The sequence below is a fragment of the Bacillus sp. DHT2 genome, from assembly GCF_026241455.1.
Classification (GTDB): Bacteria; Bacillota; Bacilli; order Bacillales; family Bacillaceae_G; genus Bacillus_A; species Bacillus_A pseudomycoides.
On record NZ_JAPHWH010000013.1, the window covers coordinates 115,344 to 173,014 of the forward strand.

The 57,671-nt window shown below is 35.9% G+C and carries 51 protein-coding genes and 2 pseudogenes (2 of these 53 cut by a window edge); 35 read left to right on the forward strand and 18 right to left on the reverse strand.

Going from position 1 to position 57,671, the window contains the following annotated elements:
* A protein-coding gene (locus tag ORL93_RS24535) for a sensor histidine kinase (protein WP_097795454.1) crosses the window boundary here: on the reverse strand, positions 1 to 719 show its 5' portion. It extends 655 nt beyond the left edge of the window; the window shows 719 of its 1,374 coding nt (coding positions 1–719); it begins with the start codon at positions 717 to 719; its stop codon lies off the left edge, out of view.
* Complete coding sequence (locus ORL93_RS24540) at positions 716 to 1,408, reverse strand: response regulator transcription factor (protein WP_018781947.1); 693 nt, start codon at positions 1,406 to 1,408, stop codon at positions 716 to 718. The genes ORL93_RS24535 and ORL93_RS24540 overlap by 4 nt, the downstream gene beginning before the upstream one ends.
* 177 nt (positions 1,409 to 1,585) lie before the next feature.
* On the opposite strand from ORL93_RS24540, the gene ORL93_RS24545 reads away from it, so the two are divergent.
* The 4 genes and pseudogenes from ORL93_RS24545 to ORL93_RS24560 all read left to right on the forward strand — a co-directional run bounded on the left by ORL93_RS24545 (position 1,586) and on the right by ORL93_RS24560 (position 4,119).
* Positions 1,586 to 2,836, forward strand: a complete 1,251-nt coding sequence (locus tag ORL93_RS24545; protein WP_098909762.1) for an ArsR family transcriptional regulator — start codon at positions 1,586 to 1,588, stop codon at positions 2,834 to 2,836.
* Between the two features lie 151 nt (positions 2,837 to 2,987).
* Positions 2,988 to 3,356, forward strand: a pseudogene (locus tag ORL93_RS24550) (STAS domain-containing protein); the annotation flags it as partial.
* 81 nt (positions 3,357 to 3,437) lie between these two features.
* Positions 3,438 to 3,860 carry a universal stress protein gene (locus ORL93_RS24555; protein WP_006093536.1) on the forward strand — a complete coding sequence of 141 codons (423 nt, stop codon included), beginning with the start codon at positions 3,438 to 3,440 and terminating at the stop codon, positions 3,858 to 3,860.
* Positions 3,861 to 3,999: 139 nt separating this feature from the next.
* A complete protein-coding gene (locus tag ORL93_RS24560) occupies positions 4,000 to 4,119 on the forward strand; it encodes a DUF4027 family protein (protein ID WP_003195205.1) in 120 nt (39 codons plus the stop codon).
* A gap of 192 nt (positions 4,120 to 4,311) precedes the next feature.
* Here ORL93_RS24560 and glpT read toward each other — a convergent pair.
* A pseudogene (gene glpT / locus ORL93_RS24565) lies at positions 4,312 to 5,661 on the reverse strand (glycerol-3-phosphate transporter).
* 217 nt (positions 5,662 to 5,878) lie between these two features.
* On the opposite strand from glpT, the gene ORL93_RS24570 reads away from it, so the two are divergent.
* The 11 genes from ORL93_RS24570 to ORL93_RS24620 all read left to right on the forward strand — a co-directional run bounded on the left by ORL93_RS24570 (position 5,879) and on the right by ORL93_RS24620 (position 18,697).
* Complete coding sequence (locus ORL93_RS24570) at positions 5,879 to 6,337, forward strand: MarR family winged helix-turn-helix transcriptional regulator (protein WP_097795457.1); 459 nt, start codon at positions 5,879 to 5,881, stop codon at positions 6,335 to 6,337.
* Between the two features lie 19 nt (positions 6,338 to 6,356).
* Positions 6,357 to 7,976, forward strand: coding sequence for an MDR family MFS transporter (locus ORL93_RS24575; protein WP_006093539.1), 1,620 nt, complete (start codon positions 6,357 to 6,359; stop codon positions 7,974 to 7,976).
* Between the two features lie 141 nt (positions 7,977 to 8,117).
* Positions 8,118 to 9,089 carry a LacI family DNA-binding transcriptional regulator gene (locus ORL93_RS24580; protein ID WP_033795879.1) on the forward strand — a complete coding sequence of 324 codons (972 nt, stop codon included), beginning with the start codon at positions 8,118 to 8,120 and terminating at the stop codon, positions 9,087 to 9,089.
* A gap of 13 nt (positions 9,090 to 9,102) precedes the next feature.
* A complete protein-coding gene (gene rbsK / locus ORL93_RS24585; protein WP_098136228.1) occupies positions 9,103 to 9,999 on the forward strand; it encodes a ribokinase in 897 nt (298 codons plus the stop codon).
* Positions 9,996 to 10,391 carry a D-ribose pyranase gene (gene rbsD / locus ORL93_RS24590; RefSeq protein ID WP_097795459.1) on the forward strand — a complete coding sequence of 132 codons (396 nt, stop codon included), beginning with the start codon at positions 9,996 to 9,998 and terminating at the stop codon, positions 10,389 to 10,391. The genes rbsK and rbsD overlap by 4 nt, the downstream gene beginning before the upstream one ends.
* An 18-nt stretch (positions 10,392 to 10,409) precedes the next feature.
* Entirely contained in the window at positions 10,410 to 11,894 is a 1,485-nt protein-coding gene (locus tag ORL93_RS24595) for a sugar ABC transporter ATP-binding protein (protein WP_097795460.1), read from the forward strand.
* A 3-nt stretch (positions 11,895 to 11,897) separates the two neighbouring features.
* Positions 11,898 to 12,833, forward strand: a complete 936-nt coding sequence (locus ORL93_RS24600) for an ABC transporter permease subunit (protein ID WP_003195190.1) — start codon at positions 11,898 to 11,900, stop codon at positions 12,831 to 12,833.
* Between the two features lie 14 nt (positions 12,834 to 12,847).
* The gene (gene rbsB, locus ORL93_RS24605) at positions 12,848 to 13,771 is read left to right on the forward strand and encodes a ribose ABC transporter substrate-binding protein RbsB (protein ID WP_018765552.1); all 924 of its coding nucleotides are present in this window, start codon (positions 12,848 to 12,850) and stop codon (positions 13,769 to 13,771) included.
* Between the two features lie 35 nt (positions 13,772 to 13,806).
* Positions 13,807 to 14,454: a fructose-6-phosphate aldolase gene (gene fsa / locus ORL93_RS24610; protein WP_003195186.1), complete on the forward strand. Its 648-nt coding sequence runs from the start codon at positions 13,807 to 13,809 to the stop codon at positions 14,452 to 14,454.
* Positions 14,455 to 14,880: 426 nt separating this feature from the next.
* Positions 14,881 to 17,280, forward strand: a complete 2,400-nt coding sequence (locus ORL93_RS24615) for an immune inhibitor A (protein ID WP_097795462.1) — start codon at positions 14,881 to 14,883, stop codon at positions 17,278 to 17,280.
* A 577-nt stretch (positions 17,281 to 17,857) separates the two neighbouring features.
* Positions 17,858 to 18,697, forward strand: a complete 840-nt coding sequence (locus ORL93_RS24620; protein ID WP_097795463.1) for an N-acetylmuramoyl-L-alanine amidase — start codon at positions 17,858 to 17,860, stop codon at positions 18,695 to 18,697.
* Between the two features lie 32 nt (positions 18,698 to 18,729).
* Here ORL93_RS24620 and ORL93_RS24625 read toward each other — a convergent pair whose 3' ends face one another.
* A complete protein-coding gene (locus ORL93_RS24625) occupies positions 18,730 to 19,884 on the reverse strand; it encodes an MFS transporter (RefSeq protein WP_006093547.1) in 1,155 nt (384 codons plus the stop codon).
* Positions 19,885 to 20,112: 228 nt separating this feature from the next.
* On the opposite strand from ORL93_RS24625, the gene bdhA reads away from it, so the two are divergent.
* From bdhA to ORL93_RS24650, 5 genes are all read left to right on the forward strand, one after another.
* A complete protein-coding gene (gene bdhA, locus ORL93_RS24630; RefSeq protein ID WP_018765549.1) occupies positions 20,113 to 21,165 on the forward strand; it encodes a (R,R)-butanediol dehydrogenase in 1,053 nt (350 codons plus the stop codon).
* A gap of 119 nt (positions 21,166 to 21,284) precedes the next feature.
* Positions 21,285 to 21,629, forward strand: coding sequence for a potassium channel family protein (locus ORL93_RS24635; protein WP_098160917.1), 345 nt, complete (start codon positions 21,285 to 21,287; stop codon positions 21,627 to 21,629).
* A gap of 252 nt (positions 21,630 to 21,881) precedes the next feature.
* Positions 21,882 to 22,733, forward strand: coding sequence for a phospholipase CerA (cerA, locus tag ORL93_RS24640; RefSeq protein ID WP_097795465.1), 852 nt, complete (start codon positions 21,882 to 21,884; stop codon positions 22,731 to 22,733).
* Between the two features lie 190 nt (positions 22,734 to 22,923).
* Positions 22,924 to 24,096, forward strand: a complete 1,173-nt coding sequence (locus ORL93_RS24645) for an amino acid deaminase/aldolase (RefSeq protein WP_097795466.1) — start codon at positions 22,924 to 22,926, stop codon at positions 24,094 to 24,096.
* The gene (locus ORL93_RS24650; protein ID WP_097795467.1) at positions 24,084 to 25,397 is read left to right on the forward strand and encodes a D-arabinono-1,4-lactone oxidase; all 1,314 of its coding nucleotides are present in this window, start codon (positions 24,084 to 24,086) and stop codon (positions 25,395 to 25,397) included. The genes ORL93_RS24645 and ORL93_RS24650 overlap by 13 nt, the downstream gene beginning before the upstream one ends.
* A gap of 4 nt (positions 25,398 to 25,401) precedes the next feature.
* On the opposite strand, the gene ORL93_RS24655 is transcribed toward ORL93_RS24650, so the two are convergent.
* The gene (locus ORL93_RS24655; RefSeq protein ID WP_097795468.1) at positions 25,402 to 26,553 is read right to left on the reverse strand and encodes a VanZ family protein; all 1,152 of its coding nucleotides are present in this window, start codon (positions 26,551 to 26,553) and stop codon (positions 25,402 to 25,404) included.
* A gap of 143 nt (positions 26,554 to 26,696) precedes the next feature.
* Positions 26,697 to 26,999 carry an antibiotic biosynthesis monooxygenase family protein gene (locus ORL93_RS24660; protein WP_003195160.1) on the reverse strand — a complete coding sequence of 101 codons (303 nt, stop codon included), beginning with the start codon at positions 26,997 to 26,999 and terminating at the stop codon, positions 26,697 to 26,699.
* 838 nt (positions 27,000 to 27,837) lie between these two features.
* Between ORL93_RS24660 and ORL93_RS24670 the strand changes: the two genes are divergently transcribed.
* From ORL93_RS24670 to ORL93_RS24690, 5 genes are all read left to right on the forward strand, one after another.
* A complete protein-coding gene (locus ORL93_RS24670) occupies positions 27,838 to 29,082 on the forward strand; it encodes a 3D domain-containing protein (RefSeq protein WP_003195154.1) in 1,245 nt (414 codons plus the stop codon).
* 103 nt (positions 29,083 to 29,185) lie between these two features.
* A complete protein-coding gene (locus ORL93_RS24675; RefSeq protein WP_097795469.1) occupies positions 29,186 to 29,413 on the forward strand; it encodes a helix-turn-helix transcriptional regulator in 228 nt (75 codons plus the stop codon).
* Positions 29,406 to 29,879, forward strand: coding sequence for a DUF2178 domain-containing protein (locus ORL93_RS24680; RefSeq protein WP_097795470.1), 474 nt, complete (start codon positions 29,406 to 29,408; stop codon positions 29,877 to 29,879). Before ORL93_RS24675 ends, ORL93_RS24680 begins: the two co-directional genes overlap by 8 nt.
* 134 nt (positions 29,880 to 30,013) lie before the next feature.
* The gene (locus tag ORL93_RS24685; protein ID WP_097795471.1) at positions 30,014 to 31,450 is read left to right on the forward strand and encodes a hypothetical protein; all 1,437 of its coding nucleotides are present in this window, start codon (positions 30,014 to 30,016) and stop codon (positions 31,448 to 31,450) included.
* Between the two features lie 95 nt (positions 31,451 to 31,545).
* A complete protein-coding gene (locus tag ORL93_RS24690; protein WP_040119133.1) occupies positions 31,546 to 32,178 on the forward strand; it encodes a class A sortase in 633 nt (210 codons plus the stop codon).
* Positions 32,179 to 32,199: 21 nt separating this feature from the next.
* Here the strand turns inward: ORL93_RS24690 and ORL93_RS24695 are convergent, their stop codons facing one another.
* The gene (locus ORL93_RS24695) at positions 32,200 to 33,585 is read right to left on the reverse strand and encodes a peptide MFS transporter (protein WP_097795472.1); all 1,386 of its coding nucleotides are present in this window, start codon (positions 33,583 to 33,585) and stop codon (positions 32,200 to 32,202) included.
* Between the two features lie 577 nt (positions 33,586 to 34,162).
* Here ORL93_RS24695 and brnQ1 point away from each other — a divergent pair.
* Positions 34,163 to 35,464, forward strand: coding sequence for a branched-chain amino acid transport system II carrier protein BrnQ1 (brnQ1, locus tag ORL93_RS24700; RefSeq protein ID WP_412676874.1), 1,302 nt, complete (start codon positions 34,163 to 34,165; stop codon positions 35,462 to 35,464).
* A 41-nt stretch (positions 35,465 to 35,505) separates the two neighbouring features.
* Here the strand turns inward: brnQ1 and ORL93_RS24705 are convergent, their stop codons facing one another.
* Positions 35,506 to 36,054 carry a DUF3916 domain-containing protein gene (locus ORL93_RS24705; RefSeq protein ID WP_097795474.1) on the reverse strand — a complete coding sequence of 183 codons (549 nt, stop codon included), beginning with the start codon at positions 36,052 to 36,054 and terminating at the stop codon, positions 35,506 to 35,508.
* 214 nt (positions 36,055 to 36,268) lie between these two features.
* Between ORL93_RS24705 and ORL93_RS24710 the strand changes: the two genes are divergently transcribed.
* Positions 36,269 to 37,990 (forward strand): ABC transporter C-terminal domain-containing protein, encoded by a 1,722-nt coding sequence (locus tag ORL93_RS24710; protein ID WP_097795475.1) that lies wholly within the window; start codon positions 36,269 to 36,271, stop codon positions 37,988 to 37,990.
* A gap of 34 nt (positions 37,991 to 38,024) precedes the next feature.
* Here the strand turns inward: ORL93_RS24710 and ORL93_RS24715 are convergent, their stop codons facing one another.
* A complete protein-coding gene (locus ORL93_RS24715) occupies positions 38,025 to 39,578 on the reverse strand; it encodes a hypothetical protein (RefSeq protein WP_006093561.1) in 1,554 nt (517 codons plus the stop codon).
* Positions 39,579 to 39,760: 182 nt separating this feature from the next.
* On the reverse strand, positions 39,761 to 41,152 hold the full coding sequence (locus ORL93_RS24720) for an amino acid permease (RefSeq protein WP_018781970.1): 1,392 nt from the start codon (positions 41,150 to 41,152) through the stop codon (positions 39,761 to 39,763).
* A gap of 273 nt (positions 41,153 to 41,425) precedes the next feature.
* Here ORL93_RS24720 and ORL93_RS24725 point away from each other — a divergent pair, with 273 nt between their 5' ends.
* The 3 genes from ORL93_RS24725 to ORL93_RS24735 all read left to right on the forward strand — a co-directional run bounded on the left by ORL93_RS24725 (position 41,426) and on the right by ORL93_RS24735 (position 43,538).
* Positions 41,426 to 42,718 (forward strand): NCS2 family permease, encoded by a 1,293-nt coding sequence (locus ORL93_RS24725; RefSeq protein ID WP_018781971.1) that lies wholly within the window; start codon positions 41,426 to 41,428, stop codon positions 42,716 to 42,718.
* A gap of 175 nt (positions 42,719 to 42,893) precedes the next feature.
* Positions 42,894 to 43,094: a helix-turn-helix transcriptional regulator gene (locus ORL93_RS24730; protein ID WP_016113146.1), complete on the forward strand. Its 201-nt coding sequence runs from the start codon at positions 42,894 to 42,896 to the stop codon at positions 43,092 to 43,094.
* A gap of 9 nt (positions 43,095 to 43,103) precedes the next feature.
* Entirely contained in the window at positions 43,104 to 43,538 is a 435-nt protein-coding gene (locus ORL93_RS24735) for a hypothetical protein (protein WP_097795476.1), read from the forward strand.
* 116 nt (positions 43,539 to 43,654) lie between these two features.
* Here the strand turns inward: ORL93_RS24735 and ORL93_RS24740 are convergent, their stop codons facing one another.
* From ORL93_RS24740 to ORL93_RS24775, 8 genes are all read right to left on the reverse strand, one after another.
* Positions 43,655 to 44,092, reverse strand: a complete 438-nt coding sequence (locus ORL93_RS24740) for a GNAT family N-acetyltransferase (protein ID WP_097795477.1) — start codon at positions 44,090 to 44,092, stop codon at positions 43,655 to 43,657.
* 16 nt (positions 44,093 to 44,108) lie between these two features.
* Positions 44,109 to 44,342, reverse strand: a complete 234-nt coding sequence (locus tag ORL93_RS24745) for a DUF4022 family protein (protein ID WP_080740155.1) — start codon at positions 44,340 to 44,342, stop codon at positions 44,109 to 44,111.
* A 163-nt stretch (positions 44,343 to 44,505) separates the two neighbouring features.
* Positions 44,506 to 46,335, reverse strand: coding sequence for a monovalent cation:proton antiporter family protein (locus ORL93_RS24750; RefSeq protein ID WP_097795478.1), 1,830 nt, complete (start codon positions 46,333 to 46,335; stop codon positions 44,506 to 44,508).
* Between the two features lie 239 nt (positions 46,336 to 46,574).
* Complete coding sequence (gene qoxD, locus ORL93_RS24755; RefSeq protein ID WP_003195276.1) at positions 46,575 to 46,880, reverse strand: cytochrome aa3 quinol oxidase subunit IV; 306 nt, start codon at positions 46,878 to 46,880, stop codon at positions 46,575 to 46,577.
* Between the two features lie 2 nt (positions 46,881 to 46,882).
* Positions 46,883 to 47,485, reverse strand: a complete 603-nt coding sequence (gene qoxC, locus ORL93_RS24760) for a cytochrome aa3 quinol oxidase subunit III (protein WP_003195274.1) — start codon at positions 47,483 to 47,485, stop codon at positions 46,883 to 46,885.
* Between the two features lie 13 nt (positions 47,486 to 47,498).
* The gene (gene qoxB, locus ORL93_RS24765) at positions 47,499 to 49,433 is read right to left on the reverse strand and encodes a cytochrome aa3 quinol oxidase subunit I (protein WP_006093567.1); all 1,935 of its coding nucleotides are present in this window, start codon (positions 49,431 to 49,433) and stop codon (positions 47,499 to 47,501) included.
* A 33-nt stretch (positions 49,434 to 49,466) separates the two neighbouring features.
* On the reverse strand, positions 49,467 to 50,342 hold the full coding sequence (gene qoxA / locus ORL93_RS24770; protein ID WP_003205897.1) for a cytochrome aa3 quinol oxidase subunit II: 876 nt from the start codon (positions 50,340 to 50,342) through the stop codon (positions 49,467 to 49,469).
* A gap of 283 nt (positions 50,343 to 50,625) precedes the next feature.
* Entirely contained in the window at positions 50,626 to 52,044 is a 1,419-nt protein-coding gene (locus tag ORL93_RS24775; protein WP_097795479.1) for an amino acid permease, read from the reverse strand.
* Positions 52,045 to 52,480: 436 nt separating this feature from the next.
* Between ORL93_RS24775 and ORL93_RS24780 the strand changes: the two genes are divergently transcribed.
* From ORL93_RS24780 to ORL93_RS24800, 5 genes are all read left to right on the forward strand, one after another.
* A complete protein-coding gene (locus ORL93_RS24780; RefSeq protein WP_097795480.1) occupies positions 52,481 to 53,194 on the forward strand; it encodes a C39 family peptidase in 714 nt (237 codons plus the stop codon).
* Positions 53,195 to 53,316: 122 nt separating this feature from the next.
* Positions 53,317 to 54,498: a M20 family metallopeptidase gene (locus ORL93_RS24785; protein WP_098018182.1), complete on the forward strand. Its 1,182-nt coding sequence runs from the start codon at positions 53,317 to 53,319 to the stop codon at positions 54,496 to 54,498.
* A 196-nt stretch (positions 54,499 to 54,694) separates the two neighbouring features.
* Complete coding sequence (locus ORL93_RS24790) at positions 54,695 to 56,173, forward strand: spore germination protein (RefSeq protein WP_006093571.1); 1,479 nt, start codon at positions 54,695 to 54,697, stop codon at positions 56,171 to 56,173.
* Position 56,174: 1 nt separating this feature from the next.
* A complete protein-coding gene (locus tag ORL93_RS24795; protein WP_006093572.1) occupies positions 56,175 to 57,296 on the forward strand; it encodes an endospore germination permease in 1,122 nt (373 codons plus the stop codon).
* Positions 57,280 to 57,671: the 5' portion of a Ger(x)C family spore germination protein gene (locus ORL93_RS24800; RefSeq protein ID WP_098160910.1), read on the forward strand. Its footprint extends 775 nt past the window's final position; the window shows 392 of its 1,167 coding nt (coding positions 1–392); the start codon lies at positions 57,280 to 57,282; its stop codon lies beyond the right edge, outside the window. The genes ORL93_RS24795 and ORL93_RS24800 overlap by 17 nt, the downstream gene beginning before the upstream one ends.

Below are 57,671 nucleotides of genomic sequence, written 5' to 3' on the forward strand. Positions count from 1 at the left end.
GCTAGAAATTCACTGCGTTCTTTTTTCATATAATGTAAATCATTCGCGAGCGTTTGGATAGACCCTGCAAGTTCACCAATTTCATCATTTCGAGTACTAGTTAGAGATACGGATAAATCACCATGACTCATTTTTTCAGTAGCATGCTTCATACGGAGAAGTGGTTTTGTTAACAGACGCGATAGAAGAAATATCGTAATGACTGTTAAAATAAATGTAACAACACCAGCAACAAGAAATTGTTTTGTAAGACCTGTAATCATTTCTTTAATAGAACTTGTGCCAAGAAACATATAAACATAACCTTGCGTTTTTCCTTCTATTATTATTGGACTAACTGTGCATATATAATTAGAAGTTTTCCAGTGGTTCTCCACGATCGTTCCGTTATGGTTCGTATTTGCTATCATTCCAATAATGTGCCTCTTTATAGTGGAATCTATATCATTAGATTTTGCTAATATTTTTTTCTGAGCGTTTGTAATAATAACTTTTGTTTCAGCCTCTGACTCCATTAAAGCGACATGAGAGATTGTTTGGAAATCAAAATATTTCTCAAGTACATCTCGGTGGCTATTTCCACGTTTTAATAATGCTGTCATTTCCTCATTTACCCTCGTATTGACAAGGCTATAATAGAGTAAAACAAATAGGACGGTTTCGATTAAAAGCGTAACAATTAAAAAGTAAAATCCGAGTTGAACAGAAATTCGTTTCATCGCGTAACTCCTTGATTTTCAGCGTCAATCCACCGGTAGCCAACTCCATACACAGTTTTTAAATGTTCGTCAATTGGAAAATTGTTCTTTCGCAATTTATCACGTAAGTTACGAATATGAGAATCCACTGTGCGATCCTCTGTATTTGTATCTAGTCCCCAAATCCGCTCAATAAGCTGATCGCGACTTAATACGTAGTTCACGTGACGTAGAAATAAACCAAGTAAAGAAAATTCAATTGGTGTAAGAAGGAGTTCTTGTTCATAAACGGAGATAAAGTGTTTCGCTTCATCCCACAAAATTCCTTTATATCGTAGTTGCTCATGTTGATTACTGCGCCGTAATACTGCTTCAATACGTGCTAATAGTTCACCTTCATGAAAAGGTTTTGTTATATAATCATCAGACCCGATTTTTAATCCTTGAATAACATCAATCGGCTGATCGCGTGCGGTTACCATAATAATAGGAACGTTACTAAACGAACGAATTCTGTTACATGTTTCCCAACCATCCATTTTCGGCATCATAATATCGAGAAGAACAAACTTAAAACTTTGGTTTTCTATATAAGAAATAGCTTCTTGTCCAGAAGTCGCACAAACGCAGTTATATCCTCTAGGAGTAAGATAAAGCGTTAATAATTCGAGCATACGTGGTTCATCATCTACAAGTAGTATATCCATCATATAATATCCTCCGTATTTGTATTCACTACTAAAAGTGTAATGCAAAATCCTGAAGAAATGGTGCAGATTATCATGCATCTGCATAATTTCTTCAGAATTGCTTGTTATTGTATGGTTGAAATTTACATTTTAGGTAAAGATTATAGGATCAAACATGATGGGGATGGAGGCGATATAGTGAAAAAAGCAACTCGAGTTTTGAGTATGACAATAGTTGCTGTACTTGGACTTGCAGCGTGTGGACAAGCAAATACAGAGCATGAAAATCATGAATCTACAAAAGAGAAGAAAAGTGAGCAGCAAAAAGATATGAAGGTGCATCATGCAGCGATGCCACCGAAAGAAATGAATGCTGGAGCATCTAGAGATTTATTAACAACAAGTTTAAAAAATGTAACACGATTAAACACAAATGATCCTGTTCAAATGGCAGTATTAACATCACAAACAATATGGCCAGCGACTCACAAAGAGAACCAACCAGGAGCGGTGATTTTAGTACCAGCTAATCAGTGGCAACTTGGAATTGCTAGTGCGGATCTCATTCATCATCCAAACAATGGACCTATTTTATTTATGAATAAAGAAAGTATTCCAGAGGCGACGTTAAAAGAAATCAGGCGGTTAAACCCACTTGGAACAAAAGATGGAACGCAAATTATGGTGATGGGAGATGTAGAATCTTCCATATTAAATCAACTGAAAGAATATAAAATAAAGCAAATAAAAGAAACGGATTCAGCAAATTTTGCGAAAGATGTTGATAAAGAATATGCAGACATAACAGGGAAGTACCCAGAAAGTGTCATTATCGGTTCGTCTGAAGAAGAAGGACGCTTATATACAACACCTGCTGTGAATTGGATTGCTCATATGCCTGAACCTCTTTTATATGTAGCAAAAGATAAAGTACCTGAGGCTACAATAGAAGCGTTGAAAGCAAGAAAAGGGAAAGCAAATATATATCTTTTAGGACCTGAAAAAATTATTTCAAAAGAGGTAGAAAAACAGTTAAGTAAGCAAGGAAAAGTAACGCGCATTAGCGGAGAAAATCCAACAGAAAACTCAATCGCTTTTGCAAAGTTTAAAGATAAGAAAACACAATTTGGATGGGGATTCACAAAACCAGGGCACGGCGTATCATTTGTTTCAACAGAAACTCCCGATTTAGCAATTGCTGGAGCGCCGTTTTCACATATGGGGAAACATGCACCTGTTCTATTATTAGATAAAGGGAAGGTTTCACAGCCAGTATATGATTTATTAGCTACGATTCAACCAAAATTTAAAGATGATCCAACGCTCGGGCCATATAACCACGGTTTTCTATTAGGAAATACAGAGAATATTTCGTTTGAAACGCAAGGAATACTTGACGAAAAGTTAGAGATTGTTCAAGAAAATGGTGGGAGACACGGTGGACATTAAGAGAAAAGACGTTGCATGATGCAGCGTCTTTTCATTTGGGAAAGTTTTTTATAGCAAAAAATCTGACATTCGTTATATAATAGCACTCGTGCAATCGGCCCGATTTTCTTACGGAGAAAATCAAAAAGTAAGAAAAGTAGAGGAGTGTTATCTTGTTACACATAATCTAGCTCTTGGTGTTATGATTGGTACAGTAATAAGTGCAGTTTTATTCGCAGCAAATATGGAAAAGATTCACGTGAAACATTCTTATGTTGGTGAGAAAAAGGTATACGCTGTTCACGGACAACTCTTCTTTGCATCGACTACAGAATTTATAAATGTATTTTAGTTTAAAGAAGATGTGACAGAAGTAGAAATTGATTTTACACACGCCCATGTATGGGATGATTCAGCTGTGGCTGCGGTTGATAAAGTTGTAGTGAAGTATGAGAAAAATGGTGTGAAAGTAAACATAACGGGATTAAATGAGCGTAGTTCAGAGCTTGTTACAGAATTGGCGAAACAAGCTGTTCGTTAAATAGGAAGAACCTTTTCGGAGGACCGAAAAGGTTCTTTTTGTATTATAATACGAGTATGATGATGAAAGGGGTTTCAGAAGATGTACAAGCAAATTATATTAGCATGTGATGGTTCAGAACACGCAATACGCGCAGCAAAACATGCCGTACATATTTCTACATTGAGTAAGGAAGTAACCGTTGAAGTTGTATACGTAGTAGATAGTAGAGCAGCAAAATCAGATATTATACAGGGACAAACAAATATAGAAACAATTTCAGCTAGTCGAAAAGATAGATTAAAAGAAATTGAGATTTTATTACAGCAAGAAGGAGTTTCTTATAAAATTACGATTTTACATGGTGATCCAGGAAATACACTTGTGCAATATGTAAATACAGGAGACATTGATCTTGTAATAGTGGGGAGCAGGGGATTGAATACATTGCAAGAAATGGTACTTGGTAGTGTAAGTCATAAAATAGCAAAACGAGTGAAATGTCCGGTGATGATCGTGAAGTAACAGGCAGCAGAAATGTTGTCTGTTTTTTTGAGATAAATCTTACAAAATTGTAAGACTGTTGTTAGGGAAATCGATGTTTTGAAATTTCCTCCATTGATATGATGTAATCATCAAAGGGAGAGAATGGGGGATGTAAGAAATGAAAGCATTTCAAAGTTTAACATATAGTCAAGGAGTGAGTCTTATTTGTTTAGGGGGATTTACTACTTCGGTGACATTGGCTATTGCTATGAAAATGTTTCAGCAGATGTTTTTATAAAAGTAATGTTGTAAATAGAAGGGAAATGATTGTTATAGGCTGCAAGACAATATCACTAGACATAAATAAAAAATAGCTCTTAGCATATATCTGAATGCTAAGAGCTATTTTATTTCTTTACTTCAGCTTTTGTTCCCCACTGATTAAAGCTTTTCACTTTATCTTATAGAAGTTTTTAAGAAAAACCTCCGTTTAAGCTTGTTGTGATTTTGAAGATCCTGTGTTTAAAGTTAGAGCAAGGAATACAATCGCAAGTACACAAGATGTAAGTAATAGAATGAAACCGCCGCTCCATCCGAAAGTATCTACAATAAAGCCCATTGCAGCACTAGCAAATGCAGCACCGCCCAGGTAACCGAAGAAACCTGTTAAACCAGCAGCTGTTCCAGCAGCTTTCTTTGGTGCTAAGTCAAGGGCATGTAATCCAATGAGCATAACTGGTCCATAAATTAAGAAGCCAATTGCCACTAGTGCGATGCTATCGATGATTGGATGACCAGCCGGATTTAACCAATAAACAAGAACAGCAATGAATACACCAACCATGAATAAAATACCAGCAGGGGCACGGCGCCCTTTAAATAATTTATCGCTCATCCATCCGCAAAGGAGTGTGCCCGGAATACCAGCAAATTCGTATAATGTGTATGCTGTACGAGAACTATTATGAGTAAAGTTTTTTTCTTCTACTAAATAAGTAGGTGCCCAGTCTACAACACCGTAGCGTACGAAGTATACGAATACGTTAGCTATAGCGATGTACCATAAAAATTTGTTGTTTAGTACATAAGTAAATAAAATTTCCTTTACCGAAAGTTCGCGTTCACGATCTTTTACTCTTTCATCTGAAGGATATTCACCCGTATATTCTTCAATAGGTGGTAATCCACAAGATTGCGGTGTATCGCGCATTACAATTAATACATAGATCCCAACTAAAATTGCAAAAATACCTGGGAAGTAGAAAATGCTTTACCAGCTACCAGCAAATAAGAATAGTCCTAATGTTACGAGTGGTCCCATAAGTCCGCCACCAACATTGTGGGCAACGTTCCAAATGGACATTTTTGTACCGCGTTCACTAATAGAGAACCAATGAACCATTGTGCGGCCACATGGAGGCCAGCCCATACCTTGTACCCAACCATTTAAAAATTGAAGAACAAACATAAGCAAAATACTTGTTGTAATAAAAGAGAATGAACCAAAGATAATATTAATGATACCGGATAAAAATAGTCCTGCCGCTAAGAAGTAGCGGGGGTTACAACGGTCGGAGACAATCCCCATAATAAATTTACTTAAGCCATATGCAATGGATACAGCAGAAAGGATAACTCCAAGTTCACCTTTGCTAAATCCTTGTTCAACAAGATAAGGCATAGCCAGTGAAAAGTTTTTGCGAACAAGGTAGTAACCTGCATAGCCAATGAAAATGCCTAAAAATACTTGTAAGCGCAGTTTGCGGTATTCGCTATCAATGCGATCAGCAGGTAAGCGCTCTGTATGCGGCGCAGGTTTAAACAACTGAGTTAAAAACATAACCTAAAAATCCTCCTCTATTATTGAAAACGTTTTATGACATAGTCTTTATACTCTCATTCCCCATGACTGTCAATATTAACTTGGTCAAAAGTTATACAACTTTGCGACAAAAATGTAAACGTTTTTACAAAATAAAATTATTGACGAAATTAATTATAGGGTTTAATATTTAAATACGTTAAATATTTTATTGTTTAAATAAGAGGTGGATAACATGCCAAATGATATGACTCATATTGATAGAATTCAGGCTTTAGCATTCTCTATAGGAAAGAAAATGCAAACGGAGTTACTAGAACAAATGCAAGCATCAGGACTTACACCACCGCAATTTTATATTTTAAAAATTTTAGACCATTACGGTGCATCAAGAGCAACGAAATTGGCGAAGAAAATGTATGTGAAACCAAGCGCAATTACAGTGATGATCGATCGGTTAATCGATCAAGAATTGGTACTGCGCTACCATGACAAAGAAGATCGCCGTGTTGTTGTAATTGAGCTGACGAAGAAGGGGAAAGATGTAGTAGAAGAGGCAATGACTGCTCGTAATAAGCATATTGCAAAATACTTCTCACAGTTGGAGTTACAAGAGAGAGAAGATTTACTACGCTTATTTGAAAAGTTAGAGGTAATTATTTGCGGGGAATCTGAGAAGAAAGAGATAAACTAAAAGGAATTGAGGAGATTACATGGAGCAACAAGAAAATCAGAATAGAAAGCTGTTGTTAATCGGTCTAGTTATTGCCATGTTATTTGCTGCATTAGATGGAACAATCGTTGGTACAGCAATGCCGCGAATTGTTGGCGATCTAGGCGGATTAAGTTTAATGACATGGTTAACAACGGCATATATGTTAACTTCAACAACAGTTGTACCAATTGCAGGTAAGTTAGCGGATTTATTAGGACGTCGTAACGTATATATTACAGGATTAATCATTTTTATGGTTGGCTCAGCACTTTGCGGTATGGCGAATGGTATGACTGAGTTAATTATTTTCCGTGGTATTCAAGGGCTTGGTGGCGGTATTATGATGCCAATGGCGATGATTATTATCGGGGATATGTTTACAGGGAAAGAACGTGCGAAATGGCAAGGAATCTTTGGAGCGTTATATGGTCTTGCTTCCGTAATTGGACCGCAAGTGGGCGGTTGGATTGTTGATGCTGTCAACTGGAGATGGGTATTCTATATCAACTTGCCAGTCGGTATTTTGGCGACAATCTTTATTGCAATGGGATTAAAAGGACATAAACAAACAGGTCCAATTAAAATTGATATCGCTGGTATTTTCACGATGATTCTTGGTGTTGTGACTTTATTACTTGCACTAACGTTTGGCGGGAAAGACTATGCTTGGGATTCTTGGCAAATCATTGGATTATTTGCACTTGCTATCATTGGTATAGTAAGCTTCATCATTGTTGAAACGAAGGCGGAAGAACCAATTTTACCAATGCATTTCTTTAAAAACCGTACATTTACACTATTAAATGCAATTGGTTTCTTTATGAGTATTGGAATGTTTGGTGCAATTATGTTCGTTCCATTCTTTATGCAAGGAATTGTTGGCGTAAGTGCGGCTGAATCTGGAACGATAATGACACCAATGATGATTACGATGATTGTGATGAGTATTATTGGTGGTCAGCTTGTATTAAAGGTAGGCGTAAAACCACAAATTATTACAGGTATGCTCATTATGGCTGGCGGTTTTTGGTTATTAACAACAATGGATATGCATACAACTAAACTTATTGCAACATCATATATGATGATTATCGGTTTAGGAATGGGTCTTGTAATGCCGACATTAACATTAGCATTACAAGAAAGTTTCCCGAAAAAGGATCTTGGAGTTGTAACATCTTCAAGTCAGTTCTTCCGTCAAATCGGTGGGACGTTCGGAATTACGATTTTAGGTTCTATTATGAATAATACGTCAGGTACAACATTGACAAATAAATTAGTTCCTGTACTAGATACATTCCCAGCAGAAGCGGGACAAATGGTAACGAAGTTTAAAGATATGATTCATACAGATCCACAAAGTTTATATTCTATGCTATTTAGCCCAGAAGCATTAAAACAAATGCCAGAAGCATTCTCAAATAGCATTGTACCAATTTTGAAAACATCTTTAGTGGATTCACTTCATAGTGTATTCCTAACAGGATTAGTCTTTATCGTAGTTGGTGCCGTATTTACAATCTTCTTACAAAAAATTAAGCTTTCTAATCGTAAAAAAGGTGCAGAAGAACCTGCTACTGAAGTAGAAGAGAAAGATACAAACGTATCTTACTCATAATAAGAAAAAAGCATCGCCTTATGGTGGTGCTTTTTTAGTGTATAACATATAATCTTTTTTAGTTATAAATGATTGACGTATTTTTGTAAATGAGTTATATTATTTTCTGTAAACGGTTACATGAAATGGAGAGGGAAGAGAATGAGTACGATTAAAGATGTTGCGAAATTAGCGGGAGTTTCTGTTGCGACCGTTTCAAGGGTGTTAAATAAGAACGGATATGTTCACGAAGATACATTAAAAAAAGTGGAACGAGCAATTGAACTGTTGGATTATAAGCCTAGTACAGTAGCACGTTCTTTATATAATAAAAAATCTCGCTTAATTGGTTTGGTTGTTCCAAATATCGTGAATCCATTCTTTCCAGAAGTTGCACGTGCCGTAGAGGATGTAGCACATAAGCAAGGATACACAGTTGTACTTTGTAATTCTGATGAAAGTTTAGAGAAAGAGAAACAATATATTGATGTGCTCAGACAAAATAATGTTGATGGGTTTATTGTGGCAACGAACCCACAAAATAGTATGAATTACATGAACTTGTCTGTGCCAGTTGTGGCAATTGACCGCATGTTTAATGAGCGTATTCCGACGGTATATGCAGATAACTATGCGGGAAGTCAAGAAGCAACAAAGTTACTGTTAGAAAAAGGGTGTCAACATATTGCGCATATTCGTGGACCGCGCGATGTGAGTACAGCAAATGAGCGTTTTGAAGGTTTTGTAGATGTTATTACACAATATGGGCTTTCTTATATGATTGCAGAAAGTACGTTTGATCCGGCAGATAGCGAACGTGTGGCAATGGAATTGTTAGAAGAGTATCCGCATATCGATGGCATTGTAGCTGGAAATGATTTGATTGCCATTGGGGTAGTGAAAGCGGCATTACAAAAAGGAATTTCCATTCCAGATGATTTACAAATTATTGGATTTGATGGTATTTCTTTAACAGAAATGATGTATCCATCTCTTACAACAGTTGCACAACCTATTTATGAAATGGGACGAATTGCAACAGAATTATTGCTAGAGCAAATGGAAGGAAATCAATTAGAAACCGAACATTATCGTTTACCGATTGAAATTATAGAACGAAATACAACGAAGTAAGGAGATGAGATATATGCCAAACATTGCAGTAGTCGGCAGTATTTCAATGGATTTAGTCGCTGTTTCAAAAAAGCGACCAAAAGCAGGAGAAACAGTGATTGGAGAAGCGTTTCATACAGTGCCTGGAGGAAAAGGAGCAAACCAAGCTGTTGCCGCAGCTAGATTAGGTGCAAATGTGGCAATGGTAGGTGCTGTAGGAAATGATGCTTATGGTAAGCTAGTTAGAAAAAATTTAGAGAATGAACGTATTTTTATCGACTATGTGGTACCGGTTACAGATGAAACCACAGGAATTGCGCATATTGTTTTGGCCGAGGAAGATAACAGTATTGTTGTTGTGCAAGGAGCAAACCGTCTCGTGAATCAGCAAATTGCCGATCGCGCAAAAGATCTTCTTGTAAAAGCTGATATGGTTGTCCTTCAGCTGGAAATTCCGCTAGAAACAGTGGAATACGTTCTTGATATTTGTGAAGAACACAAAATTCCGGTTATGTTAAATCCAGCTCCGGCACAAGTATTGCCAGTAGATATTTTAGAAAAGGCGACGTATATTACACCGAATGAGCATGAATGCCGCATTGTATTAGATGATTTTACGTCACCAATTGAAGAGTTACTTGCGAAATATCCAAATAAGTTACTGATGACAGAAGGTGGGAAAGGTGTTCGTTTCCATAATGGTACAGAGATTGTTCATGTACCAAGTATTGATGTTGAAGTAGTGGATACAACAGGAGCAGGTGATACTTTTAACGGTGCATTAGCGGTTGCACTTTCCGAAGGTGAGACATTACAAAAAGCAATCCGCTTTGCAAACATTGCCGGCGGTCTTTCTGTAACAAAGCTAGGGGCACAAGGTGGTATGCCAACAAGAGAAAAGGTAAGAGAAGTGCAGGTGATTGTTGGATGAAGAAGCATGGTGTATTAAATAGTGATATTGCTGCGGTACTTGCTTCCCTTGGACATACGGATACAATTGTGATTGCTGATTGTGGTTTACCTATTCCAGATGGTGTAAAGCGAATTGATTTAGCGGTAGAACTTGGAAAACCATCGTTTCTAGAGGTGTTACAAGTTGTGATAGACGACATGGCAGTTGAAAAACTAACATTAGCAGAAGAGATTACGATCAATAATGCAGAAGTAAACAGAGAAGTTGAAGCACGTTTAAAAGAAGCTGCTTTTGAATACGTATCGCATGAGCAGTTTAAAGAACGTACAAAACAGGCAAAGGCAGTTATTCGTACGGGAGAAGCAACGCCATATGCGAATGTTATTTTACATGCCGGCGTGATTTTTTAATAAAGGGATGTGATGAGAATGCGTATTGAAATGAAAAATATTTCAAAAGCGTTCAATGGTAATCCTGTTTTAAAAAACGCACAGTTTAGTATTGAAACAGGAGAAGTCCATGCACTGATGGGGGAAAATGGAGCGGGAAAATCAACGCTCATGAAAATTTTAACAGGTGTATATACGAAAGATAGTGGTCAAGTCACGATTGATGGGCAAGAACGGACATTTAAAAACGCAAAAGAAGCTGAGGAATACGGAATTGCTTTTATTCATCAAGAGCTGAACATATTACCGAACTTAACAGTTGCTGAAAATATGTTTCTTGGGAAAGAGTTGATGTACGGCAAAACAGGCATTTTACGTACACGGCAAATGAATGGGTTAGCGCAGCAACAATTAGCAAGTCTTGGGCTTCACGTAAAAGGGGCTATGCTTGCTGGGGAATTATCAGTTGGACAGCAGCAAATTATTGAAATTGGTAAGGCCTTAATGACAAATGCGAGCGTTATTATTATGGACGAGCCGACAGCAGCCTTAACGGACCGCGAAATTGAAACACTCTTTACGGTTATTAATAAATTACGTAAAGAAGGCGTATCGTTCGTCTACATTTCACATCGCATGGAAGAAATCTTTTCTATTTGTGATGCTATTACGATTTTACGTGATGGGGAATATGTTGGAACGAGGTTAATTCCAGAAACATCATTTGATGAAGTAGTGAGTATGATGGTTGGTCGCAGCATCGGTGAGCGCTATCCGGAGCGCGATGCGAAAATCGGTGAAGTTATTTTTGAAATGCGTAACGCAACGAAAAAAGGGAAGTTTGAAAATATTTCGTTTCAAGTGAGAAAAGGTGAAATTCTCGGTGTCGCTGGATTAATGGGAGCTGGCCGTACTGATATTATGAGGGCGATATTTGGACATGAACGGTTAGATTCGGGCCAAATATTTATGAATGGGCAAGAAGTGAAAATTGATAGTCCAATTGATGCAATACGGCAGCGAATTGCCTTTATTACAGAAGATCGAAAATCAGAAGGGCTTGTCTTAGATTTTTCTATTCGTGAAAATTTAGCATTGCCAAATCTAGGGAATCTCTCAAAAGGTAGTGTGATGGATAAAGGAGTAGAAGCACAGTTCACAGAGGATATGATGAAGCTTCTCAATGTAAAAGCGGCAAATGGTGAACAAGCCGTCAAATCACTTTCTGGTGGAAATCAACAAAAGATTGTTATTGCAAAATGGCTAGGAATCCATCCGCAGCTGTTAATTTTAGATGAACCAACACGGGGCGTTGATGTTGGAGCAAAAAAAGAAATTTACTCTATTATGAACAAGCTTACAAAGCAGGGGGATGCGGTTATTATGGTTTCATCCGAACTTCCAGAAGTTTTAGGAATGAGCGATCGTGTCCTTGTTATTCATGAAGGAAAAGTAGGCGGTATTTTAGAGAAAGATAAAGCAACACAAGAGTCCATTATGGCATTAGCTACAGGGGGAGAGTAAGTTATGGCTAAAAAGGGGAATATATTGCAGCAGCTAGGTTCTTTAATTGGATTGGCACTGATTATTGTAGTTATTACAGCATTAAATCCAGCATTTATTGAAATACCAAATTTATTTAATATTTTACGCCAAGTATCGATTAATGCACTCATTGCATTTGGAATGACCTTCGTTATTTTAACTGGGGGTATTGACTTATCGGTAGGTTCTATTTTAGCATTATCAAGTGCACTTGTTGCTGGAATGATGGCAAGTGGCATGGATCCGTTCCTTGCAATGGCAGTTGGATTATTGGCTGGGCTTGTAATGGGAATTGTAAACGGTATCATCATTGCGAAAGGAAAAGTGGCACCATTTATTGCGACATTAGCAACAATGACCATTTTCCGAGGGCTCACGCTTGTTTATATGGACGGACGTCCGATCACTGGCCTTGGTGATCACTTAATGTTTCAAATGTTTGGCCGTGGTTACTTCCTTGGTATTCCCGTACCAGCTGTAACGATGATGATTGCTTTTGCTGCATTGTACTTTATTTTAAAGAAGACAACGTTTGGTCGCCGTACTTTTGCAATTGGTGGAAATGAAGAAGCAGCGGCATTATCAGGTATTAATGTAACAAGAATAAAAGTAATGATTTATGGTCTTTCTGGAATTCTGGCAGCGCTTGCGGGTATCGTGTTAACATCACGCTTAGATTCTGCACAGCCAACTGCTGGTTCTTCTTACGAATTAGATGCAATTGCTGCAGTTGTATTAGGAGGAACAAGTCTTTCTGGTGGAAGAGGTTGGATTGTCGGCACGTTCATTGGTGTACTGATTATCGGTGTACTAAATAACGGTCTAAATTTATTAGGTGTATCTTCTTTCTTCCAACAAGTTGTAAAAGGGCTTGTGATCTTACTTGCTGTATTAATTGATCGTCGAAAAGAAGCATAATGGAGGGACAATTCATGAAAAAATGGTTACTTGTACTCGTTGCACTCATAATGGCAATCACTGCTGGTTGTTCAATGGAACCACCGGAATGGGCGAAGGATTCTAGCGATAAAAGTCGAAATAAAACTATTAAAGTTGGATTTTCTGTTTCAACTTTAAACAATCCATTTTTCGTTACGTTGAAAAAAGGGGCAGAAAAGAAGGCGAAAGATAGTGGCATTGAGTTAATTGCTGTTGATGCACAAAATGATGCAGCGAAGCAAACGAATGATGTTGAGGATTTAATTCAAAAAGGCGTTGATGTAGTTGTCATTAACCCAACAGATTCAGATGCAGTTGCTTCAGCAGTAAGTGCAGCGAATGCAGCAAACATCCCTGTTATTACAGTAGATCGTGTTGCAAACTCAGGAAAAGTTGTTTCACACATCGCATCAAATAATGTAGAAGGTGGAAGCATGGCTGGTGACTACATTCGTGAGCTTGTTGGTGAAGGTGCAAATGTTGCTGAGTTAGAAGGAATTCCTGGATCATCCGCTGCTCGTGAGCGTGGGAAAGGATTCCATAAAGTTGCCGATAAGGGGCTAAAAGTTGTTGCAAAGCAAGCCGCAGACTTCGATCGTGCCAAAGGATTATCAGTTATGGAAAACATATTGCAGGCAAATAATGATATAAAAGCAGTGTTTGCTCATAATGATGAAATGGCATTAGGTGCGCTGGAAGCATTAAAATCTGCTGGAAAAACAGATGTGGTTGTTGTTGGATTTGATGCCACAGATGATGCTGTGAAAGCGGTTAATGACGGACGTATGACAGCAACTGTTGCGCAAAAACCAGAATTAATCGGAGAGAAAGCGATGGAAACAGCAAGACAAGTGAACCAAGGTAAAAAAGTGGAAAAATTCATTCCGATTGAATTAGAGCTTATTAAGAAAAAATAAAATATAAACTTACATTTAGGAAGGAAGAAAAACAAATGAAATTTTTTATTGATACAGCAAACATTGATGAAATTAAAGAGGCAAATGATTTAGGCGTATTAGCAGGTGTAACAACAAATCCATCACTTGTAGCAAAAGAAGGCGTAGATTTCCATGAACGTATTCGTGAAATTTGCAGCGTTGTAACAGGACCTGTAAGTGCAGAAGTTATTAGCCTAGAATCAGATAAAATGATTGAAGAAGGAAAAGAATTAGCAAAAATTGCTCCAAACGTTGTTGTAAAAGTACCAATGACAAAAGAAGGCTTAAAAGCAGTAAAAGCATTCTCTGATTTAGGAATTCGCACAAACGTTACGTTAGTATTCTCTGCAGTACAAGCATTGCTTGCAGCACGTGCTGGTGCAACGTACGTATCTCCATTCTTAGGTCGTTTAGATGATATCGGTCATAATGGTATGGACTTAATTCGCCAAATCGCTGATATCTTTGTAATTCATGACATTAAAACAGAAATTATCGCAGCATCTGTACGCCATAGCGTTCACGTAACAGACGCAGCATTAAACGGTGCGCACATTGCAACAATTCCGGCAAACGTAATTGGCGCATTAGTGAAACATCCGTTAACAGATCAAGGAATTGAGAAGTTCTTAGCTGATTGGGAGAAAACACAAGGGAAATAAAGTGAAACTTCCATCTGTGAAGGATTGGTCCCCGTTTATGAGGGGGAAACAAAAACCACCAAGGTTAGCATCACATTAACCTTGGTGGTTTTTTTGTTTGTAAAATAATGAATAAAAGAATTTTCATGCAATTGTGCATATTGTCTTTTAAATTTTCTATCTAAGTTATTTAATATATAATAAGTAACTCTTTTTTGTGAGTTTTTTGATATGAGGTAAATAATCAGTACAGGGTCTGACCAGAGGACTGGAGGGCATGATTCTATAAGGGAATAATCACTATTCCATGATTATAGAACTATGTCTTTTTTATGTATATAGAAGGGGGGATAAATCGATATTATAAAACTCGTATATACTGTTAGTTTCATATTGTCAATTATCTGAATTTTAAGTCTTGTACAATTAATAAGGGAGGAAATAGTAATGAAAAGAAAAGCACCGTTTAAAGTATTTTCATCTTTGGCAATCATGACAATGCTTGGTTGCACATTTGCACTTGGTACATCATCAGCTTATGCGGAAACAACATCTCAGTCAAAAGGAAGTATTTCAACAACTCCAATTGATAACAATTTAATTCAAGAAGAGCGCTTGGCTGAAGCTTTAAAAGAACGTGGAACAATTGATCGATCAGCATCAAAAGAAGAGACACAAAAGGCTGTAGAACAATATATTGAAAAAAAGAAAGGTGATCAGCCAAATAAAGAAATTCTTCCGGATGACCCTGCTAAAGAGGCATCTGATTTCGTGAAAAAAGTAAAAGAAAAAAAGATGGAAGAAAAGGAAAAAGTGAAGAAGTCTGTAGAAAATGCTAGCTCAGAGCAAACGCCTTCACAAAATAAAAAACAGTTAAATGGAAAAGTACCAACTTCTCCAGCAAAGCAGGCTCCATATAACGGAACTGTACGTACAGATAAAGTACTTGTACTACTTGTAGAGTTTAGTGATTATAAACATAATAATATTGAGCAAAGCCCTGGTTATATGTATTCGAACGACTTTAGTAGAGAGCATTATCAAAAAATGTTATTCGGTAATGAACCATTCACGTTATTCAATGGTTCAAAAGTAAAAACATTTAAACAATATTATGAAGAGCAATCTGGTGGTAGTTATACGACAGATGGTTATGTGACAGAATGGTTGACTGTTCCTGGGAAAGCAGCAGATTACGGAGCAGATGGTAAAACTGGTCATGATAATAAAGGACCTAAAGGGCCACGTGACCTTGTGAAAGAAGCATTAAAAGCAGCAGCAGAGAAAGGATTAGATTTATCTCAATTTGACCAGTTTGATCGTTATGATACAAATGGTGATGGAAATCAAAATGAACCAGACGGTGTAATTGATCATTTAATGGTCATTCATGCTGGGGTTGGTCAAGAAGCTGGTGGAGGTAAATTAGGTGATGATGCGATTTGGTCACATCGTTCTAAATTAGCACAAGATCCAGTTGCAATTGAAGGAACAAAGTCAAAAGTTTCGTATTGGGATGGAAAAGTTGCTGCACATGATTACACAATTGAGCCTGAGGATGGTGCAGTTGGCGTATTCGCTCATGAATTTGGTCATGATCTTGGTTTACCAGATGAATATGATACGAATTATACTGGAACTGGATCACCTGTAGAATCATGGTCATTAATGAGTGGTGGTAGTTGGACAGGAAAAATCGCAGGAACAGAGCCAACAAGTTTTTCACCGCAAAATAAAGATTTCTTACAAAAAAATATGGATGGAAACTGGGCGAAAATTGTAGAAGTAGATTACGATAAAATAAAACGTGGAGTAGGTTTCCCTACATATATTGATCAAAGTGTTACAAAATCTAATCGTCCAGGTCTTGTACGTGTAAACTTACCTGAGAAAAGTGTTGCAACGATTAAAACTGGATTTGGCAAGTATGCTTACTACAGTACAAGAGGCGATGATATGCATACAACATTAGAAACGCCATTGTTTGATTTAACGAAAGCAGCTAACGCGAAATTTGATTATAAAGTAAACTATGAACTTGAAGCAGAATGTGATTTTATTGAAATACATGCTGTGACAGAAGATGGAACAAAAACATTAATCGATAAACTAGGCAATAAAGTAGTAAAAGGTGATAAAGATACGACAGAAGGAAAATGGATTGATAAATCATATGATTTAAGTCAATTTAAAGGGAAGAAAGTGAAATTGCAATTTGATTATATTACAGATCCTGCTGTAGCATATAAAGGATTTGCAATGGATAATGTGAACGTAACAGTCGATGGAAAAGTAGTATTTTCAGATGATGCAGAAGGACAAGCGAAAATGAAGTTAAATGGTTTTGTCGTTTCTGATGGAACAGAAAAGAAACCACATTATTATTATTTAGAGTGGAGAAACTATGCTGGATCAGATGAAGGGTTAAAAGTAGCGAGAGGTCCAGCATATAATACTGGTCTTGTTGTTTGGTATGCAGATGATAGTTTTAAAGATAACTGGACTGGTCAACATCCTGGTGAAGGCTTCCTTGGTGTTGTTGATTCTCACCCGGAGGCATTTGTTGGAAATTTAAATGAAAAACCAGTATACGGTAATACAGGGTTGCAAATTGCAGATGCTGCATTTTCACTTGATCAAACACCGGCGTGGAATGTAAATTCATTTACACGTGGACAATTTAATTACCCAGGCTTACCAGGTGTTGCAACATTTGATGATTCTAAAGTATACAGTAACACTCAAATTCCTGATGCGGGACGAAAAGTGCCGCAATTAGGGCTGAAATTCCAAGTTGTTGGGCAAGCAGATGATAAGTCGGCAGGAGCTATTTGGATTCGTCGTTAATAGATTAGTAATAAAATAGAAAAGTACGTTCTTCGTAGAAAGAACGTACTTTTTTACTTTGTGTAATACACATTGTTTACCTATATACAGTCTATCAAATGGTGTAGGGAAAAGGAATATTTCCGAGGAAATTGTCGAGACATAGTTGGTATTTATACATTTTTTTGAAAAATGAGTGAAGAGTGTATCAAGCTGATTGGTATAGAAGAAAGACGAGTTTCAGCAATTTACAATGAGTAGTATTCGGATACGATTATTACTGAAAAGTAAAAAAGAACAAGCGGAATTTTTAAATATATGAAATGAAAATACATTTTTTTGATATAGAGATAAATAGAGTTTGCTCCTTTTTTTGTTGTTTATAAATACATATATTTCAAGTTTTTAGTGATTTTGAATCTAAAAAATAATTATTTATAAAAAACAAAATTATATATTGATTTTGTTTTTTATTTTGAGTAAAATTCAAAGGAATTAATTAAGATAGTGATAGTTTAATAGTTTAATTGAAATCCTTTTTTAGGAAGGAAATGTAGAGAATATTTGTAAAGTTATATATATAGGGAGAGTGAAGTAATTGACAGCATTGAAAAAATTATCAGCTTTTGTGAAAAGTAGTATTGTTTTATTATGTGTAGCATGTATGTATTTTGCTATACCAACTGCACATGCAAGTGCGGAGACAGTTAAGATTTATCTTGATCCAGGTCATGGGGGAACAGATACAGGAGCGGTTGGAAATGGTTTACGAGAAAAGGATTTAACATTAGATATCGCATTACGTATTCGTAACATTTTAAATGCAGAGTATACAGGTCATGAAATTAAAATGAGTCGTACAAGTGATGTATATCCTACGCTAACACAGCGAACAACTGATGCAAATAATTGGGGAGCAAATTTCTTCTTATCTGTACATATTAACAGTGGTGGTGGCTCTGGTTATGAAGATTATAGTTATCCAAATGCAGGAGCACCAACTACGACTTACCAGAATATAATTCATCAGGAAATTATGAAAACAACTGACCTTGATGATAGAGGGATCAAAACAAATAATTTCCATGTGTTAAGAGAAACGAATATGCCAGCAGTATTAACTGAAAATGGGTTTATTGATCGAGCAGAAGATGCTCAAAAATTAGGTAATGCAACATTTAGAGAACAACTTGCAAGAGGGCATGTAAATGGTTTAGTAAAGGCATTTGGATTACAGAAGAAAACATTCTTAATTCGTGTGAAAACAGAAGAATTATATTATTATAATCAACCTGATTGGAATGCAAAGGCTGGTACTGTGAAAAAAGGTGATGTATTCACTGTTGTGGCAACGTTAACTGTAAATGGTTCAAAAATGTATAAGCTAAAATCAGGAAGCTATATAACTGCTAATCCTTCGTATATTGAAGTTTTATAATAAAGATTTGATTGAAAAAAGACAATGATGAGCTAATTCATCATTGTCTCTTTTATTTTTCCTCTGAAATAAATCATTCCAGCAAATGTGAGTAAGAATGCTGTTCCAATTACAAAGCTTACGCTCGGTGATGCCCCGATTGCTCCAACTGTAAAGGATCCAGCGACAACACCTAATGAGAAGAATGCGTAAAATAATCCGAATGCCTTCCCGCGTTTATCTTCAGTTGTATTTTCAACGAGTAAAGCATTAATAGATGGGAAGAGGATGGCGAATCCAATTCCGTAAATCATCATAACAACAAAGAGCATACCTTTTGTTGTAAATATGCCAAGTAATGATAAGGCAAGTGCCATGACTGCAATACCAATTAGCATCATTTTTGAACGGTCAAAGCGATCATAAATACGATTTGTTGGCAGTAGGAAGAAGAGGATGGCAGTAATCCCAAATACACTTAGCATCATGCCTGTTGTAGATGCTTTGAGTGCTAGTGCTTCTACTTTTACCGGTAACATATATGTGACGATTCCTTGTGAAAACATTAATGTAAAAGCGCCAATATATGCTTGTAATAATGGTTCGGATTTTAGTAATCCAATCATATCTTCTTTGTTCATCATTTGCGTCCGTGATGTGTCTTTTCTAGTCACATTGGTTGGTAATAAGAATAGGGATACGATTGTCCCGAATACCATTAAGATAGAAATCGTAACAAAGACCCACTCTACACCTGCGGTTGCTTTCATAATTCCACTGAAAGCAGGGCCAACGATAGCTGCTGTTCCGACAGCGGCACCAGATAGTGCCATTGCTTTTCCTTGTTTTGTAGATTTCGTTTGTTTAGATAGGAAAGTAAAGGCTGCAGGGATTAAGAAGCCATCACTAAATCCGTGTAAAAAGCGAACGATGAGTAATTGCTCGCCGCTTTGAACAACAGTATATAATAACACTATGAGACTCGTAATTCCCATACTCATATAGAGTACTTTCTTTGCGCCAAATTTATCAACAGATGCACCTGCGATAATATTGCCAATCATATTGGCAAACGAGTACATACCTACAACGAGACCGATAATAAGAGGAGTTCCCCCGAGGCTTTGCGCGTAAGTACTCATAATTGGTAATTGTGAAAATGTATCTAAAAACGCTACGATAACAATAAAATAAATGAAATATTTCAAGCGATGTTCACCTCTCCTCTGCTATTATGGCATAATGCGAATTTCGCCTGCAATGAAATTGAATTAACAGATGTGGAAAAAAGTACAAAGTGACAAAAAAGTGAACTTTTTTTTGTTAAAATTTAGTGAAATCCAGATTGGTTTTTTGAAATATATGGATAAGAGTACTATAATAGATTGGTAAACTTCACCAGGTTAAGTATATATACATAGAGAGGGATGCATAAAATGAAAGCATTACTTTGGCATAATCAACGTGATGTAAGAGTAGAAGAAGTTCCAGAACCAGCTGTACGATCAGGAGCAGTGAAGATCAAAGTTAAATGGTGTGGTATTTGTGGAACAGATTTACATGAATATTTAGCAGGACCTATTTTTATTCCAACAGAAGAACATCCACTAACACACGTGAAAGCACCCGTTATTTTAGGTCACGAGTTTAGTGGTGAAGTTGTTGAAATCGGTGAAGGTGTTACGAATCATAAAGTAGGGGACCGCGTTGTTGTAGAACCTATTTATTCTTGTGGTAAATGTGAAGCTTGTAAACATGGTCATTATAACGTTTGTGAACAACTTGTTTTCCACGGTCTTGGTGGAGATGGCGGTGGCTTCTCTGAATATACTGTAGTACCAGCAGATATGGTTCACCATATCCCAGATGAAATGACTTATGAACAAGGTGCACTTGTAGAACCAGCAGCAGTTGCAGTTCATGCAGTGCGTCAAAGTAAGTTAAAAGAAGGCGAAGCTGTAGCTGTATTTGGCTGTGGACCAATCGGACTTCTTGTTATCCAAGCTGCTAAAGCTGCAGGTGCAACACCTGTTATCGCAGTTGAACTTTCTAAAGAACGTCAAGAGTTAGCAAAATTAGCAGGTGCTGATTACGTATTAAATCCAGCAGAGCAAGATGTGGTAGCAGAAATCCGTAACTTAACAAACGGTTTAGGCGTAAATGTTAGCTTCGAAGTAACAGGAGTTGAAGTTGTACTTCGTCAAGCAATTGAAAGCACAAGCTTTGAAGGACAAACTGTAATCGTCAGTGTCTGGGAAAAAGATGCGACAATTACTCCAAACAACTTAGTATTAAAAGAAAAAGAAGTTGTAGGTATTCTTGGATACCGTCACATCTTCCCATCTGTTATTAAATTAATTAGCTCTGGTCAAATTCAAGCAGAGAAATTAATTACGAAAAAAATTACAGTGGATCAAGTTGTAGAAGAAGGATTTGAAGCGCTTGTAAAAGATAAAAAACAAGTGAAAATTCTTGTTTCGCCTAAATAATATATAATATAGAAGAAAGTAGTCTTTTTCTAGAAATAGAAGAAGGCTACTTTTTTTGTGGATAGAAAGGTGATAGACTTTCCTTTGACTAAATTGTTTAAGTAGGAAGGGAGAGTTACATGGTTTCATTTTTACTAACTTTGAAACGAATGCTAAAAGCTTGTTCAAGAGCGTGGAAAGATAAAGAATTTCAAGTGTTATTTGTATTAACGATTATAACGTTACTATCAGGGACTATTTTTTACAGTACGGTAGAAGGATTACGCACGATTGATGCATTATATTTTAGCGTTGTTACATTAACGACAATTGGCTATGGAGATTTTAGCCCGCAAACAGACTTTGGAAAAATCTTTACGATTTTCTATATTTTCATTGGAATTGGTTTAGTGTTTGGATTTATTCATAAGCTAGCAGTAAATGTTCAATTATCAAGTATATTATCAGGGCGAAAGAAAAAATAGAAGCAATCAGGATATGCACCTGATTGCTTTTATTTTTTACAATATTTTAGCTGTTTCTTTGCAGGAATTTAATATTCGTTTACTATAATGCAAATGAAACATATTATCCATAGAATTATAATAATGTGAATGTTCGTATAATTTGTTTTCTCAATAGAAATGAGTAGAAAGGTGGAATATTCTAATCGTAGGTTAACCATATGATTTGAATTACATATTCCAAGTAAATTAAATATAAACGGAGGTTTTCATATGAAAAAGAAAGTATTAGCCTTAGCAGCAGCTATTACATTAGTAGCACCATTGCAAAGTGTAGCGTTTGCCCATGAAAATGAGGGCGGAAATAAGGTAAGAGTAATTCAATATTGGTCTGCTGAAGATAAACATGTAGAAGGTGTAAACTCCCATTTATGGATTGTCAATCGTGCAATTGATATTATGTCTCGTAATACAACGGTTGTAAAACGAGATCAAGTTGCATTATTAAATGAATGGCGTACAGAGTTAGAGAATGGTATATATGCTGCTGATTATGAAAACCCTTATTATGATAACAGTACATTTGCTTCTCATTTCTACGATCCTGATACAGGGAAGACATATATATCTTTTGCTAAGCAGGCAAAAGAAACTGGGGCTAAATATTTTAAACTTGCTGGTGAAGCCTATCAAAAGCAAGAAATAAAACAAGCATTCTTCTATTTAGGCTTATCGCTTCATTACTTAGGAGATGTAAATCAACCAATGCATGCAGCAAACTTTACAAATCTTTCTTATCCACAAGGCTTCCACTCCAAATATGAAAATTTTGTAGATACAATAAAAAATAATTATAAAGTGGCTGATGGAAATGGATATTGGAATTGGAAAGGAGTAAATCCTGAAGACTGGATTCATGGAGCGGCTGTAGCTGCTAAGCAAGATTATGCTGGTATTGTAAATGGCACTACAAAAGATTGGTTCGTAAGAGCGGCAGTTTCACAAGAATATGCAGATAAATGGCGTGCAGAAGTTACACTAACAACAGGAAAACGTTTAGTAGAAGCACAGCGTGTCACAGCGGGATATATTCAGCTTTGGTTTGATACATATGTAAATCGCTAGAATGCTTGGTTACTTCTTAGTTAAAAAACATACACGTATAATGATTCATGATCCAGTACAGGTAATCACTTCTATTGAAATAGTTAAAAAGTTTCTTCGTAAAGAAGAAACTTTTTTTGTTTAGACACAGGAAAATGATAGTTTCTTTCCAATATGTATAAGACATATATATAGAAGGGGAGAGAACAATGTGGAGCGTAACATATTTCAAAAGGTTCCCTTACCATGCGCATTTCTTGATGAAGAAGCGTTAGAAAGAAATATTGAGTCAATTGTTCAATTGTGCGGAGGAAAGAAAGTTCGTATTGCTAGTAAATCGTTACGATCTGTTCCAGTGATGAAGAAAATTTTAGCCTCTAATAGTTGTTTTCAAGGCATTATGTGTTTTTCACCACGAGAAGTAATATTCTTAATAAAACAAGGATTTAATGATTTGTTGCTTGGATATCCTGTACATGATGAACAAGCACTTCAAGAAATTAGTTTGCTTACAAAACAAGGATTTATAATCACTTGTATGGTAGATTGCATAGAACATATTGCTTATTTAGAGAAAATTGCAATAGAAACAGGTGGACGCTTTCGAATTTGTATTGATATCGATATGAGTAGTCATTTTTTTCAGTTTCATTTTGGGGTTAGACGTTCTCCTATACGTACTACCTCTGAGGCTTTAAACGTTATTGAAAAAGCAATTCAATCTTCCGTTTTACAAATAGACGGTGTAATGGGCTATGAGGCACAGATTGCAGGAGTTGTGGACGATGTACCAAAGCAAGGTTTTAAAAATAAAATAGTTTCTTATTTAAAGAGAAAATCTGTATTTGAAGTGATGGAACGTAGACAGAGCGTTGTACGAGCATTGCAAGAACAAGGAATTACACTTCGTTTTGTAAATGGAGGAGGCACAGGAAGTATAAAAACGACAATGCAAGATGAATCCGTTACAGAGATTACAATAGGTTCTGCTTTTTACTCTCCCAAGCTCTTTGATTACTATAAAGATATTAGATTTGAACCAGCTGTTGGCTTTGCGTTGCCGATTGTTAGACAACCAAGCCAACATATATATACTTGCCTCGGTGGCGGATATATGGCTTCAGGAGCAGTTGGAAAAGACAAACAGCCTGAGATTTGGGAGCCAAGTGGGGCAAAGTTGTTAGCTTTAGAGGGAGCTGGAGAAGTACAAACGCCCGTTTATTATGATGGTTCAGAACATCTAACGGTTGGGGATGGTATGTTATTTCGGCATAGTAAAGCCGGAGAACTATGTGAGCGTTTCTCATCGTTACATCGTATTGTAGGTAACAAAGTGATAGGGGAGTATTCAACATACCGGGGGGATGGCCAATGCTTTCTGTAAAAGGGCAGAAATGGAGAAATTGGGCAGGGAATGTAGAAGGGAATCCACAATATACGATGTATCCAAAAAATATACAAGATGTGATAGAAGTAGTAAAGTTTGCAAAGGAACAGGGAAAGAGAATTCGTGTTGTTGGATCAGGACACTCCTTTACACCTCTTGTTCAAACAGAGGGAATTCTAATTTCTTTAGATGAGCTACAAGGGATAGTAGACGTGGATTCACAATCATTCATAGTAGAAGTATGGGGCGGAACAAAGTTATATAACTTAGGAAAACTGCTGGAAGACAAAGGATACGCGCAGGAAAATTTAGGAGATATTGATTCGCAATCTATTGCAGGAGCAATTAGTACAGGAACGCATGGAACAGGTATTCAATTTGGTAGTTTGGCAACACAAGTAGTAGAAGTTACAGCTGTGCTGGCATCTGGAGAAATTATTGTTTGCTCTGAGAAAGAGAACCCTGAATTTTGGAAGGCATTTCAGTTATCTCTTGGTATGCTAGGAATCATTGTAAAAGTTAAATTAAAAGTCATTCCAGCTTATTCACTTATCTATGAAAGCAGAAAGGAATCGTTTTCTACTGTAATAAACAAACTAGAGAAATATAAGCAACATCGTCATTTTGAATTTTTTGTGTTTCCGTATTCAGATGATGTCCAAGTGAAAATTACAAATGAAACAGCAGAGAAAGGGATAGATTTAAAGTGGCATAAGATCAAGACAGAACTACTTGAAAATATAGCTTTTTCATTATTGTCTAAAGGATGCAAGTGGATTCCTTCTATAAGTAAAGGAGTTAGTAGACTGTCAGCAAAGGCAGTGCCGAGTACGAAAACAATTGGTCCAAGTTATCAAATATTTGCTACATCTCGTAATGTTCGTTTTTATGAAATGGAGTATAGTGTCCCAGCGCAGTATATGAAAGAGGTAGTAGGGGAAATTTACAACCTCATTGAAAAGAAGAAATTCCAAGTTCATTTTCCAATTGAATGTCGTTATGTAAAGGGAGATGATATATGGATAAGTCCTGCTTATAGAAGAGATTCAGCGTATATCGCTGTGCATATGTATAAAGGAATGAAATATGCTGCGTACTTTACAGCAATAGAACATATTTTTCAAAAGTACGAAGGGCGTCCACATTGGGGGAAAATGCATACAATGCGATATGAACCATTACAATGTGTTTATCCAAAGTTAAACTCTTTTTTGGAAGTTAGAGGAAAGGTAGATCCAATGGGGATGTTTTTAAATCCATATGTAGCAAAAATGTTTTCTATTTATGAAAAAAGCTGACAAATTATTTGTCAGCTTTTTGGAGTGTAATTGCATTTCGTGTATGGCTTATATGCTCATAAAATAATAATTTATCTCGACTAAATACATGTAATAGGACATGTATAATGAAGAGACCATTAATTGAGAACATAAACAGTAATATAATGAGCATAGTTAATGGATTAGTCTGATTCAATATGGAACTACTAGAGAGAATATAGTTCATTCCACCTAAAACAAAATAGAACAGGCCGTAACGAATAAATAATTCTTTAATGGTAATTCGCTCATTTTTACCTTTTATATGAATACGAAGCAACGCTTTACCAATTGTTTTTCCGTTCGTCAAATACGGAATGACGATGAAATAAATGAAGACCGCACATAGGGTGAAAATAAGTTCATATAGATTGGTATAAGACTGGATACTAGAAATGAAAATAGAATTTCCTTTGTTTTTTATAACTGGCACAACAATAGATAAGAAAATCCAATCAATTTGCAGTGCGATAAGACGACGAATAAATCCAACTGGTTTCGTAGCTAAATCGACATGTGCATCTAATTCATTTGATTTAGGAAGGAAGTACGTGAATATCGGGGCGATGAAATAACCAATTGCTCCCCCAAGTGTATTTAAAAATAAATCATCGACATCAAATAAACGATATGCGCAATTGTATATACCGTATAATCCAGTCACTTGTGCTATCTCAAAAAATAGTGAGAGACAAAGTGAAAAGAAGATTGTTTGTAAAAAACCAAGGCGGAAATAGTAACGTAAATATATGCCGATTGGAATCGTTAATAGTGCATTGAATGCGACTTGTAAAAAAGAAGATTCTTTTAATAAATAGAAATAGGTAGCTGGTTTGGCTAATACTGCTGCTGTATGGTTGCTGATTTCTTGAATGAAATAAAACGGTACAAGCTGAACGTGCTGTGTACTAGCTGGCTGCAAGCTACATGTATCATAGGTTTGTGGCAGCGGTAAGATGACAAGAAAATAAGCGTTTAACAAGTAAAGCAGTAAAGAATATAAAATAAATGAACGCCATTTATTTAAATAGCCATATTTTCTGTAATTAAATATTAAAAATGGAATCAATAGAATCATTGCTAAAAAGGGGAATAGAATAAATGCTGTTTTAATTGGAAATAAATAAGCTGTCAAAATGTGGCTCCTTTCGAAAAAATTCGGAATCTATTATAGCTTTAATAAAATGTAAAATCAAATTTTATTTTTTAGAGACCGAGTTGTTTCGATAGGAAAGAGGGATGAAGAAGAGCCTTACTGCAAATTTGCAGAAGGCTCTTTTAGTGTAAATATTTAACGTGCGTAGCATGGGATTTTGATGAGAGAATATAGCTTTTGAATTGTTGTTTCCATGGCATCGTTGTAGTTTCCTGTTTTTGAGAAATCCACTCATGATAATCTTGTTGTGTTTTCCATAATATACGAATCATATATTCATTCCCATGCTCAGTACGTTTCATGCGAGAAAATTCTAGATTAATAAACCCATATGTACCGGAGTTTGGATAGTATTCTTGTAGAGAACGAATAATTTGTTCTTCATAGCCGAATTTAATATGAATAAGTTTTGTAACAATAAACATGATTGCACCCCTTTTGTATTTGTAGTAGTAAATTAAATTGAATATCCTGTTTCAGTCACAACATGTGCAATCCTCCTATTATGCTTACGAGGTTATGGAGGAATCTTTAACGTAGATTTATCATGCTCGTAATTCATTTTTATAATGTAGGATACATTTAATATTATACTATTCTGAAAATTTAAAGTGAATAAAAGGAAGACGACAAATTTTTTATAAAAAAGAGCGCCCTATTTAGTAGGACAACTCTTTCAGCTTTATAGGAAAATAATAGTGAGTACCCCCACGGTGACACAATAAAAAGAGAAATATTTTAAATTCCCTTCCGCCATCAAATGTAAGGGAAAATGAGAGTTAAACCATATAAATCTATTTCGATTTTTCAATATATAAGTCACTGTTACGAAGAATAAAAAAGTGATCTGCACTTATTTTTTTTCTTTTTTAGATTGGTATGGGGCAAGGGAAGAATTTGACTGCTTCTATGCATGGCTTGATGCTCTCTTCCGCCCAAAAAGAAAGGTTTTATGATGGTTTTTTAATTTGGATTTATATAATTTGTAGAAGGTTGTCATATGTTGTCAACAGACTAATTTTGTATCAGTAAGGTTTCTACAGGATTTGACAATATTTTTAATGTCGTGTAATCTTTTGTTTCTAATATACGAATTTACATTTTGTAAGATTTGTATGAAAATCAGTTGTTAAAAGTTAAGAGTTCATTACATTTTATGGGTTGTTTTCATTTTTTTGTCATGAAAAATAAAGTGTATTTAATGAGTTTGTAAACAAACTGTAAAACAAATCATGTATAACTGTATGAGAAGGGAGTCGGATTATGAACTATTTTAAGCGAATCAGTAGTCTAGTATTAGCAGGAATTATTGGTCTTTCTAGTACAGTCGCTGTAAAAGCTGAGTCAAACGACGAGAAACTGGACAACATGCAACAGCAATTGCAGCAGAATAACAATGATATTCAGCAAAAAGAACAAGAGAAGCAAGCTGTTAATAAAGAAATACAAGGTATTGAAAGTGAACTACATAATTTAAATAATACAATTACAAAAAACAAAGAGGACCAAGCTGCTATTCAAAGTAAAATCGATGAAACGCATAAGCAAATTGAACAGAAAAAGCAAGAGATTATCGTTTTAGAGGATAAAGTACTTGCTCGTAAAGATATTATGAAAAAACGTATGGTTTCTGTTCAAAATAGCTCAAATACGAGTTTAGTAGTAGAAGTTGTAGTAGAATCAAAGAATTTTGCTGATTTCTTACAACGTATGAATGCAGTATCTACAATTCTAGATGCAGATAAAGAGATTTTACGTCTGCAAGAACAAGATCTTCGTCAAATTGAAGAAGACAAAAAAGTAATTGACGAAAAAGAAGCGTCTTTAGTAGTAGACAAACAAAAATTAGCAAAAGCACAAGCGGATTTACAAGAAAACTTGAAAAAGCGTCAAGAAAACTTACAAGCTGTGCAAGCAAAATATAATCAAATTGCAAGTCAAATTAATTTAGCTGAACAAGAAAAAGCAAAAATTGAATCAAGCATGAAAGAAGTACAAGAAACAATTGCTCGTGAGCAAGAAGCTGCAAGATTAGCAGCGGAAGCTCAAGCAAAAGCAGAAGCAGAAGCAAAAGCTGCGAAAGAAGCAGAAGCAAAAGCAATAGCAGACGCGGCTAAGCAAACAGCACCAGCGCCTAAGCAAGCTGAAAGTGGAAAAACACCATCTACTCCTCAGCCAGAGCCAAAACCGGCTAAAGGTGGTCGTGAATTTTATGTAACGGCAACTGCTTATACAGCTGATCCTTCTGAAAATGGAAATAAGCCAGGTGAAACTGTAAAATCTAAATTGGGTCATAACTTAACTGCAAACCCAGGAATGAAATTAATCGCTGTTGATCCAACTGTTATCCCATTAGGATCTCGCGTATATGTTGAAGGATACGGTGAAGCGATTGCTGGAGATACTGGTGGCGATATTAAAGGACATAGAATCGATGTATTAATGCCAGATGCAGCTAAATCTAACGCTTGGGGCAGACGAAGTGTTAAAGTGACAATTTTAAGTTAAAATCAAATCCAACTTTACAATATGTAAAGTTGGATTTTTTTACAAAATAAATGTTAAGTTGAGTTTACATTTTGTAAAGTGTAGCATACAATAGTGGTAAGAGGTGGTAAAAATAACCATTTACAATAGAGTGAAGGAGCTAAGAGCCCGTTTTAACTTTACGCAGAGCGTATTAGCTCAAAAAGTTGGCGTAACAAGGCAAACGATTGCAGCAATTGAAAAAGGAGATTACGTTCCATCGTTGTTATTAGCGCTAACGATTTGTGATGTATTTGATTTAAAGATGGAGGATGTGTTTGTTTTAAATAAGGAGGGAGAAAAAGGTGAATAGAATCATTCTGTCTTATGTGGTGAATGTGTTATTTATCGGATTAGCTAGCTGGGCATTTATTGAACTCTATTATTTTGAGGTGGAATTTGCAAATATTATTCAAACAGAGAAAGTGCCATTTGAAATATCGATGAGCATCACACCGTTTTTATTGTTATTGATTGTAGCTGTTGTATCAACTATTTTTTATAAAGTTCAAAAGAAGAAATATAAGAAATTATCTTTTGGGATGTTTCCCTTGTTATTTCCACAAGATGATGAGCGGGAAGAAATCATTACAGCAAAAGCATGTCGTACGACTTTTATGGCGCTTTGGTATGTTATGCCGACTGCAGCTGCATTGCTTGTTATATATCCGATTGTAACCCCGTATATTCCTGCGTACCCATTATATGTTGTGTTTTTAATCTTCTTTATACAAATGACTGTATTCCATATTTCACTTTATCGAAATAAATTTGCTTGAAGACGTGCCGCGTGCACGTCTTTTTTTGTAATAAACATCATATTTTTTACAAAAAATTAATGTGTGTCGAAGTGAAGATTTACAAATATTTTTTATGATAGAAATTGGACGTATCGAATAAGGGGAGTGGAGAAATGAAAAAAGTGTTCTTATATGGTGGGATGATTGCAAGTGTACTATGGACAGGAAATGATGTGAGTGCAGAAACAATAGACAAGGACGCACAAAAGGTTGTGAATAAAATAGATACGTTACCAAAGGGGAGTATATCTAACCCAGCGTATCGCGGGAAATTGGAACAGATGGTGACGGACTTTATTGGTAAAAAACATAAGGATACAAAAGTTAATCGAATCGCCTCATTTCAAATGCCAAATGGGAAGGCTGAAATTACAGCATCAACACCTGATGGGAATACACTTGTTGTTACGGAAGCAGATTTAGGACAAATTCAGATTCTATCAATTGCAGATTTAGAGAATATAAAAGTATTAGGAAATGTGAGTTTTAAAGAAATTCATTCAGAAGCAGAAGTAACGAGTGTAACGGTTACACCAGACGGAAAGTACGCATTGGCTGCTTTTCGAACTGGAGATAACTTATATTACGCAAATAAGGGACAAGTGGCGGTAGTGGACTTAGCAGCGCAGAGAGTTGTAAAAACGTATGAAGTAGGTGTAGGACCAGATTCAGTAGCGTTAACAGCAGATGGAAGAACACTTATTATTTGTAATGAAGATGAAGAAAACGATCCAAATGATGAAAATGAAGTGAATATGAAAAAAACAAAACGACCAGGAAGTATTTCTATGATTACATTTCCTGACGGTGATGTCATGCGCGGGGAACATATTGAGCTTCCAATCCATATGAGTAACATTAGTAATGGAGCAATCTATAAGCATGATCCGCAGCCGGAGTATGTAGCGATTAGCGCAAAAGGAGATAAAGCAGCTGTTACATTACAAGAAAATAATGCGGTAGCAATTGTAAATATTGTAGAAAAACGAATTGAAAATATATTTGGTCTTGGCATCACAACACATAAAGCAGATTTAAAAAAGGATGGTACCGTATCTTTTCAAGATGAGGTGACTGCACGCCTAGAACCAGATGGTGTGACATGGGATCCGTCTGGGCGATTTCTCATTACTGCTAATGAAGGGGATCTTGGTAAAAATGAGTTTAAAGATGGCGTGAAATCAGGGGGGAGAAATATTTCTGTATGGAGTCAGGACGGATCTCTTGTGTACGATAGTATGAATCTTATTGATGAAAAAGTAGCAGCTGCTGGGTTATATCCTGATAATAGAAGTGAAAATCGCGGAAGTGAAGTAGAAAATGTGGCGACGGGTATGATAAAAGGAAATTCCATCTTAGCAGTAGCTGCTGAAAGGGCAAATGCTGTATTATTTTTCGATATGACAATTCCAATGTTCCCGGTTTATATTGGACTTGCTCCATCAGCTGGGGCAGCACCAGAAGGAATTTATAAAGTAAACGGTCGAGATTTGTTTGTAAGTGCGGATGAAGTAGATGGAGTATTAAGTTTTTATCGTATCAGTAAATAAATTTCTTTTCCTTTTCGTCTCATACTTGTACATATAGTCATCTTACTTTATCATCTTATATAGAAGTAAGATTTTGTAAAGGAAAGGGATTATGTATGAATAAGAAGAGAATATATAGTATACTAGCAGTTCTTTTATTTGTTGTAGGTGGCATTTTAATTGGTAAGCCATTTTATGACGGATATATGGCAGAGAAGAAGCAAACAGAAAATGTACAAGCCGTTCAGAAGATGGAATATCAAAAACAGGATACGAAATTTGTAGATGCATCTAAAATTGACCAACCTGATTTATCAGAGGTAGCGAATGCATCATTAGATGAAACACAAGTAATTGGTCGTATTGAGATTCCAAGTATTTCATTGAAATTACCTATTTTAAATGCTTCTACCGAGAAAAATTTATTATCAGGAGCAGCAACTGTAAAAGAGAAGCAAGAGATGGGAAAAGAAAATTATGCATTGGCAGGACATAACATGTCAAAAAAAGGTGTTTTGTTTAGCGATGTATCTTCGTTAAAAAAGAACGATAAAATCTATTTATATGATAATAAAAATGAGTATGAGTACGTTGTTACGAATGTGTCAGAAGTAACACCTGATAAATGGGAAGTAGTAGAAGATCACGGGAAAACAGAAGTTACACTTATTACATGTGTGTCTGTATCTGATAACTCGAAGCGTTTTGTTGTTACTGGGGAGTTTGTAAAAGCGAAGAAAAAAAGCTGAGGGAGTAATCCCTCAGCTTTTTTAGTCCATCCATTTTACCAGTTTTTTAGAAAGTAGTAATAAAACACATCCTAAAACAATAGCGACTGCTCCTATAACTGTGAATACTTCTGAATATCCAAGTGAAGTTGTAAAACTAGCGAGTTGACCACCTAAAATGTTGGCGACCCCTGAACTAGCGAGCCAAACGCCCATCAGTAATGAAGCGAGTTTTACTGGTGCAAGAGAACTGACCATTGATAATCCAACAGGTGATAAGAACAATTCACCTAATGTGTGGAAAAGGTAAGTAAAGACAATAAATAGTAGGTTTGCTTGCTCTGTAATGTTGTGCTCATCACTACCTGTTTTTAATGTAGCGATAACAAGAACGATATAACCGATTCCAAGTAAAATCATACCGAGTCCCATTTTTGTTGGGATTTTTAAATCTCCACGTTTTGTTGTAGCCAGCTTAGCCCATAGTGCTGAAATAGCGGGAGCAAGCAAAATGATAAATAGTGGATTGACTGATTGGAACCAAGATGTTGGGATTTCCCATCCGAACACAGAACGATCAACAAACTTGTTTGTATATAACGTTAGCGAGCTACCAGCTTGTTCAAAACCAGCCCAAAAGAAGACGACGAAGCAAGTTAGAATAACGATAACTGCTGTATGTTGTTTTTCTTTTTTTGTGAGTGGTGTATTACCAGCTGTTTGTTTCCCTGATGCTGTTTGTAAATCTATTGTTGGTTTTTTACCGATATCACCAAGGTAGCGATTAGACAATGTTGTAAATAAAATTTGTCCAATAATCATACCGATTGAGGCAGCTAAGAATCCGTAACGGAAGCCGTAATGAACAACGCCATCTACTGTTGTTTTGAATAAATTTTCTGATAAAAATCCGCAAACGAGTGGAGCTAAAAATGAACCGACGTTAATACCCATATAGAAAATGGTAAATGCACTATCACGTTTTGGGTCGTTTTCTTCATACAGTTGTCCAACAAGTGTAGAAATATTTGGTTTGAAGAAACCATTACCAATAATAATAAGCGCGAGTCCAAGGTATAGGCCGATTTGGTTTTGCAGGGCAAATAGCGTAAGGTTACCGATTGCCATTGTCATGCCACCTATCGTGATAGCTAAACGTCTTCCAAGAAATCGGTCAGTTAAGTATCCACCAATCATTGGAGTAAAGTAACACGCTCCAGTGTAAAAGCCATAGATAGAAAGTGCCCACCCGGGACTAAATCCAAGACCACCGCTTACTAAAGCTGTTGTTAAGTATAGTGTTAATAACCCTCGTAATCCATAGTAACTAAATCGTTCCCACATTTCTGTGAAGAAGAGTAAGTATAAACCTGGAGGATGTTTCTTGTTTCGTTGTTGTTTTTTCTCAAGTTGTATCGTTGATTCCATTTCAGTTTCCTCCTGACACAAACAAAAACAAGGTTAATAGTTTTGTATATGTAATAGTTTACTTTATTAACTATTGCGTGTCAATAAAGGTTGATTTTTCAGAAGAAATTGGAAAACAGAGCGGATGTAGAATGGGGATTTCTTTTGTGGTAGACTATGGACTATGTTTGTTTTAGCGTATAAGTGAAAATTGAAAAACAATGTAAAACCTTTCTTTTTAGATGGAAGAGAGCATCCGACTATGTATAGAAGCGGTTAGGGCCTTTTTTAGCCCCATGCCATGGAAAACAAAAGGAGAAAACGAGTGGAGGTCTGCTTTTGTTTTCAAAGCCGCAACTGATATGTTGGAAAATCAAAATCGAGTTATATACCTCTTTTTTTAAATGGGAGAGAGCATTTGTTCATGGATAGAAGCAGTCAGATCCTTTTCCTGTCTCATACTAAGTGAAGACAAAGAGAGAAGATGAGTGCGAATCATCTTTTGTTAGGCGTAGCCGCAATTTATATGTGGAACAAACAAAATGTATATAGGATGAAAAGGATTCCACTTTATATGAAAGTAACGAAGGAGAAAGAAATGAAATCATTACAGAAAAAAGAAATTTTACTTATGAGTCTGATGTTATTTTCCATGTTTTTTGGAGCTGGAAATCTTATTTTTCCACCTTTCCTTGGATATGAAGCGGGGAATCATGTATGGATTGCATTGTTGGGCTTTATCATATCAGCAACTGGACTTCCGATATTAGGTGTAATAGCAATCGCTAAGGCCGGAAGTTTCCAAGAACTAGCAAATCGTGTACATTCCTCTTTTGCAATTATTTTTCCTTGCTTAATTTATTTGTTTATCGGTCCTGGGCTTGGTATACCACGTGCAGGAAGTTTAGCTTTTGAAATGGGACCAGGTCAATTATTTCCTGATTCCGGTAGTGTGTTGCTACTTATCTATACAGTCATCTTTTTTAGCATTGTATATTGGCTAAGTTTATCACCATCAAAATTGATGGGGCTGTTTGGGAAACTATTAACACCTTTATTGTTATGTATGATTGCCCTTATTTTTATAAAGAGTATGATTACACCAGTAGGAGATGTTCAAGTACCAGTGGGGAACTATGGAAATACTCCAGTATTTCAAGGGTTTTTAGATGGGTATTTAACGATGGATGCTTTAGCAGCGTTAATCTTTGGAATTGTTGTAGCAAATGCTTTACGTGTAAAAGGAGTACAAGATGAAAAGGACATAGCAAAGTATATGAGCATGGCAGGTATCGGTGCTGGGCTATTATTATCTCTTATTTACGTTATTCTCGGATATGTCGGATCAATAAGTGGCTCACTTGGAAAATTTGATAATGGTGCACAAGTATTAGCTCATGTGATGACTATATTATTTGGACAGAGCGGTATGATATTATTAGGAATTATTTTTACAGTTGCTTGTTTGTGTGTATCGATTGGACTTGTTACATCTTGTAGTCAGTTTTTTACAGAAGTATTTCCAAGAGTCTCTTATAAAGTGTGGGCTTTTGCTTTAAGTGTTGTTAGTATGATTCTTGCTAATTTAGGATTAACACAAATTTTAAAAGTATCAGTCCCTATTCTTGGGTTTATTTATCCGATTGCTTTAACACTTATTATTTTAGGACTATGTCATAAGTATATCGGTAAGTATACGTATATATATCCAGTGACTATTGGACTAGTAGCGGTGTTTAGTGGAATAGATATTTTAAATCGTAACGTGCTACTTTCAAAATGGACATCTATATTAGAACACATTCCTTTATATACAGAAGGAGTAGGATGGATGATTCCAGCGATTGTAGGTGGCTGCTTAGGAATGATTGTAAGTGCTTGTATGAATAAAAAGGATTAGAAGAAAAAGGTGTTTTCTATACTGGAAAACGCCTTTTTTGTTTAATCTAATTCACCTATAAACCAAATTTCTTTGTCATTGTAATCAGAATCAGTAAAAATTTCTGTATATCCTTTTACTTGTAATTCGTTAGGTATATGTAAGCCGCATTCTTGTTCAATATCGCGTTCTTGTGGTAATGGAATCCACTGTGGTCCGTCCATGTATCTACCTAGAAAGCCTTCAAAAAATCGTTCTATTCCTTGTTTACTACATACAACTAAGATATTAGAAGCGTGTAAATTAGGAAAAGAGACAACAAAATAAATACGATACTCTTTTTCAGTTGTAGTTTTTATACGGATTAAATGCTCTACTCGATTGATTGCTGTTTGTAAATAAAATCGTTTAATCGAGTTCGATTTACGTTTTGAATGCATATAAGAAGGATTGAAGGGGAGTGGAATAGACCAGGAACTTAAAGCAGACTGTTCATTAGCATTTGGTAAAGAGTTTGTATGTATAGTCGTATATTGCAAGAAATTCCGACATGCACGCCGTAGACCACGAGTTTTCTTTTTTGAGCCATTGTTCCCAATCGATTGTTTCAAAGCAATACCTCATAAGCAATATTTTCTATTTTTCTAGTTAAGCTGAAAAATAGAAGGGGAAATGCTATTTGTTACTATAATAGCAGAAGTTAGAAAATATTAGGGAAAATTCTCTTAAAAAATGAATAAGCTAATAGTATGATATAGGTAATTGGTAATTTCACCAATTATAGGTATATTACTGTTTTAGCAGCAAGATTATAGGGGGGAGAGAATGAAAGAGGATTTAAACAAAAAAATAGAAGCTCTAGAAACAGCAATTGATACAATACAAGAGGCGCTCTATGAATTAAAGGTACAGCAAAGGGAAATAGAAGTAGAAAAAGTTCAACAGGAAAGAGAGCAGAAGAAACAAGAAACTAGTATCCCTGCACCAAATGTGAGAAAAGAAGAAATTGTGGTTAGTGAAGAAAGAGTGAAAGAACCAGAAGTAAAACAAGTAGATATTTCTGCATTTAAGCCTGAACCGTTTGATATTATAAAATTTTGTCAAACATGGCTGCCACGTATTTTCGTTGCTATTATGCTACTTGGGGTAATTTGGCTCTTTAAAGCGGGAGTAGATGCGGGATTACTTACTCCAGCAATTCGTATTGTATTTGGCGTAGTATTATCAGTTGGTTTGTACTATGTAGGTGATCTGCAAATAAAACAGGAACGTCAAGCTTTAGGGTTAGTATTAGCTGGGGGGAGTATTACAGGTATTGTTTTAACAACATTCGCTGCACATTATTTGTATCATTTTTTTCCAGCAAGCATTGCATTTATACTTAATATTATTTGGATTATACTTGGCATCTATCTAGCTAAGCGATATCAATCAGAGTATCTCGCTATATTTGTATCTGTAGGTGCCTTTTTTGTACCGTTCTTATTAAATAGTACAACACCTAATTCTTACATTTTCTTTGGATATGAAGCAATATTAACGATTAGTTTATTATGGTATGCGTATAAGAACCGTTATCAATATTTATATATGGTGTCTTATTGTGTTTCTGTACTTGTAACATTTGTCTTCTTTGTCATTATGACAGTGTTACTAGGAAATTTAAATGTACAATTAACAGTTGTTTATGGATTCATTCATATTACACTTTTTTGGCATATGTTTATGAACCGAAGTTTTATTTATCAACCTAGAATGGCGTTGTTTAGTGCGAATGCAATCTTCTTTATTATGGCAATTGTAAAAATTCCAGACTTTACAACATGGGGATTATTGATTAGTACAATTGTGCACGCTGTAATGTTTGTAGCTGAATATACGAAAAATAAAAAATCATTATTTACGGATCTTTTATTTGGATTTGCAATGGGATCGTTTAGTTTAGCGATTTTATATGAGTTCAGCTTAGTAAATGGATCGATCGTCTTAATGTTACAAGGATTCTTAGGTGTTGTTACTTCTGTTAAATTGAAACAAGAGATTAAGTTTTATATAAGCGCTGTCATTTATGCGATTGGTATGCTTCAAACGCTCGTTAGTCCATTTGAAGCATTTATGTCAGCTGCTTTTGTAGCTCACTTCATTTTGCTTGGAACATTTTATTATGGCATGATGAGAGTGAAACCAATGTTACAACATTTTGGAAAACATGTGTATTCGATTACACTGTACGGCTTTATGGTACTTGTATTTATTACAATTACTAGAATAGGAGAGGTTCTTTCAACAAGCGGAAGTATCATTAGTATACCTGTCTCTCTTTTATGGATGATATATGCTTTAGTTTCAGTTTGGTTTGGGCGTAATAGAAGAATGAATGAAATACTGTATGCGGGGCTAGTGGTGTTAGTTGTGACAGTGAGTAAGTTATTCTTCTTAGATTTACCAGAAGTATCAATGATGATTCGTGCAGTATTATTCTTACTTATTGGTGGACTAGGAATTGTTATTTCTAGAATGTTTTTCTCAAAAGAAAAAGATGAGTAGTAAAAAAGCAATCCATTTAGGATTGCTTTTTTTATTATTTATTATTAATAGTGACAGCTTCATTATATTTTGTCGTTGTATTTTGACGAAGACGCAAAGTGGCTTGTCCAGTTGTATTTGGTGCGAGTTGTACATTTACTACTTTTTCAGCAAAACCTAGACTATTTGTTATGAAAGAGAATGCATTACTATATCCAAAGCTAGAAGGCCAAGTACCATTTTCATTTTGGATTTTCGCAACTTGTGATCCTCCAGTTGTGAAAATTCCTAGAGAATAATTACTATATGTTGTATTTGGTAATAAGTTATTTAATTGAATTTTCACTTGGAATACTTCATTGTTTGGCAGGATACTAGGATGCGTAACTACGTAATTATTTACAGGTGTAGTTACTGTACTGCTATATCCATATGAACCTGGCTTAAATGTATTTGTATTGAACCATTTATATCCTTGATTTGGGGCGCTCCAAGGTTCTGGTTGTGGCTCAGTTGATAAATTAGGTTGCTCAAATGTTTGTAAAGGTGTTGGGTTATCAAGTTGTAAGCCATTTACTTGATCTAAACTTGTATAGGTTTCTTGTTTAGATAACCAATTAACGATATTTTCCAATAAGATAGCGTCATTTTCTTCTTTATACCCATCATATGTTTTTTTTGCTTGTCCTGTATCTTCACGAACATATTTTGGTGAGGCATCCTCAACAGGAGAAGAATCGCCGATAAATGCTGCTTTTCCAAGACCAACTTTAGCAATAGCAGCAAAAGGACCTTCTGCAATACCGCCACCATTATAAACACCACTATCAACAGCGTTATTCCATTTTGATGGGTTTTCTGGAAGGTACACGATTCCTTTTGCTAATTTAGTGTTTGTAATGGCAAGTGTAGAACCAGCATGCATAGCTACTGATGAAACACCTTTCGTAATACCAAAGGATTGTTCAGGTGATACAATATTTTTGGCAGAAACATCTCCAAGCGCATTATAGCGAAAGCGAATACCAAAGTTTTGAGATAACCAATCGGAGCTTTCTACTCCTTGCATTGCTGGCGAGTTTGCTTCTTCACTAGACATACCTTTTGCAGGGTTGTCCCATGCACCACGTCTGTATCCATTAAATACCTCTGAAGAATCCCAGCGATTCTTATTTCGGTCTGCATTATAATGATCTGCGATAAAGAAAATACTACCACCATTTTTAACATACTGTAACATAGCATCTTGTTCAGATTTTTTATAAGGAATATTTGCTTCAGGAACAATAAACACATTATAATCTTTTAAATTTTCATATGTAATAGGTGTAGATTGGCGAAGCTCTTTTACAAAATATCCATTTTTAGAAATACCATTTCCAAAATCGGAAAAACCACCATCAATGACCCAATCAGCTGTACCTGCTGTTTGCCCATGTGTATTATCAAATAATACTTTCTTCCCATTGTTTTGATTTACAACTTTTGCAGCAATTTCAGGTGCTGGATCTGTAGAACTTTCAGCGAAAGCAGGTGGAATATAAGTGCTTCCGATACTGAGTGTAATTGCTGTTGCTAAAGAAAGTTTAAGCCATTTTTTGTTCTTCATAGAAGAATCCCCCTAATAATAAATATATGTCCCTTAATAATGTAATGGATTTTTTTATGAAAATAAAGATGGAAAATGTGAAATATACAAAAAATTTGTAAGAATAACATGAATTTTGTTGATAAATATTTGTGTGAAAAATAAGAAAACCCCTTCCTCGCTATCAGGAAGGGGTAACATATTTAACTGATTTTTGAATTTTCTACAGCATCTATCTTATGAAATCCTTTTAAGTAATATACAACTACCAATGCAATTAACCAAATTGGACCAACAATTAATGCAATTCGTGTATCCTCTGAATAAGCCATAATTCCTAATACTAATGTAAGGAAACCGAGTGAAAAATAAGAACTTAATGGATACAAAGGCATTTTATACGTTAAATTTTGCTTAGTTTGTGCTGGTAATCCTTTTCGGAATCGGATTTGGGTAACTAATATGATCCCCCATGTCCAAATTGCGCCGAACGTTGAAATACTAGTAAGCCATGTAAATACTTTTGCAGGAACAAGATAGTTTAAAATAACACCAGCTAGTAGGACGAAAGAAGTTGCTAAAATTCCTTTACTTGGAATCCCATTTTTATTCAAACGGCCGAACTTTTCAGGTGCCTTTTTTTGTTGCGCCAATGTAAATAACATACGTCCCGTACTAAATAGACCACCGTTACAAGAAGAAAGAGCCGCTGTTAAGACGACAAAGTTAATAATCCCTGCTGCTTTTGCTATACCAATTTGTTGGAATGTTAATACAAATGGACTTCCTTTATCGCCAAGTTCATTCCATGGATAAATTGCCATCATAACAAATAAGGCTCCAACGTAGAACAGTAAAATACGCCAAAATACGTTATCAATTGCTTTTGCGAGTGTTTTCTTTGGATTTTGTGCTTCACCAGCTGTGACACCGATGAGCTCGACTCCTAGATAAGCGAATAAAACCATTTGTAAGGAAAGAAGTAACCCAGAAAAACCATTTGGAAACCATCCGCCGTGTGACCAAAGATTTGAAATACCAGTGGCGATACCATCATTTCCAAATCCAAATAAAATAATTCCTGTACCAATTACAATCATACTGATAATTGTGACAATTTTAATTAAAGCAAACCAAAATTCAAGTTCCCCGAATACTTTTACAGATAAAAAGTTAAATGCACTCATTAATACGAGAGCCATTAATGCCCAAATCCAGCGCGGGATATCCGGGAACCAAAACTCCATATAAATACCAGCGGCAGTGATTTCTGCCATACAAGTAACAACCCATAAAAACCAGTAGTTCCAACCAGTGATATAACCTGCTAACGGTCCTAAATAATCATGTGCATATTTGCTAAAAGAACCAGCAACAGGCTGTTCAATTGCCATTTCCCCAAGAGCGCGCATAATGAAGAAGATAACGAGTCCAGCAATCATATAGGCTAACAGAATAGAAGGGCCAGCTAATTTAATAGCGGAAGCAGATCCTAAAAATAGTCCTACGCCAATAGCGGATCCAAGAGACATCAACGTGATGTGTCGTTGTTTTAGACCGCGGTTTAAATTTCCTGATTTGTTTGTGTGCTGCATAAAAAGCCTCCTTATAGGATGAAAAAGTTTGAATGCGTTTGCATAAAAGTGAAACTATTTTAAATTATAAAACATTTCTTTCTGTTATGCTACAAAAATTGTCGGTGTATGCTGTACTATATCTATATTTGTCAGACCTAAACTTAAAATTCAAACTATTATTGAATACATTGACTCTTCTTTTTATTGATTGGTAAGATTAAGTATTACATTTTCTCGTATAATAATAAGAATGTGTGATAATAATTCATTGTGTAGGAAGGGTACTTAAGCATGTTTCAATTACAAAAGTATAACACTTCTGTGAAGCAAGAGATTTTAGCTGGCATCACAACGTTTTTTACATTTGCGTACATTCTTGTCATCAATCCGAAAATATTATCTGATGCAGGTGTACCTTTTGATCAAGCATTTACGGCAACCATTATTGCGACAGTTGTCGGAACATTATGTATGGCGTTTTTTGCAAATTATCCAATCGTCATTGCTCCAGCCATGGGGATGAATGCATACTTTGCTTATTCTGTTGTACAAAAAGCAGAAGGCATTACATATGTTATTGCGTTTTCAGCAGTATTTGTAACAGGTATTATTTTTCTTTTACTATCTTTCACATCATTTCGTCAAAAGCTTATTGTAGCAATTCCAGATAGTTTAAAACAGGCTATTGCAGGTGGAATTGGGTTATTTATTGCTTTCATTGGTCTTCGTTTATCTGGGATTATCGTTGATCATCCATCTAATTTAGTTACAATTGGAGATTTTCATTCACCAGCTGTTATTTTAACACTAATTGGTTTAGTGTTAGCAGCAGTGTTAATGGCATTACGTGTGAGTGGTGCACTATTTATTAGTATGATTGTGACGGGCATCATTGCCTTTTTTACAGGTCAACTTAAGTTTGAGGATAAAATTGCAGCTATCCCTCACTTACCAAAGGGGATCATTGTTTCAAATCCGATGACTGCGTTATCTGATGTGATTGAATATGGATTATACGGAGTTGTGTTTTCATTTTTACTTGTACTGTTATTTGATACAACAGGTGCCTTGCTTGGTTTAATTAAACAAGCTGGTTTAAGTACAGATAACACTGAAAAACGTTTCGGTAAAGCATTTATTGCTGATGCAATCGGTGGTACAACGGGAGCAGTATTCGGGACAAGTCCGACAGCAGCAACGATTGAATCATCAGCGGGAATTGCAGCAGGTGGTAAAACAGGATTAACAAGTATTGTAGTAATCTGCTTAACGATAGTTACTGCATTTTTCAGTCCTGTTATTGCCTCTTTATCAAGTGTAGCAGCAATTACTGCTCCATCATTAATCATTGTAGGAAGTCTAATGGCACAAAGTATTCGCGATATTAACTGGAATGAATTTGAAGATGCATTACCGGCGTTTTTAATTTTCGTAGGGATTCCATTAACATCTAGTATTGCGAATGGAATTGCACTTGGATTTTTAATCTATCCTATCTTAAAGATTGTGAAAGGGAAAGGGATGGAAGTTCATCCGCTTCTTTATTTCTTTGCGATTTTGTTTGGATGTCATTTATTTTTATAATGAGATAGAAAAAGGTACTCCTCATAGGTAGTACCTTTTTTCGTGTATAATAAGGTAAAACTTTTATTCGTAGAAATGGATAATTCGTTATGAAGAGAGAAATTGCATTTCAATAATAATGTAATTTAATAATGGAATATATAAGTTACAATTAATAGTGAAGGAGGGGCATGGATTGGCTGTAAGTAAAATAAAGGTCGCTCGTGTTCAGTTAGATTTGACACAACAACAATTAGCAGAAAAAGTAGGAGTTACACGGCAAACGATTAGTTTAATTGAAAAAGGAAAATATAATCCTTCTTTAGATTTGTGTTTAAAAATTTGTTATGCCGTAAATCAAACGTTAAATGATTTATTTTGGGAGGATAAGGAGTGAAGGATATCGATGAGGATCGTGAAAGATGAACGCTTAATGATTCAAGGACTAAAACATACTAGAATAGCATTTGTTTTACAAAACCTTGTGATATTAGGTATGGTTTTTTACCGTTATGTCATAAAAGGAGTGGGATATGAAGGGGTTTCTGATTTACTGATGTTATTTATAGTTGGGATAACATCAGTAAACTTTTTAAATTTAAAACAGTCAGTAGATGTATATGAAGGCGGAGAACCGGTGAAACGAAGCTATTTTTTCAAATTGTTATTGCTCCCTATTACACTTGCAATTGTAATTATGGGAATTAATATGATTGTAACACCAAATGCTTCTTTAAAGGGCACAGGACTAATTGGTCTTGTTATATTTATTTGTTTCTTGGTACCATCGTTATATGCTTACAATTATAGAAGAACAATACGATCTGAAGAGGATGAATGAGACATAGAAAAACCTTCCGTGCATATGGAGGGTTTTTCTATGTCTTTTAAAGAGAAAATATGAAAAATCCCCCACCTACCTCAAGCTCGTGTAGAGGTAGGGAGGGGTAGTTCAATTCATAATGTTTTATACATTAATTTATGAAGTCCAATCGGATGTATATCGAATGTTTCACCATGCTCAAGGAATCCTAATCGTTTGTAGTAATCTGTAATGGTAATACGAGCATTACACCATAATATCTCTGCTTGACGCTCTTTTAAGATTACTTCAGCTTGTTGGATTAATGAGCTACCGGCATGTTGTTTCCGAAAGGTAGGTACTGTAGCCATGCCTCGTAAACGATAGTGATGGTTACCCTGTAAGGAAGGGGGGATTTCATGAGAGAACGAAGCAATGCTAATGAGTTTATCATTTAAGAAGGCACCGAGATGAAAGGAATTTGTTTCGTAATCAGATGGGTATTTACAATCTTCCAATTGTTGAGTTGGACGTAAAATTTTTTGACGTAGTTCGTATGTTTCGGAGGCGTCAATACATTTAATTGTAACCATACATAATCCACCTTTCTTATGAAGATTTTTCTATGAGTTGTAAAAAGAAATAGGCCGGCGCAACACAAAGGCCTAATATGCTACAAGTACCAATAATAAGGGAAAGAAAGAGACAAAAGTATTTCGTTCCATTTGGCTTCTTCCATCCATAGCTGCAAATTTCAATGCTAATACCGATGAGAATAATGGCTACAAGTACCTCTGCTAATAATAAAAGAGCTAAAGTTGAAATAGACATAGTGTGATTCATCCTCATAATTTATGATAGTAATATTTTACCATAAGGAAGTAAGAATCTTAAGAAAAAAATTAAAAGTATTATGGTTTAGGGAAACAAGGAGTAATTGTTTTGTGTTATTTTTTACATGTCGATTTAAAAAGTCCCCTCTCAAATTTTGAAAGGGGACTTTTTGCTATTCTAATATGCTTTTCATTGTATCAATGTGCTCTTTTGATCCTGTTACAAGAAGTGTATCACCATTTTGTAATTTTGTATCACCGTGTGGTATTAATGCTTTATTACCGCGATAAATTTGAATGATGAGTACGTCACCTAGGAATGGCAAGCGACGAAGCGGTAAACCGTTATATGTATTACTACGTAATTCCACTTCACGAACCGTTTCATTCGCAGTCGTAATTAAACGAACGAGACTCGGCTTATCAATGAGTGCACGTAATAAAATGCGTGTGGAGTTAATCGTCGAGAATACAGCAATATGCTCTTGCGTTGCTTTTTCCTGTAAAAGAGGATCTTCTACACTTGCAATGACATGCTCAACGCCTAATTCTTTTGCGTGTTCTGCTAATAATAAGTTTTGCTCATCATCACTTGTTGCGACGACAACTCGATCTGCGTCGAAGGTTTTTTGTTCTTCTAATAGTTCTATTGTAATTGTATCTAGTTTTACGATTGGGAAGTCATGAGATTTTGCTTCCTCGGCATTTACTTTATTTTGACGCATCATGTATAGTGTTACATCATAGTCTTCGCGTTTTAAATCAAGTGATAATGGAAGCGTGATTCGACTTGCACCAATAATAGAAACTCTTGGTTTTGGTGTTTCCACTTTTGGAAACATCTTTTTAAATAATACAGGTGCAAAAATACATGTAATAACTGCACTCAAGATAAGTGAAGCAGACAGACTCGGACTAATAATATTTAACTTTTCACCAATTTGTGCTGCGGCAATAACTAATGAAAGTGTAGAAGTTAATAAAATAGCACTTCCTAATACGATATTATGTGGGTACCATTTTCGCAGTACAAGTGATGGTAATAATTTTGAAATAAAGAGTCCAACAATTAAAATTGGAATCATTAACATACTAGAAGGCTCTTTAAAAATAGACCATACTTCTAGATTAACACCAACCATTACAAAGAAAATTGGAATGAAGAAACCATATCCGATGGAATCGAGTTTTTCAACCATATCTTCATTTGGTGATAATAAGGATACGAGTACACCTGCTAAAAAGGCTCCTAAAATGTTTTCTGCACCAACAGATTCAGATAATCCGACTAGTATTAAAATAAGCGCAAAAACAGCACGTGTGTCAATTTGTACACTACCAGCTTTTAGGCTTTCCAGGTATGGAATATTTTTAAAGCGTCTTGCAACAAAGTAAATTACAATACCTGCCCCAAATAGAACGAGAAGAAGCCACATGCTCTGACCGCTTTCGGAGTTTAATCCAACGAAAACAGCGAGTAAAATCATTGTAACTAAGTCCGCAATAACGGCGACTAACAAAATAATTTGACCGATTGCTGTTTTTCCTAAGTTGTTTTCTTTTAGTGTTGGGACAACAACACCTAAAGAAATCGTTGAGATAATCAATGTCATGAACATCGCGTTATCTACAAATCCAAGCCATACAAATATAAGTGATAGGGCATAGGATAAGATGAAAATAAATAAGAAGATAATGCTTGCTGCTTGGAACGTATTGGGTTCATTCGTCTTATTCTTTTTCCCTTTTTGTTTAAAGATAGAAAAATCAATTTCTAAACCGCTTAAGAACATTAAGAAGATAAATCCTAGCGTTGATAAAACTTGTAGCCACATATCTGGCTCGATAATATTAAATCCACTTTTTCCCACAAAAATTCCTGCAATAATTTCGGCAACAACGACAGGAAGTGCTTTTAGTTTAAAGCGTTGTAACAAAAGGGGAATGAAAAACGCGATTGCGACAACAATCATAAGTGATAGGACTGAGGAATGGTGTTCCACTGCGTTCTCTCCCTTCAAATAATATAGTACTCATTTTAGCCATATTATAGGAAGAAAAGCAATGCATGTGAACTCGATTCCATAAAGAAAGAGTTTTCTTAACATTTGTCATAATAAGTATAGGTTTCATGTTTATGTTTTAATTGCCGTAATGTGGATGATAAGAGAGGGGAAGAGAAAATAGTACAATAAATAAAAAAAGACTGCTGAGATTACCTCAGCAGTCTTTTTCATGTTCATTACATAGAGAAGAAAATCCAAACTGTACCAACAACCGTTACTGCAGCGATGAAAAAGTGGAATACGATTGTGATTGTTTGTATTACTCCTTCGCCTTCTGTCATGTGCATAAACATAACAAATTGCAATGCTGCTTGTGCCACAGCCATTACAAGAATGGCTGTTAAGATTGTTGAAAGTGGCAAGCTTGTATATAACGTTACATATACAGCGAGGAACGTTAATGCAAGCGATAAAATAAATCCGAAAACGTGTGACCATGGAAAACCGCTATGTGCGTTTGCTTGAGTATTGTTTTGTCCCATTATTACGCCACCATCCCATTCAAGTAAACTAGTGTGTAAATGAAGATCCAAACAACATCAAGGAAATGCCAGTATAAGCTGATAATAAATACTTTACGAGCTGTAACTGGTGTTAAACCTCGTTTTAAAATTTGGATAACAACACAAGTTGCCCAAATGATACCAGCTGTTACGTGGGCACCATGCGTTCCAAGAAGAACGAAGAATCCAGATAAGAATCCGCTTGTTTGGATTGTTGCGCCTTCTGCAACATAAGCCATAAACTCTTCAACTTCAAAGAAAAGGAAGCCTGCACCTAAAATTAATGTGAAGATGAACCATCCTAACATTGCTTTTTGGTTGTGCTTACGCATTTCATGAATTGCGATACCGCATGTAAAACTACTTGTTAAAAGTAGGAGCGTTTGAATTAAAAGGGTTTTAAGTTCAAACAGCTGAGCTGGTGTAGGGCCATCAGCCGTACGACCAGCAAGTACTAGATAAGAGGCGAAAAGTGTTGCGAACAGCACGATTTCAGCCCCAAGAAAAATCCAAAACCCTAAAATATTCAATCTGCTTTGTTCGGATTGATATTCTAGAGGTAAGCTTTTATCTAAAGCCGCCATTTCGTTTCACCTCTCATGCAACATGTTCTGTCTTTTTAATTTCATCTACGCTAACGTAATATCCGTCGTCGTAATCAAACGAGCGCCAGATCATACAACCTAACATACCAATACCACCGACAATTGCTAACCAGAACCAGCTAAATACTAGTGCAAAACCTGCAAGACCGATAAAACAAGACATAATGATTGGAACGCCTGTAGTACTTGGCATATGAATTGGTTTCAACTCTTCAGGTTTTGGTGTAATAGTTTCGCCGTTCTTCTTCATTTCCCAGAATACATCGCTAGACTTAATTTCTGGTAATTTTGCGAAGTTGTAATGTTGTACTGGAGATTGTGTTGCCCACTCAAGTGTACGAGCATCCCAAGGATCTCCGGTTACATCGCGCTCACCGTGACGAATGCTATAAACTACGTTGTAGCATAATAAGGCGAAGCCAATTGCCATCATTACTGCACCGACAGATGCGATTTGGTTTAACCAACCCCATCCAAGGTCTGCAGAGTAAGTGTACATACGACGAGTCATACCATCTAAACCTAAGAAGTACATTGGGAAGAAACAAATGTTAAATCCACTCATAAAGATCCAGAATGTCCATTTACCAAGGCGTTCATTTAGCATATGACCAGTCATCTTCGGATACCAGAATGTAAATCCAGCAAGCATCGCGAATACTGTACCAGCGATTAATACGTAGTGGAAGTGAGCGATTAGGAAGTAGCTGTTATGGTATTGATAGTCAGCTGCTGCCATCGCAAGCATAACACCCGTAACTCCACCAATTACGAAGTTTGGAATAAATGCCAATGACCAAAGCATTGGAACTGTAAAACGGATACGACCTTTATAAAGCGTAAACAACCAGTTAAAGATTTTAACACCGGTTGGGATCGAAATTGCCATTGTTGAAATCGAGAAGAATGAGTTAACTGCTGGTCCTGCACCCATTGTAAAGAAGTGATGCAGCCATACAAGACCACTTAGAGCTGCGATTGCAACCATTGAATACACCATTGCTGTATATCCAAATAAGCGCTTGCGTGAGAATGTACTTACGATTTCAGAGAAAATACCGAATGCCGGTAAAATAACGATATATACTTCAGGGTGACCCCATACCCAGAACAAGTTCGCCCAAAGCATTGGCATACCGCCGCTTGCCATTGTAAAGAAGTGAGCATCAAATAGACGGTCGAATGTCATTAATGCAAGAGCAACTGTTAATACTGGGAAAGCAAAGATAATGATTACACATGTAATTAAAATAGACCATGTAAACATTGGCATTTGCATTAACTTCATGCCTGGTGCACGCATTTTTAAGATTGTTACCATGAAGTTAATCCCTGTCATCAGCGTCCCGAGACCTGAAATCTGCAATGCAATTGCATAGAAATTATTTCCTACTCCAGGTGAGAATTCTGTACCAGCCATTGGGAAGTATGATGTCCACCCAGCGTCTGGAGAACCACCGATAACGAAGGCGATGTTAAATAACATAGCACCTACGAAGAATAACCAAAAACTTAATGCATTTAAGAAAGGATATGCAACGTCACGTGCTCCAATTTGAAGAGGAACAACAACGTTCATAAGTCCCATAACAAACGGCATTGCCATGAAGAGAATCATAACCGTACCGTGTGTTGTAAATATACCATTATAGTGTTCAGCGTTTAAATATGTTGTGTCAGGGAACGTTAACTGGGCACGAATCATTAATCCGTCCATACCGCCGCGGAACATCATTACAATTGCTGAAATGATATACATAACCCCAATTTTCTTATGGTCAACAGAAGTTAACCACTCATCCCAAAGCCATCTCCATTTTTTGTACTTTGTTAGCACAAAAAGGATCGCTAACGTCACAAGAACAATAGATACGTCCGCTCCATAGATAATCGGATCGCCTGTGACAAAAAATTCATCAAGCTTCACTATATTCACTCCAATCTGTCGGAATATTCGTTATTACTTTTTGTTTTTGTAGTAGTTGTAATCACAATATTCAAGTGATTTTGGATCTACGTATTTTAAATGTGTATTAGTGAATGTCATACGCCCTACTACACCAGGTTTAATGATTTCATTGTATTTTTCTTCTGTAAGTGGTTTAGCAGTTTCTTTTACTTCTTTTACCCACTTGTCATACTTTTCTTTTGTTTTTGCTTCAAGCTCAAATTCCATGTCAGTGAATCCTTCGCCAGAGAAGTTTGCGCTACGGCCAATGTAAGAACCTGGCTTATCAGCCTGTAGATATAAGTCCATAATCATGCCATCCATTGTGTATTTCATACCACCAAGCTCTGGAATCCAGAAGGCATTCATTGGACCAACAGAAGTTAGCTTAAATTGAATTGGTACACCTGCTGGTACATTTAAATAGTTAACGGTTTCAATATTTTCCTCTGGATAACTGAATAACCATTTCCAGTTGGCAGATGTAACGTAAATTTCAACTGGTTTCATATCTTTTGTTTGCTCTGGCTGCTTTTCCGATGCAAATGTTGCTTTTACTGTTGGGATTGACAATGCAATCACGATGATAACAGGGAAAATAGTCCAGATAATTTCTAAAAGAGTATTACCGTGTATATCAGGTGGCTCATAGTCCATATTTTCTGGTTTTTCACGGTAACGAATCAAGATGACTGTAAACAAGATAAATACAATTGCAATAATCAACGACATGAGTATGAATGACCAAACGATTAAATCATACTGTGTTTTTGCAACAGGCCCCTGCGGATTTAATACTGCAAGTTTTTTATCACAGCCACCGAGGAACAAGAGTAGTGATAGTGGAAGAAGCGAAGCCAACTTCCAAAATTTTTTTTTCAGTTGCACGATTGAAAATCTCCTTTCTCCTTGGATTGAAACTATGCCAATAAAACAATATAAACCTATTAATTTATAGAAGGCAATAGTTTTTGTCATATTGTTAAAAAATAGACACAAATGCACACTTTTTACGGTGAATATCATTTGTAACTTGATAACATTGTAAACTATTTTTTTGATGAAAACATGATTGTAAAAATTTTAAGATAAATAAAGTTATACCAGCATATCCAAAAAATAGAAAAAAACTATCTTATCATAGGATAAGATAGTTGAATATTTTATATATTTAGTTTATTTCTTGTGTAATATTTCGTTGCTGTTCAAATGTGACAACTTTTTTATATTTAATTTGATACAAGATGTAGCAAATAATCATAAATGGAATTCCGCAATAAAGTGCGATGCGTTGATCCGGTATAAAAGCTAAACTAACGAATGTAATGAAATTTAAAGAAAAAGCAACAATTGGAACGATTGGATAAAGCGGTGTACGATATTTTAAATCGTTTATATTTCCGCCATTCTTTATAAAATCTCTTCGAAAGAAAAATTGTGAAGCAGCAATTGACATCCAGACGACAACTGCTGCCATCGCGGCAATTGATGTTAGTACTAAAAAGACTGTATCTGCTGCAAATATGCTTGTTAAAAGCGAGAGGCTTGCAAAGACTAAGCTGAAAATTAAAGCATTCAGTGGTATTCCCTTTTTTGTTAATTTCGCAAATGCAGGACTTGCCATACCTTGTTTTGACATAGCCCAAAGCATACGTGAATTCGCGTATAATCCTGAATTTGCTACTGATAGTACAGCAGTAATAATGACAAAATTCATAATGTCAGCCGCATATGGAATACCAACTGTATCAAAAACAAGTACAAATGGACTTTCTACAAGATTAGCCTCCTGCCATGGAAGTAAACCAACAACAACAGCAATTGCTAGTACGAAAAAGAATAAAGTACGCCAAATTGTATTTCTAATTGCTTTTGGAATTGTTTTTTCAGGGTTTTCACTTTCACCTGAAGCAATTCCAATTAGTTCGGTTCCTTGGAAGGAATAATTTACAGTAATCATTGTGAGAAGAACAGCTAAGGCGCCATTTGGAAATAATCCACCATTTTCGGTGAAGTTATGAAGCATTGGTGCGGGTTGCCCATTGAAATCTAAGAACCCAAACATAACAGCGCCTCCAAGTATAATGAAGACAACAATTGTTGAGACTTTTACACTGGAAAACCAAAACTCCGTCTCTGCAAATGCTTTTGTTGATAAAGCGTTTACAAGAAAAAGGATTACTGCAAATGTAACACACCAAATCCATGAAGATACGTCTGGAAACCAACGCTTCATTAAAATGCTAACAGTCGTTAGCTCTACCCCAACTGTAACAGCCCAGTTTAACCAATACATCCAGCCAACGACAAATCCAAAACCAGGTGAAATAAATTTGCTTGCATAACTTTGGAATGAACCTGCTTCTGGCATGGCAACGGATAATTCGCCAAGACAGAGCATTGTTAAATACATGACGAAACCACCAACTAAAAATGCAAGGATTGCCCCACCAGGTCCGGCATTATGGACGATTTGTCCTGATCCCATGAATAATCCCGTACCGATGACACCTCCGAGCGCAATCATAAAAAGGTGTCTGCTTTTCATTGTACGTTTTAAACTAGTTTGTTCTGTAGTTGTTTGATTCATATTCCCTTCACCCCGTACTTTTCTCTTGTTTGTTTTACTCAATGAATATTGAGCTTGCTTCGTTTCGCTAATCATCAGTGGGGGATAAAAAACATACTGATTGCAGTTTTCTTTATGTTCCTATACGAATGGATTACGTATATTTTCTGGGTGCTTGAGTAGTCATAAAAAACAACAACGAAACGATTAGTGTTCCTTGATTTTTGTTTTGTGAATAAAAGAAATTCAATTTCTTTAACCACATTAAACATTTTTAATTCTAGCAAAATATTCTGAAAATGTATATTCATTTTTCTTTTTATTACAAAAAATTAGAATTTTAAAACAGTTAAATTGAATAATAATTCATATAATCTTTCTAGCAAACTAGGTAGAAGAAAGGTACAATAAAAAGGATAGTGTTTGATGAAAATAATGATGTAATGGAGTTTTGCATATGTTTAAAAAATTCAAATATATATGTATTGTAGGAATTATACTTGTTGTTGCTATTTTTGTAGGGAAAAATAAAATTCTTCAAAAAGTACAAGAGTTACGAGTGAATTTTTTGTTTGATATGAAAGAAACAGCTATGATTGAAAATGTTCCATTTATAAAACAACTTCCGGAATTACAGCGAGGTTGTGAGGTTACGAGTTTAGCAATGTTATTGCAGTATAAAGGTGTACAAGTGGATAAGATGCAACTTGCAAGTGAAATCAATCATGTTCCATTTAAAGAAAATAATCTTCGAGGAAATCCTCATGAAGGATTTGTTGGAAATATTTATACGAAATCCGAACCAGGTTACGGTGTTTATCATGGGCCGATTTTTAAACTTGCAGAAAAATATGTACCTGAAAAAACGATTAATTTAACTGGAAGAGAGATTGAAGATATATATAAAGTCATTAGTTCAGGCTCACCAGTATGGGTAATTGCAAATACAACGTTTCAGCCGCTAGCTGAGGAGAGTTTTGAAACCTGGAATACAAATAACGGTGATGTGAAAATTACATATTATGAGCATAGTGCAGTAGTTGTTGGGTACGATCAAAACTTTGTATATATGAATGATCCGTTAGCTAACAATCCGAATAAAAAAGTATCACGTTCTGAATTTGAAAAAGCGTGGGAACAAATGGGAAAACAAGCAATTACTATTTTATAAAAATAAAAGCTATCTAATGTTAGGTGGCTTTTATTGTAAGTTAAATATTCTGAATATTGTTTATTTTGTTTTTACTTCGAGCTATAATAACGTTTAGCTTAGTGAAGAAAGGAAGAGGATAGATGGGTGAAATCAAAGGTATTGTTCTTTCTAAAGAACGATTAATAAAATGGAGAAGGCATTTTCACAGATATCCAGAGTTATCTTTTCAAGAAGAAAAAACATCTCAGTATATATACGACATACTTCAAACAATTCCTCATCTAGAAATTTCAAGGCCGACAAAGTACAGCATGATGGCAAGATTAATTGGTGAACAACCTGGAAAAGTGATTGCAATTCGTGCTGATATGGATGCCCTTCCAATTCAAGAAGAAAATCAATTTGAATTTGTTTCTACATATCCAGGAGTGATGCATGCATGTGGGCATGATGGTCACATTGCAATGCTCCTTGGCACTGTATATGCGCTCGTAGAGCAAAGGGAAAAAATTAAAGGGGAAATTCGTTTTCTATTTCAACATGCTGAAGAAAATTTTCCAGGTGGTGCACAAGAAATGGTTGCAGCAGGCGTGATGGAAAATGTGGATTATATTATCGGGGCGCATCTTTGGGCTTCTTTAGAAGTTGGCAAAGTTGGTGTGATTTATGGTCCAGCGATGGCAGCGCCTGATGTATTTAAAATATCAATAGAAGGAAAAGGTGGACATGCGGGTATTCCGCATGAAACAGTTGATAGTATTGCAATCGGTACACAAATAATTACGCAGCTCCAACAAATCGTATCGCGTCTTACGAATCCGCTAGATTCTCTCGTTTTATCTGTAACGCAGTTTCATGCGGGAACAACGCATAATGTAATTCCAGAACAGGCAACAATTGAAGGGACGGTAAGAAGTCTGAAGCATGAATTACGAGAACAAACTGCGCAGCGAATTGAAAAGTTTGTTAAACATATTACGGAATCTTATGGCGCAAATTATACATTTTCATATGAGTACGGCTATCGTCCAGTTGTAAATGATGAACAGGTTACGCAATTTGTTGAAAATACAGCACTAGAGCTTTACGGAAGGGAACAAGTAGTTCGTTTAGAGCCGACGATGGCCGGAGAAGATTTTTCGGCCTTTTTACAAGAAGCGCCAGGCACATTTTTCTTTATTGGTGCTGGGAATAAAGAGAAGGGGATTGTGTATCCGCATCATCATCCTCGTTTTACAATTGATGAAGATGCTTTGCCGATTGGGGTAGAAGTTTTTGTTTCATCTGTGTTGAATTTTATGAGAAAAGGAGATAGTAGATAAAGTGAAACTTTAATCAGTGGGGGTTTTCTCCATCCCCCACTGATTATTAGCACTCACCAATCGGGAGTGTTACTGTCCGTTAATGCGGGATAAATAATTCATATGTAAGAGCTATCTTATAAAAGAGATAGCTCTTTTTGTATATATTTGTTTCTATTGGCGAAATCTAACTACAACTTGTTGAAAAGAAAGTTAGGTGGGGAATTTGTTAAAGTTAGATGCTAACTTATCTAAAATTACAAAGGAAATTCGAGAAAAGTTAGATTCACCTAATGATCTAACGGTTAGAGAATTTACACTTGCCGGTTGCTCTACACGTTGTGCGGTTGTTTTTTTATGCGGATTAACAGATAAAGATAATATTTATAAGTTTATTATCAGGCCACTTCAATATGAAGAATTACCAAAACAAGCTGCAATCATTCAAACTCTGCTGGATCGTTTCCTTTCTATTACAGAGGTGAGTATTGCAAAAACGTTTCCGGGGATTATAAATGCTCTTTTAGCTGGAGATACAATCGTACTAATTGATGACATTCCATCTGCGGTAGTTGTAAACAGTCGAGCGTGGGAAAAAAGAAGTTTAGAATCTCCGGTTACAGAAGCTTTAATCCGTGGACCAAGAATTGGATTTAATGAGGATATTAATGTAAATAAAATGTTAATTCGTCGTAGTCTGCGTGATCCGCAGCTCAGGTTTCAATCTTATATCATGGGGAAGCGTTCGCAAAAAGAAGTAACTTTAGTATATATAGAAGATATTATTAATCCTTATTTTGTAGAAGAGTTAAATCGAAGGCTCCAATCGATAGTAACAGATATTGTTCTTGAAACAGGAACAATTGAACAGTTAATTCAAGATAATAATTTGTCGCCTTTCCCGCAATTTTTGAGTACAGAAAGACCTGATAATGTAGTCGCTTCGTTGGCGAAAGGAAAAGCGGCAATTTTAGTAGACGGATCTCCTTTTGCTCTCATTGCCCCACTAGTTTTGATTGATATATTTCAATCCGTAGAAGATCATTATGAACGTTGGATAATTGGAACGTTACTAAGGTTTTTACGAATGGGGGCTGGTATTATTGCAGTTTTATTGCCAGCTATGTATGTAGCTCTTGTCTCTTATCATCAAGGGCTGATTCCATCGAAATTGGCTTATTCTATTGCTGGAGCGAGAGAAGGGGTGCCATTTCCAGCTTATATTGAAACGTTTATGATGGCGCTCACGATGGAACTGATAAGAGAGGCCGGTATCAGGCTACCAAGACCGATGGGGCAAACAATCGGAATTGTTGGTGGGCTTGTAATTGGAGAAGCGGCAGTAAGTGCAGGGATTGTAAATCCTTTTTTAGTAATTATCATTGCTGTAACTGCCATTGCTACTTTTTCTCTTCCGGTATATAGCATCACAATTACATTTCGAATTTTATTATTTGTATTCGTTTTAGCTGCTACAGTATTCGGACTATACGGTATTATTTTGGCTTTAATTGCGCTAGCAATTCATCTTACAAATTTAAAGAGTGTGGGAGTACCTTATACCACGCCTATTGCGCCAGCATTCTATAAAGATTGGAAAGAAGAAATTATTCGCTTACCAAAAGCAATGCTTAAGGAACGGCCAGAATATTTACAAACGAAGGATGATACATTACGTCCAAAGGAGCGGGAGTAAATTGAGACCATTTGAGTACGGGGATGAAGAAATTGGATCTCGTGAACTTGCTGTTGCAGTATCTTCAGCTATTATTGGTACTGGTGCATTGGCAATGCCAAGGGTCATTGCTACACAAACTTTGTTTTCTGATGGTTGGATCATTTTATTAGCGGGTGGAACTATATGTGCATTTTTTGCATGGTTTGTAACAAAAGTTGCGATTTTATTTCCAAAACAAAATTTTGTTGAATATACAAGTGTTTATTTAACAAAACCAGTTACTTACGTATTTAGTGTTATTTTGATTTTGACATTTGTTGCATTGACAGGGTATGAGGTCAGAACAATTTCTATTATTTCACAAATGTATTTATTTAGTGATACGCCTATACAATGGCTTTCTTTTTTCTTTTTACTGGTTGTGATTTACGGAGTAAGTGGATCAAGAGCTGCATTACTAAGACTGAATGTAATATTTTTACCGATTGTCCTAATAGCTATGTTGCTCTTGTCTTTATTAAATATAAATTTAATGGAGGTAGATAGCTTATTGCCAGTATTTCAAACAAAAGTAAGTAAATATGCAGCAGGAATTAAAGATTCTATTTTTACTTTTATTGGATTCGAAGTTGCTCTTTTTTATTCCATGATGTTGAAGGGGAATATAAAAAAAGCTCCTTTGGCTGTAGCCAAAGGAGTAATGGTAACTGTTATGTCGTATATTTTAATTTATGTAACCTGTATTAGTGTTTTTTCGTATATGACAACGAGGGGATTGACGTATCCTACAATTGAGTTGGGAAAGGAAATTGAAATTGGAGGAGGGTTTTTAGAACGATTCGACGCAATCTTCTTTACGACTTGGATTATTACGGTTTATAACACAACAGCTATGTATTATGACATTGCTTCTCTATTGTTTTGTGCAATGTTTTCTAAATTAAATAAACATATTTTTATTTTTATAAGTGCACCTATTATTTTTATGATCAATATGGTTCCAGGAGATGTGAGAAAGTTATCGGATTATGGTACATATTTAGCTTGGATAGATATGGGGTGTATCCTATTGGTGCCCTTACTAGTGCTAATTGTATATAAAATAAAAAGAAGGGCTGGTAGAAATGAAACGCCTTCTTAAATTCATATACCTGATTAGTTTGTTATGTTATCTCAGCGCTTGTTCCGAGCAACAAGAAATTGAGGAGAGAGGGTTTGTTGTAGGGGCAGCGTACGATCTTGTAAAAGAAAAAAAGTCCAATCCGGTTATGAAGGGAACATACCAAATGGTTTTGCCTAGAACGCTAACACCACAAGGAGCACAAGGAAATACGGGGAGTAAAAACTATATTAATATTAGTGCGGTAGCAGATGGGGTTTTTGAACAAATTCGTATCGTTGCTAAAAAGATTAGTCGTGCACTATTTTTCCCTCATATACAAGTGCTAATTTTTTCTAACGATTTGTTAGCAAAACCGTATGTGTTAGAAAATACATTGGATGTATATGTTCGTGA

Excerpts from the sequence above, each read along its gene's own strand:
- ORL93_RS24540 (WP_018781947.1), bottom strand. The coding sequence starts at position 1,408 with ATGATGGATATACTACTTGTAGATGATGAACCACGTATGCTCGAATTA.
- ORL93_RS24555 (WP_006093536.1), top strand. The coding sequence starts at position 3,438 with ATGTACAAGCAAATTATATTAGCATGTGATGGTTCAGAACACGCAATA.
- ORL93_RS24560 (WP_003195205.1), top strand. The coding sequence starts at position 4,000 with ATGAAAGCATTTCAAAGTTTAACATATAGTCAAGGAGTGAGTCTTATT.
- ORL93_RS24570 (WP_097795457.1), top strand. The coding sequence starts at position 5,879 with ATGCCAAATGATATGACTCATATTGATAGAATTCAGGCTTTAGCATTC.
- ORL93_RS24575 (WP_006093539.1), top strand. The coding sequence starts at position 6,357 with ATGGAGCAACAAGAAAATCAGAATAGAAAGCTGTTGTTAATCGGTCTA.
- ORL93_RS24580 (WP_033795879.1), top strand. The coding sequence starts at position 8,118 with ATGAGTACGATTAAAGATGTTGCGAAATTAGCGGGAGTTTCTGTTGCG.
- rbsK (WP_098136228.1), top strand. The coding sequence starts at position 9,103 with ATGCCAAACATTGCAGTAGTCGGCAGTATTTCAATGGATTTAGTCGCT.
- rbsD (WP_097795459.1), top strand. The coding sequence starts at position 9,996 with ATGAAGAAGCATGGTGTATTAAATAGTGATATTGCTGCGGTACTTGCT.
- ORL93_RS24595 (WP_097795460.1), top strand. The coding sequence starts at position 10,410 with ATGCGTATTGAAATGAAAAATATTTCAAAAGCGTTCAATGGTAATCCT.
- ORL93_RS24600 (WP_003195190.1), top strand. The coding sequence starts at position 11,898 with ATGGCTAAAAAGGGGAATATATTGCAGCAGCTAGGTTCTTTAATTGGA.
- rbsB (WP_018765552.1), top strand. The coding sequence starts at position 12,848 with ATGAAAAAATGGTTACTTGTACTCGTTGCACTCATAATGGCAATCACT.
- fsa (WP_003195186.1), top strand. The coding sequence starts at position 13,807 with ATGAAATTTTTTATTGATACAGCAAACATTGATGAAATTAAAGAGGCA.
- ORL93_RS24615 (WP_097795462.1), top strand. The coding sequence starts at position 14,881 with ATGAAAAGAAAAGCACCGTTTAAAGTATTTTCATCTTTGGCAATCATG.
- bdhA (WP_018765549.1), top strand. The coding sequence starts at position 20,113 with ATGAAAGCATTACTTTGGCATAATCAACGTGATGTAAGAGTAGAAGAA.
- ORL93_RS24635 (WP_098160917.1), top strand. The coding sequence starts at position 21,285 with ATGGTTTCATTTTTACTAACTTTGAAACGAATGCTAAAAGCTTGTTCA.
- cerA (WP_097795465.1), top strand. The coding sequence starts at position 21,882 with ATGAAAAAGAAAGTATTAGCCTTAGCAGCAGCTATTACATTAGTAGCA.
- ORL93_RS24650 (WP_097795467.1), top strand. The coding sequence starts at position 24,084 with ATGCTTTCTGTAAAAGGGCAGAAATGGAGAAATTGGGCAGGGAATGTA.
- ORL93_RS24660 (WP_003195160.1), bottom strand. The coding sequence starts at position 26,999 with ATGTTTATTGTTACAAAACTTATTCATATTAAATTCGGCTATGAAGAA.
- ORL93_RS24670 (WP_003195154.1), top strand. The coding sequence starts at position 27,838 with ATGAACTATTTTAAGCGAATCAGTAGTCTAGTATTAGCAGGAATTATT.
- ORL93_RS24685 (WP_097795471.1), top strand. The coding sequence starts at position 30,014 with ATGAAAAAAGTGTTCTTATATGGTGGGATGATTGCAAGTGTACTATGG.
- ORL93_RS24690 (WP_040119133.1), top strand. The coding sequence starts at position 31,546 with ATGAATAAGAAGAGAATATATAGTATACTAGCAGTTCTTTTATTTGTT.
- ORL93_RS24695 (WP_097795472.1), bottom strand. The coding sequence starts at position 33,585 with ATGGAATCAACGATACAACTTGAGAAAAAACAACAACGAAACAAGAAA.
- brnQ1 (WP_412676874.1), top strand. The coding sequence starts at position 34,163 with ATGAAATCATTACAGAAAAAAGAAATTTTACTTATGAGTCTGATGTTA.
- ORL93_RS24710 (WP_097795475.1), top strand. The coding sequence starts at position 36,269 with ATGAAAGAGGATTTAAACAAAAAAATAGAAGCTCTAGAAACAGCAATT.
- ORL93_RS24715 (WP_006093561.1), bottom strand. The coding sequence starts at position 39,578 with ATGAAGAACAAAAAATGGCTTAAACTTTCTTTAGCAACAGCAATTACA.
- ORL93_RS24720 (WP_018781970.1), bottom strand. The coding sequence starts at position 41,152 with ATGCAGCACACAAACAAATCAGGAAATTTAAACCGCGGTCTAAAACAA.
- ORL93_RS24725 (WP_018781971.1), top strand. The coding sequence starts at position 41,426 with ATGTTTCAATTACAAAAGTATAACACTTCTGTGAAGCAAGAGATTTTA.
- ORL93_RS24735 (WP_097795476.1), top strand. The coding sequence starts at position 43,104 with ATGAGGATCGTGAAAGATGAACGCTTAATGATTCAAGGACTAAAACAT.
- ORL93_RS24740 (WP_097795477.1), bottom strand. The coding sequence starts at position 44,092 with ATGGTTACAATTAAATGTATTGACGCCTCCGAAACATACGAACTACGT.
- ORL93_RS24745 (WP_080740155.1), bottom strand. The coding sequence starts at position 44,342 with ATGAATCACACTATGTCTATTTCAACTTTAGCTCTTTTATTATTAGCA.
- qoxD (WP_003195276.1), bottom strand. The coding sequence starts at position 46,880 with ATGGGACAAAACAATACTCAAGCAAACGCACATAGCGGTTTTCCATGG.
- qoxC (WP_003195274.1), bottom strand. The coding sequence starts at position 47,485 with ATGGCGGCTTTAGATAAAAGCTTACCTCTAGAATATCAATCCGAACAA.
- ORL93_RS24775 (WP_097795479.1), bottom strand. The coding sequence starts at position 52,044 with ATGAATCAAACAACTACAGAACAAACTAGTTTAAAACGTACAATGAAA.
- ORL93_RS24780 (WP_097795480.1), top strand. The coding sequence starts at position 52,481 with ATGTTTAAAAAATTCAAATATATATGTATTGTAGGAATTATACTTGTT.
- ORL93_RS24785 (WP_098018182.1), top strand. The coding sequence starts at position 53,317 with ATGGGTGAAATCAAAGGTATTGTTCTTTCTAAAGAACGATTAATAAAA.